Annotated in this window: 47 protein-coding genes (1 of these 47 running past the window's edge); 13 read left to right on the forward strand and 34 right to left on the reverse strand. The window is 53.7% G+C overall.

The features are described from left to right. Positions 1-231: 231 nt before the first annotated feature. Genes Q3F21_RS07730 through Q3F21_RS07760 form a run of 7 tightly spaced genes read right to left on the reverse strand, consistent with a single transcriptional unit; the run spans position 232 to position 13,755 of the window. The gene (locus Q3F21_RS07730; RefSeq protein WP_340251015.1) at positions 232-2,976 is read right to left on the reverse strand and encodes a hypothetical protein; all 2,745 of its coding nucleotides are present in this window, start codon (positions 2,974-2,976) and stop codon (positions 232-234) included. A 2-nt stretch (positions 2,977-2,978) separates the two neighbouring features. Beyond that, entirely contained in the window at positions 2,979-4,241 is a 1,263-nt protein-coding gene (locus Q3F21_RS07735) for a TRAFAC clade GTPase domain-containing protein (RefSeq protein ID WP_340251017.1), read from the reverse strand. Positions 4,242-4,253: 12 nt separating this feature from the next. Then, on the reverse strand, positions 4,254-4,889 hold the full coding sequence (locus tag Q3F21_RS07740; protein ID WP_340251019.1) for a beta-mannanase: 636 nt from the start codon (positions 4,887-4,889) through the stop codon (positions 4,254-4,256). Positions 4,890-4,911: 22 nt separating this feature from the next. After that, the gene (locus Q3F21_RS07745; RefSeq protein WP_340251021.1) at positions 4,912-6,195 is read right to left on the reverse strand and encodes a vWA domain-containing protein; all 1,284 of its coding nucleotides are present in this window, start codon (positions 6,193-6,195) and stop codon (positions 4,912-4,914) included. Next, entirely contained in the window at positions 6,192-8,549 is a 2,358-nt protein-coding gene (locus Q3F21_RS07750; protein ID WP_340251023.1) for a hypothetical protein, read from the reverse strand. The genes Q3F21_RS07745 and Q3F21_RS07750 overlap by 4 nt, the downstream gene beginning before the upstream one ends. A gap of 19 nt (positions 8,550-8,568) precedes the next feature. Beyond that, positions 8,569-11,958 carry a tubulin-like doman-containing protein gene (locus Q3F21_RS07755; protein WP_340251025.1) on the reverse strand — a complete coding sequence of 1,130 codons (3,390 nt, stop codon included), beginning with the start codon at positions 11,956-11,958 and terminating at the stop codon, positions 8,569-8,571. A gap of 12 nt (positions 11,959-11,970) precedes the next feature. After that, positions 11,971-13,755 carry a VWA domain-containing protein gene (locus tag Q3F21_RS07760; protein WP_340251027.1) on the reverse strand — a complete coding sequence of 595 codons (1,785 nt, stop codon included), beginning with the start codon at positions 13,753-13,755 and terminating at the stop codon, positions 11,971-11,973. A 354-nt stretch (positions 13,756-14,109) separates the two neighbouring features. Between Q3F21_RS07760 and Q3F21_RS07765 the strand changes: the two genes are divergently transcribed. From Q3F21_RS07765 to Q3F21_RS07780, 4 genes are all read left to right on the forward strand, one after another. Further along, positions 14,110-15,051: a hypothetical protein gene (locus Q3F21_RS07765; RefSeq protein ID WP_340251030.1), complete on the forward strand. Its 942-nt coding sequence runs from the start codon at positions 14,110-14,112 to the stop codon at positions 15,049-15,051. A gap of 14 nt (positions 15,052-15,065) precedes the next feature. Next, positions 15,066-16,925, forward strand: a complete 1,860-nt coding sequence (locus Q3F21_RS07770) for an SH3 domain-containing protein (RefSeq protein ID WP_340251032.1) — start codon at positions 15,066-15,068, stop codon at positions 16,923-16,925. Positions 16,926-17,174: 249 nt separating this feature from the next. Then, positions 17,175-17,582: a hypothetical protein gene (locus Q3F21_RS07775; protein WP_155807994.1), complete on the forward strand. Its 408-nt coding sequence runs from the start codon at positions 17,175-17,177 to the stop codon at positions 17,580-17,582. A gap of 452 nt (positions 17,583-18,034) precedes the next feature. Then, positions 18,035-18,532 carry a hypothetical protein gene (locus Q3F21_RS07780; RefSeq protein ID WP_340251035.1) on the forward strand — a complete coding sequence of 166 codons (498 nt, stop codon included), beginning with the start codon at positions 18,035-18,037 and terminating at the stop codon, positions 18,530-18,532. A 194-nt stretch (positions 18,533-18,726) separates the two neighbouring features. Here Q3F21_RS07780 and Q3F21_RS07785 read toward each other — a convergent pair whose 3' ends face one another. The 15 genes from Q3F21_RS07785 to Q3F21_RS07855 form a co-directional block, all read right to left on the reverse strand. Then, the gene (locus Q3F21_RS07785; protein ID WP_340251283.1) at positions 18,727-20,424 is read right to left on the reverse strand and encodes a YcdB/YcdC domain-containing protein; all 1,698 of its coding nucleotides are present in this window, start codon (positions 20,422-20,424) and stop codon (positions 18,727-18,729) included. Continuing rightward, complete coding sequence (locus Q3F21_RS07790) at positions 20,424-20,909, reverse strand: RNA polymerase sigma factor (RefSeq protein WP_340251285.1); 486 nt, start codon at positions 20,907-20,909, stop codon at positions 20,424-20,426. Before Q3F21_RS07790 ends, Q3F21_RS07785 begins: the two co-directional genes overlap by 1 nt. Positions 20,910-21,052: 143 nt before the next feature. Beyond that, the gene (locus Q3F21_RS07795) at positions 21,053-22,573 is read right to left on the reverse strand and encodes a YcdB/YcdC domain-containing protein (RefSeq protein WP_340251037.1); all 1,521 of its coding nucleotides are present in this window, start codon (positions 22,571-22,573) and stop codon (positions 21,053-21,055) included. Between the two features lie 233 nt (positions 22,574-22,806). Next, the gene (gene recQ / locus Q3F21_RS07800) at positions 22,807-24,597 is read right to left on the reverse strand and encodes a DNA helicase RecQ (protein ID WP_340251039.1); all 1,791 of its coding nucleotides are present in this window, start codon (positions 24,595-24,597) and stop codon (positions 22,807-22,809) included. 179 nt (positions 24,598-24,776) lie between these two features. Next, a complete protein-coding gene (locus Q3F21_RS07805; RefSeq protein ID WP_340251041.1) occupies positions 24,777-25,457 on the reverse strand; it encodes an MgtC/SapB family protein in 681 nt (226 codons plus the stop codon). Between the two features lie 205 nt (positions 25,458-25,662). Further along, positions 25,663-27,015, reverse strand: a complete 1,353-nt coding sequence (locus tag Q3F21_RS07810) for an MATE family efflux transporter (RefSeq protein WP_340251043.1) — start codon at positions 27,013-27,015, stop codon at positions 25,663-25,665. Positions 27,016-27,170: 155 nt separating this feature from the next. Continuing rightward, positions 27,171-28,862, reverse strand: coding sequence for a methyl-accepting chemotaxis protein (locus Q3F21_RS07815; protein WP_340251045.1), 1,692 nt, complete (start codon positions 28,860-28,862; stop codon positions 27,171-27,173). A gap of 1,195 nt (positions 28,863-30,057) precedes the next feature. Then, entirely contained in the window at positions 30,058-31,773 is a 1,716-nt protein-coding gene (locus Q3F21_RS07820; protein ID WP_340251047.1) for an adenine deaminase, read from the reverse strand. 24 nt (positions 31,774-31,797) lie between these two features. Then, complete coding sequence (locus Q3F21_RS07825; protein ID WP_340251050.1) at positions 31,798-32,859, reverse strand: ABC transporter ATP-binding protein; 1,062 nt, start codon at positions 32,857-32,859, stop codon at positions 31,798-31,800. Between the two features lie 15 nt (positions 32,860-32,874). Further along, positions 32,875-33,663 carry an ABC transporter permease gene (locus Q3F21_RS07830; protein ID WP_340251052.1) on the reverse strand — a complete coding sequence of 263 codons (789 nt, stop codon included), beginning with the start codon at positions 33,661-33,663 and terminating at the stop codon, positions 32,875-32,877. A gap of 5 nt (positions 33,664-33,668) precedes the next feature. After that, positions 33,669-34,490, reverse strand: a complete 822-nt coding sequence (locus Q3F21_RS07835) for an ABC transporter permease (protein ID WP_340251054.1) — start codon at positions 34,488-34,490, stop codon at positions 33,669-33,671. Positions 34,491-34,516: 26 nt separating this feature from the next. Further along, a complete protein-coding gene (locus tag Q3F21_RS07840) occupies positions 34,517-35,449 on the reverse strand; it encodes a nucleoside hydrolase (protein ID WP_340251056.1) in 933 nt (310 codons plus the stop codon). A 105-nt stretch (positions 35,450-35,554) separates the two neighbouring features. Next, positions 35,555-36,637 carry an ABC transporter substrate-binding protein gene (locus tag Q3F21_RS07845; protein WP_340251058.1) on the reverse strand — a complete coding sequence of 361 codons (1,083 nt, stop codon included), beginning with the start codon at positions 36,635-36,637 and terminating at the stop codon, positions 35,555-35,557. Positions 36,638-37,022: 385 nt separating this feature from the next. Beyond that, positions 37,023-37,370 (reverse strand): DUF2294 domain-containing protein, encoded by a 348-nt coding sequence (locus Q3F21_RS07850; protein ID WP_340251060.1) that lies wholly within the window; start codon positions 37,368-37,370, stop codon positions 37,023-37,025. A 751-nt stretch (positions 37,371-38,121) separates the two neighbouring features. Further along, a complete protein-coding gene (locus Q3F21_RS07855; RefSeq protein ID WP_340251062.1) occupies positions 38,122-38,253 on the reverse strand; it encodes a hypothetical protein in 132 nt (43 codons plus the stop codon). Between the two features lie 124 nt (positions 38,254-38,377). Between Q3F21_RS07855 and Q3F21_RS07860 the strand changes: the two genes are divergently transcribed. Continuing rightward, a complete protein-coding gene (locus Q3F21_RS07860; RefSeq protein WP_340251065.1) occupies positions 38,378-39,322 on the forward strand; it encodes a helix-turn-helix transcriptional regulator in 945 nt (314 codons plus the stop codon). Between the two features lie 76 nt (positions 39,323-39,398). Further along, positions 39,399-39,968 carry a DinB family protein gene (locus Q3F21_RS07865; protein WP_340251287.1) on the forward strand — a complete coding sequence of 190 codons (570 nt, stop codon included), beginning with the start codon at positions 39,399-39,401 and terminating at the stop codon, positions 39,966-39,968. Between the two features lie 278 nt (positions 39,969-40,246). Here Q3F21_RS07865 and Q3F21_RS07870 read toward each other — a convergent pair whose 3' ends face one another. The 3 genes from Q3F21_RS07870 to Q3F21_RS07880 form a co-directional block, all read right to left on the reverse strand. Beyond that, positions 40,247-41,233: a lipoate--protein ligase gene (locus tag Q3F21_RS07870; protein ID WP_340251067.1), complete on the reverse strand. Its 987-nt coding sequence runs from the start codon at positions 41,231-41,233 to the stop codon at positions 40,247-40,249. A 153-nt stretch (positions 41,234-41,386) separates the two neighbouring features. Beyond that, on the reverse strand, positions 41,387-42,523 hold the full coding sequence (locus tag Q3F21_RS07875) for an acyl-CoA dehydrogenase family protein (protein WP_340251069.1): 1,137 nt from the start codon (positions 42,521-42,523) through the stop codon (positions 41,387-41,389). Between the two features lie 42 nt (positions 42,524-42,565). Further along, positions 42,566-43,096, reverse strand: coding sequence for a DUF4242 domain-containing protein (locus Q3F21_RS07880; RefSeq protein WP_340251071.1), 531 nt, complete (start codon positions 43,094-43,096; stop codon positions 42,566-42,568). 184 nt (positions 43,097-43,280) lie between these two features. Here Q3F21_RS07880 and Q3F21_RS07885 point away from each other — a divergent pair, with 184 nt between their 5' ends. Further along, complete coding sequence (locus Q3F21_RS07885; RefSeq protein ID WP_340251073.1) at positions 43,281-43,730, forward strand: winged helix-turn-helix transcriptional regulator; 450 nt, start codon at positions 43,281-43,283, stop codon at positions 43,728-43,730. 65 nt (positions 43,731-43,795) lie between these two features. On the opposite strand, the gene Q3F21_RS07890 is transcribed toward Q3F21_RS07885, so the two are convergent. The 5 genes from Q3F21_RS07890 to Q3F21_RS07910 all read right to left on the reverse strand — a co-directional run bounded on the left by Q3F21_RS07890 (position 43,796) and on the right by Q3F21_RS07910 (position 47,802). Continuing rightward, a complete protein-coding gene (locus Q3F21_RS07890) occupies positions 43,796-44,563 on the reverse strand; it encodes an ABC transporter permease (protein ID WP_340251076.1) in 768 nt (255 codons plus the stop codon). 4 nt (positions 44,564-44,567) lie between these two features. Then, positions 44,568-45,548, reverse strand: coding sequence for an ABC transporter substrate-binding protein (locus tag Q3F21_RS07895; protein ID WP_340251078.1), 981 nt, complete (start codon positions 45,546-45,548; stop codon positions 44,568-44,570). A 63-nt stretch (positions 45,549-45,611) separates the two neighbouring features. Then, positions 45,612-46,388 carry an ABC transporter ATP-binding protein gene (locus Q3F21_RS07900; protein WP_340251080.1) on the reverse strand — a complete coding sequence of 259 codons (777 nt, stop codon included), beginning with the start codon at positions 46,386-46,388 and terminating at the stop codon, positions 45,612-45,614. A gap of 481 nt (positions 46,389-46,869) precedes the next feature. Further along, positions 46,870-47,076 (reverse strand): YwbE family protein, encoded by a 207-nt coding sequence (locus Q3F21_RS07905; protein WP_340251289.1) that lies wholly within the window; start codon positions 47,074-47,076, stop codon positions 46,870-46,872. Between the two features lie 99 nt (positions 47,077-47,175). Further along, positions 47,176-47,802 (reverse strand): class I SAM-dependent methyltransferase, encoded by a 627-nt coding sequence (locus Q3F21_RS07910; RefSeq protein ID WP_340251082.1) that lies wholly within the window; start codon positions 47,800-47,802, stop codon positions 47,176-47,178. Positions 47,803-47,989: 187 nt separating this feature from the next. On the opposite strand from Q3F21_RS07910, the gene Q3F21_RS07915 reads away from it, so the two are divergent. Then, positions 47,990-48,469 (forward strand): CarD family transcriptional regulator, encoded by a 480-nt coding sequence (locus Q3F21_RS07915; protein ID WP_340251084.1) that lies wholly within the window; start codon positions 47,990-47,992, stop codon positions 48,467-48,469. 444 nt (positions 48,470-48,913) lie between these two features. Here Q3F21_RS07915 and Q3F21_RS07920 read toward each other — a convergent pair whose 3' ends face one another. Further along, a complete protein-coding gene (locus Q3F21_RS07920) occupies positions 48,914-49,831 on the reverse strand; it encodes a hypothetical protein (RefSeq protein ID WP_340251086.1) in 918 nt (305 codons plus the stop codon). Continuing rightward, complete coding sequence (locus tag Q3F21_RS07925; protein WP_340251088.1) at positions 49,806-50,390, reverse strand: RNA polymerase sigma factor; 585 nt, start codon at positions 50,388-50,390, stop codon at positions 49,806-49,808. Before Q3F21_RS07925 ends, Q3F21_RS07920 begins: the two co-directional genes overlap by 26 nt. A 180-nt stretch (positions 50,391-50,570) precedes the next feature. Between Q3F21_RS07925 and Q3F21_RS07930 the strand changes: the two genes are divergently transcribed. The 5 genes from Q3F21_RS07930 to Q3F21_RS07950 all read left to right on the forward strand — a co-directional run bounded on the left by Q3F21_RS07930 (position 50,571) and on the right by Q3F21_RS07950 (position 56,240). Beyond that, entirely contained in the window at positions 50,571-52,196 is a 1,626-nt protein-coding gene (locus tag Q3F21_RS07930; protein WP_340251090.1) for an ABC transporter substrate-binding protein, read from the forward strand. 85 nt (positions 52,197-52,281) lie between these two features. Next, complete coding sequence (locus Q3F21_RS07935; protein WP_340251092.1) at positions 52,282-53,301, forward strand: ABC transporter substrate-binding protein; 1,020 nt, start codon at positions 52,282-52,284, stop codon at positions 53,299-53,301. A gap of 10 nt (positions 53,302-53,311) precedes the next feature. After that, on the forward strand, positions 53,312-54,319 hold the full coding sequence (locus Q3F21_RS07940) for a FecCD family ABC transporter permease (RefSeq protein WP_340251094.1): 1,008 nt from the start codon (positions 53,312-53,314) through the stop codon (positions 54,317-54,319). Continuing rightward, complete coding sequence (locus tag Q3F21_RS07945) at positions 54,312-55,337, forward strand: FecCD family ABC transporter permease (protein WP_425341229.1); 1,026 nt, start codon at positions 54,312-54,314, stop codon at positions 55,335-55,337. The genes Q3F21_RS07940 and Q3F21_RS07945 overlap by 8 nt, the downstream gene beginning before the upstream one ends. A 42-nt stretch (positions 55,338-55,379) precedes the next feature. Next, complete coding sequence (locus Q3F21_RS07950; RefSeq protein WP_340251096.1) at positions 55,380-56,240, forward strand: alpha/beta hydrolase; 861 nt, start codon at positions 55,380-55,382, stop codon at positions 56,238-56,240. 342 nt (positions 56,241-56,582) lie between these two features. Here the strand turns inward: Q3F21_RS07950 and Q3F21_RS07955 are convergent, their stop codons facing one another. After that, positions 56,583-57,374 (reverse strand): ABC transporter permease, encoded by a 792-nt coding sequence (locus tag Q3F21_RS07955; protein WP_340251098.1) that lies wholly within the window; start codon positions 57,372-57,374, stop codon positions 56,583-56,585. A gap of 5 nt (positions 57,375-57,379) precedes the next feature. After that, positions 57,380-57,671, reverse strand: the final stretch of a protein-coding gene (locus Q3F21_RS07960) for an ABC transporter ATP-binding protein (protein ID WP_340251100.1). The gene runs 482 nt beyond the window's last position; only the last 292 of its 774 coding nucleotides appear in the window; its start codon lies beyond the right edge, outside the window; it ends in the stop codon at positions 57,380-57,382.

Raw genomic sequence — 57,671 nt, forward strand, 5'->3', positions numbered from 1 at the left:
ACGAAGCCGTGACCTTTCCCGTCACGGCTTTTGGCTTGCTGTTCTGTTGCTTTTTTGGTGATGACGTGACTCCGGACGCTGCTTTCCGTACGAGCTCGGCATCCGGATTGTTGCCGCGTCGGTTTGTTTACGGTTTGCCGTGCCGTCGGTTCGTTTACGGATTGCAGCGGAAATTACCGTTGCTCGGAGATTGCTGCTTCGTTTACCGCGCCCCGAAGATTGTTGCTGAGTTTACCGCTGCCCGGAGCCTGCGGGCGGTGTCGACGGCGCGGACTGCCCGTCACCTGTTTTGGGTGTCGAGCCTTTATCCGGACCGTTTCCCCCGGTTCCGAAGCTTCCCGTATTTACATCACCCTTGGTATTACCGGCCCCTCCGGTTTTGCCAGTATTCTCGGTACTGCTCTTATTCCCAGTGTTTCCGGTGTTTCCGGTACTTCCAGCATTTCCGGTACTCCCACTATTTCCGCCATCCCCAGTACCCCCCGCATTCCCGGCATCCCCTGCGGGAGTATCATTTCCTGCAGGCAGCATCGGCCCGTAGATACGGACAGGAGGATTGCCTGCCTCACCGCCGCCCGGTACAGAAACGTCCGTCCCCGGGTTGCCGGTCTCGCCTCCAGGTACAGGGTCCCCCGTTTCTCCAGTGGCGGGCGTCGGTTGTTTTGATGTGTAGAGCATAACACCGCCAATAGAGCCTCCGGCTACAAGCAGTGCCGTACCGATGACCATGATGCCTGTGTGCCGGCGGAAGAGGCGCACCAACCCATTCGAGGTCTCGTTTCGCACCTCGTCCAGCACCCTCCGAAACTCGGCGTTTCGAACAGCGTACCACTTCTTCCGCCAAGCCTTGTCGCGCAGCCTATGTCCCTTGTCCTCGAGGAAATACCGCTTTAGCGCCGAGCGGTACGAGGGCGCGAGGGCTTTCCCCTGGAAAAAGCCGCGTTCCGCAAGCGTCCACTGGATAAACGGATACACGCTTTCTTCCCCGCCCTTTTCATGGACAAAGGAAAGCATCCTGTCATACGGGGTGTCGCAGATCGACCGGGAGTCCTCCTGATGAAACGCGAGCCATACCTTCGGAAAGCTCCGGCGGTCCAGCTTTTCTCCTAAGAGCCTTCTCAGCAGACGCTGCTGCTTGTCGATCTCGCCCGGATCGAAGGAGCGAAAAAACTCCTCGGGTGGAGGAACTACTTCTGCCTGCTCCAATGCAGCCAGATTCATCAGCAAATCGTACGTTTCCCTGCTCTCCAGATCGAGCTCTCTGGCAAACGTTTGCGGCTTATCCTCCAGCAGCAGGGCGATCCCCTCGAAATCCTCGCGGGACAATGTCTCCAGGTTGACGTATTTCAACAGGCAGCGGTCGATCTCGTCCAGTGTTTCCCGGGCGTAGTCGCTGCTCTCCCGCGACTTCCGGAAAAATCGATGGATCTGGGACGCCGCATCGGTTTTTTGCCCGCTGCCGCGAAACTGGGCAAGCAGCTTGTTGCGCGTCGCATCCTTGAAGTACGGGTTTCGCAATGCCTCCGGGGCATGTTCGGCCCAAAAGCCGATTTCCTTCAGCACGTCCTCGATGCGGAGCGCTGCCTCCAGCCGCTTGGCCAGATACTCCTCAAACAGCGGCTTCACGAATTGCTCATGACGCAAAGCCGTGCTCATGACGAGGGAAAACATCTCCGGTTCGGCGGCCAGATGCTTGTACACCTCGTCCACGTACTTCCCGCTTTGCAATATTCTGCCTTTCAGCAGCACGTCCATAAGGTACAAAACCATCTCTTTTTGCTTGCTGCGCGGCTCGATGACGCGGCTGGACTGGATGATCAGCCGGACGAGCTCGCTTGCAGGCAGTACGCGGGCCGCGACTGCCGCTTTTTCCTCATGAAACAGGCCGGCGAGCAGCTCGTGCAGCCGCTTTTTGTTTTTCAGTTGGCGATTCTCCAAGTAATTCAGGAGAACCTGCCATACAGCCGCCCGGTTCTTTTCGTATACGGCCATTCTGCCCTTTTCGATCAGAAACAGCGGGCACAGCTCGTAATACGTAGCCAGCCGCAAGCCAGCTCCGCTCTCGTCGCCGGCCAGCACCTCTTCCGCGAACTGGTAAAAATCCGCCAGCACATGCGGCTCATTCAGATACGTCCAGACAAAATCGAGATATTCGTGTTCGCCCTCCTGCAAATCGGCATTCCAGATGCGCTTGCTTGGCAGATCGAACAGAAATTCCTTGTCGATGTGGCCGCCTCCGTGGCGGATGCTGCCTTTTGGGACAAACATGACATTGATGTGCTTTTTGCTCTGTGCCTCGCCGCTGTAGGTCATAAAGCCGATGTGCCTGCGCATCTCGTAAGGCAGGCAGCCGTAGAGGATTTCCATCAGCTCCCTCGCGGATGCGGCCGCCTCTCCAACCTCGCCGTCCAGGCTGACAAACACCTTTTTCTTCGCCGAGAGCGACGCCATGACGGCGTACAGCAATTGCTTGAACGTCTGTTCATCTACGCCGAGCCTGGCCAACGCCCGTTTCTTGTCTCCCGGATCGCCCTCCCGGTACGGGATGTCCTCAAGCGACGGCAATCCCTTCCCTGCGGTCTCTTCGTGCTTGCGGTCAAAGCCTGCGATTCCGAAAATTTTGCGGGGGCGCAGGCAAAAGTCGTCCCGGCGAAGGGCCGGGATCACGTAGTTGTGGGAAAAAAACGTATTGCGCTGCCCGGTGAAGTCGGCTCCGGCATACACGCTTTGACCGATCACCAGCTCTCCCGTCTCCGCCCGGAAGCAGACCAGCGCATCCGGGTACTCCCGCGGGTCCGCTTCTCTCTCCTGCAGCTCCCGCGGGGCGTCGTATACGCAGAACGGGTGGAGCGTCTTCTTGATAAACGAATTGTCCAGTCCCGGGGATTTGGCGACGGTATCATACCCCTCGTTGGAGCGGAAAATACCCTGGCGCCCGCGCGTGTAGTATTGCTGCTCGATCAAATGCCGCGTCACAATCACTCTCTCCCCTCGATGTAGTCCAGCTGGTGCAGGAGCCAGATAAACGGCTCATCTACCCGGACAGGCGTGACGACTCCGCTCACCTTTTGATTGACCGGATTGCTTCCCAGTGCGGATACGGCAAAAAAGGCGGTGTTGGTAAAGTAGACCTCCAGCGCGTCCTTGAACGGCCGATCCACTTTTTCGATAAACCGGCGAATTTCCCCGTTGATGTTCTCAAACTCGGTCAGGTTCAGATACTGTTCATGCACGTAGTTGCGGAACACATTGCTGTTGGACTTGATGTACTCCCCGTCCTCTTCCTTCAGGAGGTGCAGCATGTCGCTTTTGGTCAGCACCACGGCCGTCGGGATGTGCGTCTTGCTTTCCTGCTCATACCCGATGAAGTTTTCAAACATGGTGATGACAACCTCTCGCGGCTCGTCGTACTTGGCGGTAAACTCTCCGGGCTCATCTCCCGCATTCAGCTGGATCTTGTCGCGAATCTTCCTGATCTGCAGCGGGTCCACGAGGAACAGGATGCCGGAGGAATTTTTCACGTGAGCCGCGTAAATTTCCAGATACTCCCGATCGACCATGCCCTCGCCTGCTACGTCGAAAAAGACGAGAATCAACGGCGCGCGCTCATTGTCCTTGAAGATGAACTGGAAAATAAACGGCTCCTGCCGCTTCTCTTTTTGCGTGGAGTCAAGCAGCTGCCCGCGTTCAAACAAGGGGGCCTCGTAGTTTTCCCGGAACTTCCGGCTGATTTGGGCATTCAGCGGCATGCACGCGGCGTTGAAGTGATTGGCCGTCGTGTTTTGCAAGGTATGGATCAGCGACGTCATGTAGACGGATTTGCCCACCTGGGAGGCACCCACGATGGAGATGATGTTGCTCGGCGCTTTGCCGGCCGTGATCGGCAGCTCGTTGTGGCATTTAGGACACAGTCTCCGCTTGGTGACGACACCGTACTTGTCCGTCAGGCCGACCAGCACATTGTCGATCACGATCCGGTTTTCGTCGGGAATCGTCTCGGGGTGGATCACGGCCTCGATCTCCTCGATGTCGTCAAGACCGAACTTGTTTCTGTACTGGTTGAGGATCACGTCCTCCTGCAGGGCGTAGTCCTCGTCGTCCTCGCGGTGATGAGCCGCGCGAAAGACCACCTCTTCCGGCGAATACTTGGAAAAGCAGTACGGGCAGACGATATCGTAAAACGGAAGCCTTTCCTTCTGGGGCGGCTTTTTGTCAAACATGTTTTTGAGAAACGTAAGCATCTCCGTTCCCTCCTATTCGGGAATCAGTTCGTAGAGTTCCCCGTATTTTTTTCCGTCGGTAAAAAACAGCCGGATGTAGTCGTTTTTTCCGATCTCGATCTCCGGCATCAGGTTCTCCCCGGGCTCCAGGTCGGAAATGAACGCGTACTCGGTCCCGTCTTCCTTGTTTACCGGGTAAGAGCCTTCCTTTTTGACGTAGCAAAGCACGTCCTTGGAGATCGGCAGCTCGGAAAAAATCCGGATCTGAATCGATTGATACGGGCGGAACCAGCTTTTTCGGCGCTTCACGGAATAGTAGATTTTCGCCTTTCCCGTGCTGACGTGGCCGATATGATCCTCCCCGGCGGGAATGAGCATGACCGGCTTGCCTTCTCTCAGCTCGCAGGGGAAAATCCGGTAGATGTAGCGTCCGATTCCTTCGACCGGCTCCCGGTAGCCCCTGTTCGCCTTGTATTCCTCGCGGGTGTACAGCTTTACATCCCGAGGCGTGAGCAAGGAGGGCTCGAACGGTTCATCCAGCCGGGATTTATGCACGTAGACACAGGGAACCGACTCCGGCCAGTGCCAGTTAATGACGCATTCGCTACCCTGCACCTGGCAAGAGACGGACTTGATCAGCCGGTTACCCGTTTCTTCCATTTGTATCATCAGGCATCATGCTCCCACTCTACTAGTCAAACCGCTTCAAGCCAGTCGTTTTGCCATCAAGGCTGCTATTTGGCGAATATCTTCGTCTCGAAAAGCTGCCCGAGTCCGAAAGCTGGCCGCTTACGGGGGCTGGAATGCTCACAGTGAACAGCGTCAATACGAGCGCCAGCAAAATATCCGCGATCAGCCGCAGCACAGGTCCGGGAAGATCGGTGGAGGCAAAGCCCATTTCCAGTACCAGACCGGCCAGCAGTCCGGCGACCGCCCCGCCGATGGAAAAGCTTTTGGCGACGTGCTTGTTATCAAATATAAGTCCAAGTGCGAGCCCCAGCAGCGCGCCAATCGCAGTCAACATAAGAACACGCTCTACCGCGTACAGGAGACGGTCGCTGTCTCCTCCAGTCCGCTCTCCCATCAGGTTGCGGTCCTGCCTGTTCAGTTCGTAAATCTGTCCGAAAGCCGAAGTCAGCTGCTCGGCGTTTTGCACATCGGTATACGTACCGCCTGTCTCTGCCGCAATCTGTTTCAAAAGACCGGTCCCGTCGGCGCTTACCGCGCTCATCCCCACGGTGTGGATCGGAACGTGCTGATCGCGGAACGGCGGCAGCGTTTTGTCCATATCAACCTGGCTGTACCCGTCGGACATCAGTACAACGGTGCTGTTGCCCGCCCCGGAAGCCGGGTCCCTGATCAAATTCAGCGCCGTCTCCAGAGCCGCGTCAATATTGGTGCCGCCGCTCGGTCCATCGTGATTTTCAAGCTTCTCGATCACGCCTTCCCTGGCCTTGCTGCCCCCGAGCGAAACCATCGGCTGCAGGACGCTGGCCTCGTCGTTAAAGCCGATGATGGCCACCTGCATATCGTTATCCATCCGGTTCACGACATCAGCAGCCGCCTTGAACAGCTGGCCGTCAGGATCGGTCTCCCGCATGCTTCCCGAGGTGTCCAGCAGCATGACGATGCTGTCCGCGCCGCTGGAGCGCTGGATGTTGGAGCCGTACAGCAGCTGGAACAGCAGACCGGCTACGCCAAGCATGACAAACGTGGCGGGCACGAGCATTTTCCAGGAAAAACCGGCATAGCGCTGTCTCCAGCCTACTCCGTTCACTCTAGGTGAAATCATTTCAGCAATCAGGCAAAACAGTCCGACGAAGAAGGCGAACTGTCCAATATACAGGCCCATCAGCAGCCATTGCGGCAGCTCGCCGGACAGCTGGTGCAAAATGATTTCCCCCACACCAAACCCGATGAGACCGCCAATTATGCTGAGCAAGACCATAAGCATGCTGATTCTCTTTTGACTCATATGGATACCCCCTTTTCCCGGCGGTGAAAAACAAAGCCGTTCGCCACATAGGAGTCGTAATATTTCTTGTTGTTGCGGTAGAACATCAGGTCACCCAGTCCGAAGCCGCCCATCAGGTTCAGCTTTTCGATGCCGCTTTTGCCTGCTTCGTGTATACACCCCTGCTTGCAGGTCCGCAGTCCCTGGCCCCTCTGCATCACGTATTGGATAAAGTCGCTGTCGATGTCCGCGAAAAAGTACTTTTCTTCGTAGCGGTGCTTTTGCGAAAAGTGGAAAACCTCGACATGCACCGCTGCCCTCTCCTCCAGCGCCCGGTAGAGATCCTGGAACAGCTCCTCCTTGGTCAGAACGTCCCTGTTCTCGTAGTCAACCGTCACATTGGCCCGGGCCAACAGCTCGTCTTCAAACGCCAGCGCAAACGGCGGACTATTCAAGATCTCCTGGCGGCACAGCGCGGAGAGCCGGTCGATCAGAGCCGTCGCTCCCGTCGCAGCGCCGTTCAAGATACTCGCCTTTTGTCCGAGATAGCGATCTTCCCAGTAAAACGCCGCCCCTCTCTTCGCTTCGAGAGAGCGGATCGCCTCCCGGACAAGTGTGCGGTAATACTGGTCGATGTTTTTCCCGAGGTAGTCGGTTGCTTCCTTGACGCTTTTTTGCGCTAGCTCGTGAAGCTGCTTTTGCAGGCTCTCAAGCTGTGCCCACTCCTCTGCGAGCCAGCGGTGCAGATCTTCTGCCTGCTGCTCGCAGTCCCGCAGCAGCTGAAGCTCCATTTCCAGTCCGAGCATTTCGTACCGTTTTCCGTAGACGAGCGGCAGCAGATGGCGGATGAAGTTTCGGACCCGGTCTTTCTCCCTGGTGAAAAACCCGCCTTTTCTAAAATCCTGCTGCTCGACACGCTGCCGGTAAAGCTCCTCCCATTCGGCTCTCGTTTCTTCCAGCAGGCGGGACGTCTCCCTGATTCTTGTCAAAAGCTCGCCGCGAATGGTAGGGAGCGTCTCGTTTCCCGAAGTGAGCAGACAGGCCGCATACGGGCCGTAACGCGTATCTTCCGAGACGGTTTCCCTAAGCAGTCTGGCGAATTTCTCCTTGATTTGCTGGCTCTCCAGCTGCTTGCGAGCACGCTGTTCAAAATGCGTCTCGAAAAACGCCTGGCTGCTGCCCTGAAACAGGGCTTGCTCCGCTTCCCTGAGCGTCATGCTCCTGAGCTCGGCGTAGCTGACCCCGGATGCCATCAGACCTGTCATCTCGTCAAGCTTGCCGCCGTCCGGCAAAATCGACTGAACGCTGCGAAGGATGTGGCGGGGAGCAAGCTCCAGCCGTTCCATCAGCTCGCCCAGATCGGGCAGGTCCGCCGTCTTCGTTCGTTGAAGCAGGTCGTCGTACACATGCGACAGCACGGTCAAGGCAATCGCATCCTTTGGCTGCTTTACCTTGGAAAACCCGGCCGTGGCAAATGCCGTCTGCGAGTTGTCCACGGTGATGCTGCGGGTAAACTGGTGCTTGTTGTAGCTTTCGTTGCCCTCGCCGAGCTCCGGTTCCGCCGGTTTGTTGTTCAACAGCACAAGACGGCTGATGATTTCGTAGTTGTCCTTTTGGCCGTTCTCGGCAAACAGGCCCCGCTCGTTTTTGTCGCTGAGCAGATAAATCAGCGAAAACAGCGGACTTCCGGCGTGAGCAACCTCCAGCGCAACGTGATCCTCTGTCACCTGCAGCGCCTCTTTGAACCGGTAATCGCTCCGCTGATAGGTCGTCAGCTCCTCCAGAAAGCTGACCCCGAGCGATGCGGAAAATCCGAAATCCTCGCCGCTGCTCTTCTCCTGGATCAGGGCGTAGAGATCGATGGAAACGTATTTGAACACCTCTGCCAAATAGCTCTTCATCAGCAGGGTAAGCTCCGGCGCCAGCACGTTGGCCGGGTCGTCGGCCCGCGTCACGACCGCTATGTTGACGTGCTGCACCGAAGCGCAGTGCCCTCCAGCCTCGGCCAGATGGATGCTGACTTTCTTCATCACCTTGTTGATTTCGACGCGCAGTGGCTCCTGCTCGTAAAACTGGCTGTACATATCGCTTCGCAAGGTTTGCCTGCCCGCGAGCGACTCGGGCAATCGGCATCCGTATACTCGGGGTTCGGACAGCGTCTTGCCTGTGCTTGCGTGCAGATACAGCGCCCCCGCGTGGTTTTTCCACTGCCGTTCATTCAAGGAATAAACAGCCTGGAGCGCTTCCAGGCTGTTATCCCCGATGAAGAGGAACAGCACGGGATTTTGTATGCTTCGCTGTCCGTTTCCGCTATCCAGTTGTGTGTCCAGACCCGAGGCGTAATGCGTCGCGAGCTGTTCGATCGAATCCCTCATGCTTCCTCCTCATGTTCGGCTATTGCAGCGTTTTGCGCATGTCGTTTACTTTTGCCCACACTTTTTTGTAAAAATCGTAAAGCTCTTCTCCGTTGACGTACTCATCCCGGTCGTATTCCAGATCGTTTTTTACCTCCTGGAATGTGGCGGCAATCTCGTCGAGCTTGCCGATCAGGGCTTGCGTATCCTCGGAGAGCGTCATCGCATCGCTTCTTTTGCTCGCCTTCCGCTGCAGGCTGATCAGGCGCTTGGGCTCCAGACTGCGGAGCTGCTCGTAGATGGCGTACTCCACGTGCTTGTTCACCTTCATCAAATTGACGAACGGCTCCCACGCTTCTTCTTCCTCGTCCTTGTCGTAGACGTACAAGGCTCCTTTTTTGCAGATCGTACTGGTGTACATCGCTTCGATGAACAGGTTGAGCAGCTCTTCTTCGCCCTGCATCGCGCCTACGATGCTCTCCAGCTCGCCGATTTTCCCCTCGATCTCTTCGTATTTGCGCACTTCCTCCTGCATCAGGCGGATCAATTCCGGGTAGCGGATGAGGTTTTCCTTCGCCATTTCTTCATTGGTGCTGCCGAAGATGTCCTTGGTGAAATCTTTCTCTAATCCTTCTTTCATAAAGCCCTTCAGCTCGGCCAGACAGCGCTTGATCTCGCCCGGACTCGCCTTCTTGGCTTCTCCGTCCATCCCGCAGCCGGCGAGGAAGGCTTTCAGCTCAAACGGCTTCGTGATGACGCACTCGTAGCGGCTGCTGGTCTGGCTGCCCGTTCCCTTTTCGCGGATGCAGCCATACCGCAGCGCGCGATCGAACAGCTGTCTGACTCGCGCGTTGTACTCTCGCACGCGGCCGTTGATGTAGACATCTCCCCAGGACTTTTCCGGGATCGGAGAAGGGAGGTAGGTCCAGTTGTTTTTCTCCGTCTGCACGAGGTGGCGGCCGATGCCCTCTTTTTCCAGGATGGTGCGCTCGTAGCTTTCCTCGTACACCTTCAGCGGCGTGTAGACAAACAGCGGAATCCCGTTTTTCGTGTTGAGCCAGAAAATCCGGTTTTTGACCTCGCTCTCCTTTACCGTAAAGCGGGAGCCGCTGATCGAGGTGTTCTGGTAGTTCTTGATCCCCTTCAGAATGCCCGGGGCCTTCACCGGCACCGACACGAAGCCCCAGGACGGGAAGTGCAGGTTGCCCAGGTTGTTGCTCAGATGGAAAACCGGGATCGCCTCTTCATCCAGCTTGCCGGCGATCTTGCGCTCGACGATGCGGTCCAGCGTCTCGTCCTGGCCGTACTTGATCACGAGGAACTCTTCCATCGACTTCGTGATCAGGTCGCCGAACTTCTCCGACAAAAACTCGCTGATCGCGCTGACGATGTCCAGCTCCTGCTCCTTCACCCACTGGTCGGAGCGCTTCAGCAGCTCGCTGGTGAAGTCGCGGATCAAATCTTCCGCTTCTTTCTCTTCCATGATGTTGTTGATCACCTTGGCGATGTCGGGGACGCCCACGATGTTCCAGTAGTACGTTTTGTTTCCGGTGCGGTCGACCTCTTCGCTGCCGTTGATCAGGATGTCGCCGTTCTTTTCGAAAATCTGGTTCAGTGTATTCAGGATTTCCGTGAACACGTTGTAAATCCGGTTGTTCTCGTCATTGAGCAGGCGGTACAGCTCTTCGTAGAACTCGATCATCTGCTCGAGCTTTTCCTGGTCGGCGAGAAGCTGGTATTCGTTGATCTTCGCCTCGATGTAGGCGTTCTTTTTCTTTTCCTTGGAGATAAAGGCGCTGCGGGCGTCGCCCAGCTTTTCGTTGGCGTTTTCGCGGGCGCCCTCGATCTCGCGGGGGTAGCTCTCCAGGTTCGCCTTCAACGTCTCGATGTAGGACTGGATCATTTTCAAAAGGCAGTAGCCTTTGTCCGAATGGATCAGCCGGGATGCGTAAAACGGCCCTTGCTGAGGGTGCAGGAAGACGCGGGTGATCATTTCGCCAAAGGTGGCGGTCAGCTCTCCCGGAAGCTGCTTCTTGCTCTTGATGTACTCCTCCCGCGCTTTGGCCAAATAGCCCTGCTCCAGTTCGTGGTCGATGCTGACGACCTGCTGGCTGATCACGTTGCTGTAGTTCAGCCGTTCGCTGTTTTCATAGCCGGGCAGCGGATCGGGCACGCGCTCCTCGAACTTGCGGGAAATGGAGTCGACATCGATGCCCAGCTTGCGGGCAAACTTCTCGGCGTCCTCCTGGGTCGGAGCGACCGCAAACATGTTCTCCATTTTTTTGAACAGGCGGTACGCCAGATAGGTCGTCATCTCTTCGATCGGCAGCACGGCCGAGGATGCGCCGATGACGTTGTACTGGTAGTTGGCCGCGTACGCCTTTGGCATCTGGTTGATGTTGGTGCGAATGTTGCTGATGTAGTCGTGAATGGCGAATTCCTCGCCGGAACGCTTTTCCTCGCTGGCCATGAAGTTGGTGATGTTCTCCGCCGTCACGTTCATGCAGTAGTCGTAGGCGTTTTCCAGCGCCTTGCCTTCCAGGTTGGTGGCGGAAATCAGATGGCACAGGTTAAACGGCGGCATCGGCGACTGGACGGTCAGCACATTGCCGTACTGCTGGCGGAAGCGCTCCATCCGCTCGTCCGCGTTCATCCAGTAATCCAGCTCTTTTAAGGCGGCGTAGCCGTTTTTCATAATGTAGTCGCGGGTGTGCGAGCTGAGGCTCTTGTTCGACAGGTTGACATCCGGCGTGAACAAATAGCCGAGGGTGTTGACCTTGTCGACGCCCGCGCTGCCGAAGTCGCGCTCCATAATTCCGCGAACGATATAGGCGATGTCGAGGAAGCAGCCGCTGCCTGTTCCGCCGGAGATACCGGTCAAAAGGAAGACCATCAGCTTTTTGTTCGTGCCTTCAGACAGCATTTTGATCTTTTTCTCGATCGTCTGCACGACCTGCGTGATCTTGGTAAAGAGAAGCAGGCGGCCTGCCTGGCGGACGCCGGACGCGCCGCTGATCCCGTCGGTGATCGTCAGCTCGGGCGAGAGCCAGTCCGTGATGTACGGCTCCAGAATGCTCCTGTTTTGCAGGACGCCGCCGATCTCCGGATTGGACAGCAGGACGAACTCCGTGACCGGATCGAGGCCGATGCCCTTGTACTTCTTGTTTCGGTCGTGCTCGTTCGTCTCAAACGCGATGAACTCGATATTGTCCGGCTTTTCCTTCCGCTTCTTGGAGAGCGGGTCTACCGGCAGCTTGAAGCGGCGGTTCACCTGGTATTTCAGACGGAGCAGCGCGTCGATCCCTGTCCCGCCGATCCCGATCACGAGCATCGGGTTATCGATGGTGTCGACACGGATCTTGTCGCTGACAATACCGCCGCCGAGCGATACGTCCAGCTGTTGAATATGTTCTCTCACTACTGCTTTCATCTTCGATCACTCCTACACGATGTAATCTACATAAACGGACTTGTTCACGCTTGTCAGTGATATTTTGATGCGGTCGTTCTTTTTCAGTTCCTTGCCCTTGCTGGCATCGAGGACGCGTCCTGCCTTCTCGATGCGGCAGCCGGAGCGGTTCTCGATCTGCAGCGTATCGTTTTTGCCCGGCAGGAAAACCACCCTCTCGGTCTCCTGGAACTCCGGCGCGAGCTGCAAAAGCTGGTGAAGCTTTACCTTTCCTTTAAATGCGCTCAGCTTCTTGTACTGCGGGCTTGATTTCTCGCCCGTATCCTCATCGACAATCTCGATGGCGACTTGGCCCGTAAAGCCTTTGTTCGCTTTTTTCCATGCGGTCAGCAGGTAAATCGCCCCTGCGGCCACCAGTATTAGTCCGACAGCCCCCACAATCACCGCCGTCCACGGAAATGGGCTTGCCTCCTCTGTAGGAGAAGACGCAGGCGGCTGCGGATTTGTTGCTTTCCCCGCACCCTGCGACGCATCTACCGTGACTGGCTTCGTCTCCCGGTAAAAGCTGGTCTCCTCTGCCCTCACCTTGATCTCGTACTGGCTCGCGGCCGGGATGGCGAAGCTGCCTTCAAACCCGCTGCCGGTGTTCGTCAGATCGACCTCGCTGGTCTGCTTGCTGCTCAAATCCTGGACGATCAGCTTGGCCTTCATTTTTTTGTAAAGGTCGGAGCTGACCGGCTGGCCGTTCGTCGACAGCGCCGCCTTGATCGGAATCACATCGCCCGCCTTGTACGTCTTGGACGGGAGCGGCTCCATCTCCAGCCCCACGTCGTAGTTGAAGATCAGGTTGACGTTGATCTTGTCCCGGGCGGCGCCCTTTACGCGCAGCTTCCACTCCCCTTGGGCGGGCTGCACGAGCTTGAGCAGCGAATACGTGCGGGAGCGGGAGAGCAGGATGTCATTGGACGGAATCGCCAGCTCTTTTCCTGCGGGGTCGAAGAGCTTCAACTCGACCGCTTTCCCGGACGTGATCGAGACGTTTGCTTCCAGCACGCTTCCATTCGGAATGGAGATGGGCACCTCCTGGAACTGTCCGTTGGAGGTGAAGTTTTGTATCGGAACGACCTTTACCTTCGAGTGGTTGGCAAAAATTTCGCTTAAAATCTGCGGCAGATTGTCAGCTGTGCTCGTTTCAAAAAACGCGCCGCCCGTCTCCGCGGAAATTTGCTGCAGCGGCGTCCGGTTCAGCTTGCCGTCCGCATTCAGTCCAATCGTATAGATCGGATATCCTTTGTCCTTTGCCGTCTTGACCGCCGCGTCCAGCTCCTGGTCGGATTTCTGCTGGGTGCGGCTGCTGGCTGCATTCAGATAGTTGTTGCCGTCGGCGAGCAGCACGATGATCGGGGAGTGGGCCGGATCGTGCCCGTCCTCCAAGATTTTCACCGCTTCGCCCACTCCGACCGCGATATCGGTGTACGCCCCTTTTTGCAGGCTGTCGATAAATGATTTGATGTCCTTTTTGTCCTGCCCGGAATTGACGTTGACCAGCGCTTTTTCCCGCTCGATCTTGTCCGTGTAGGCGACGACCCCGATCTTGTTGCCCTGCGCCGAAGTCATGTCCACGAACATTTTCATCGCTTCCAGGCTGACGCCGTTTTTGTCGCTTTCCGACATGGAGTTGCTCACGTCCACAACCAGCACAGCGTCCATTTTGTCTGTACCTGCCTGGGCAAATCCTGCGGTGCCTCCCGAGGTTACCAGACCCAGCAGAAGCCCCAGACACAGGATGTATCGAAAGAGTGCTGTCATACGTATCATCTGTTAGAACCTCCGCTTATGTAGATTTTTGTCGAATGCATAGACCGAACGGATTTAGAAGTATTGCAAATGAAGCAATATTATGACAAGATTACCACTATATTCTACACTAACTTGGATGAAAAAGAATCCTTCGGCCTATATAACGTTATACGGGCTACTTCATTTTTTGTTACATAACTCGACAAACCAAGTTGGGAGAATGATCGATGCTTACCTATTATATCCTTGCAGTCGTCCTGCTGGTTTTGGTGGCGCGATACGTCGTGCTCCTTTTACACAAGCGAAAAAACCTGTCTGAAGCGGAAGTCGACCAACATCTACTTACCTTGTTGAATGACGAGAGGGAGTCCTATGAAAAAAAAGCTGGGCGTCCAGTTCAGGAAAAGCCGGAAAACCACACACGCCTTTGAGCGCTTGAAGTACTGCAAGCACTGCGAATCGTACACGGTGCTGGAGCATGAGGAGTGCGATGTCTGCGGCAGGGCAAACAGCTTTCTTTCCCTGCGGCAGCTCTCCCACACCCTGACCCGCCGCCATTTTCAAAAGCAGCTGTTGATACTGGGCCTCCTGATCTGTCTGGCCATCCTGAGCGCAGACACGCTGTGGCAGCTCTTGGCGGCCGCCTTTGGGGGAGTCGTATCCTTGCTGTTGTATGCGCTCATGCAAAAAAAATATTCCATTTATGAAAAAACAAACCATTTCGTGCGCTTCGTCGCCAAAGAACAGGGCAAGATCAAGAGCGGTCTGACCCGGAATCTGGTTGAAGTGAATGAAGACGTCGAAGCGGAGCGCTTCAAGGACGCCTACGAAAAGATCAGGGAGGTCGGCTGTCTGCTCCACTCCGATCCGGTCAAGGTGTGCAAAATCATGCTTCTCAATCGCTTTGTCCTGCGCAAGGACATGGAGCTTGAGCTGGAGACGCTGGTTCCATCCACGTATGACAAGGATTTCGTCGAGTATCTCGGCGAGGTGCTCAAGGTGCAGCCGTGGCTGTTGAAGAAGGCGATCATCGACTACGTGATCCGCTACAAGGGGAACATCTTCCTGGAGGAAAACGGCACGCGGGTGATCGGGCAGGTGGCCGGGGCCGCGCTGCGAATGAAATCTTACGTCGTGCAATACCAGGACTTCATTTCAGAGTCGCTGGAATACATGCCTCGGGAGCGCCTGCTGCGTCTGGCCAAGCTGCTCCAGGCGAATCCGGACGAGAATTGGGGCAGTCTGCGCGAAGCCGCCTCCAGCCTGATCGAAACGCGCTACTCGTTCGACCCCGACTTTAAAGGTGTTCTGTGAAGGAGTTTGGTGGCATGTTTGTCTTTTCCTATCGAAAGTCGCTCTGGGTCCGCAATGCCCTCTTGGTCCTTTTCATCATCGCCGCGGTCGGCGTCGTCTGGAAAATCGGCTTCAGCCTGTACAAAATCAGCCTGTATGAAAAGGCGCGGGGCTACTATGAGGAAAACAACCTGCTCCTCGCGGAAGAGACGTTTTCCAAAGCCAATGCCATCACCTCCATCCGGTACGGGGATGAGGCGTGGAGCCGGTCGTTGTCGGGACTTACCGCGATCCGCCTGGAGCTGGAGTCGCTCGCCCATCAGGCGGAAGCTGCCATAAAGGAACGGGATGACGAGCGGATGCTCGCCATTTACGACGGTTACCATGCATTGACGAGCAAGTATGTAAAGCAGCAGGAGCCCCAGAACGCTTCCTTTTTCAAGGCAATCTCCGACCGTCTCTCGCTTGCCGCGAGCATTGACGACTACTTTTTGCAGGCCAAGGAACTGGCAAAAGGCGCACTGGAGAACAATCTTGCGCAAAAGCGTTACCGCGACGAGCCGTTTATCGCCTCGCTCGCCGCCATCCCCGACGAATACTACGGCGGCACGGACAAGAAAAAACGGGAATTGACCCGCCTGTTCCGCTCTTATGATGAAGCGAAGTTCGAGGATTTGACCGCGGCCGGCAGCTTCGCCGAAGTGACGGCAAGCGCGGCGAACAGCTTGCGCGCCTACAAGCAGGCAAGCATCCAGGCAGACTGGCTGGCCGCTCTTCTGGAACGGTACGCGGAGGAGGAAATCCGCTCGGCGATCCGGCAGGACGATCTCGCTGCCTTTGTGGCGATGGCAAAAGCATACCGGGAAATTCGGGACGTGCTGCCCTCCCGCTCCGGCGCTCTGGACCAAATCGACCGGCACATCAGCAGCAAGCTGCGTCAGGCGGAGCGTTATGTCGACGCCCGTCAATACGAGAAAGCGATCGAGCTGTATCGGGAGCTAAACCCGCTTGAAGACACCTCCTCTTTGATCGCAGAGGCGGAAAGCCGCTGGCTGGACAATGAACCCGTACGGCTCTTGAAGGAAAAGTACCCGGACAAAGCATATCGATTCGCTATGTCGGGAGAGCGTCTCTGGGGGTCGCAGGTTTACGCCGTCGGACTCACCGAAGGCGACGATCCGCAGCTGCAGCTCGCGGCAAAAATGCCGGATGGCAATGTGCTGTATCTGGAGAAATCGGTTGGCTCGGGCATTGCGCCATCCAAGCTGAGCCTGTCTGAAGCGCTTGGCGAAAAGGAAGCTCCGCTTATCTTTTTGGAGGCCGAAGGGAAGGAGCGTGCCTATCTATACATGGGATTCGTCGTAGACCTGTCCGGGTCCGCTCTTTCCAAGATCTTTGAAATAGAGGGTGAAGGCTTTGCCGTAGAAAGCCCGGAGCTGATTATCGTCGACAACCCGACAGGCGAAGGGAAGGGCGAGATTGCCTTTTTCAAACTGGAAGAAAAGGGGCTCGTGTACGAAGGCAAAAAGGACGATTTCCTGTCGGAGACGGCAGAAGGGGAGGACAAAGCATCGGGGGAAACCGGCGGCGATGCTCAGAATGAGCCGCAGCAAGAGGCGCCGCAAGATTCCCGGCCCGATTCGCAAAATCGGGGCCGGGGGGACAGATCGCCGTCGCCTGGCAAAACCTCAGGCGACTCCCCGGCCGCTGGAGAAGCGCCGCCTGATATCGTAAACGCCGAAAATGCGATCAAGATGTACGCGGGACCCGGCGAACAGTATGAGCAGGTCGGACAGATTCCCGCGAACGGGTCTGCCAAGATTCTGGCTGAAGCGGACGGTTGGTACCAGGTGTCGTTTGAGGGGAAAAAAGGGTGGATCAACACGGTGCCGTAGGATACTTTAAAACAATGCATGAAGAACGCAGCAAAGCGATGCTGCGTTCTTTTTTGCTGGCTCGTATGGGCGTTTGATTGTTTCCCATACAGACTATCATTTTAAAAACTGTCATTTGACAATCGTAGTATATATAGAAAGCTCAAAATTTTGAGATCATCTAAAACCATGTTTAACTAGGTAGTAGTTGACATAAATAATAAATAAGTGTAAAATTCTCAATGTAAAAATATGGAATAAGAGGTAAATATGTATAAGAAAACTTTAGGTATGACACTAGGTTTTTTGTTACTTAGCTCTGTTGCTTTTGCTGCCATGGGACAAGTTTCATGTGACGACTCAGATCTGACTTCATACACAAGCTCTGCATTAAGAGCAGTAAAGGTTGAAGGTATTTCGGACTCAACCGAGACTCGTGTTAGTGCGAGTAAAGTGGACACCATTTCAGCTTCTGGTTCTCTTTACAGGAACGATAAAAGAATAAAGGATAGTTCCGATTTTGCTCACAATGAAACAAATGTTTCAGTTACCTTAACAAACACAGAGTATGGCACAGGTGAGTATACTTTATATATCATAGCTCAAGCACTATATTCAGATGGATCCATAAGCCAAGATAAGAATTGGATTTCCCTGAAAGTTTCTAATCCATATTAACGAGAGAGCGGGTTGGATATGAAAAGGTTCATGATTGGATGCACTTTGGCGTTATCAGTATTATGGGTTTCGTCGGCATATGCATCGATTAGTAGCTATTCATCAACAATCTCAATCAAGAATATTGGCACTAGTTCTTATGATGTAGTATTTTCAGCGAAAACAAAATCTTCACTTTCCAGTCCCGCGGAAGTGGAAGTAAAGTCTTTTAATTACTACAATGAAGTAGCACAACGGACAAAATATAGTAGTGAGTACAATACTAATCTTGTATCACATAGCGGAACAATAACAAAATCAAAAAGTAGGACTAGCGGAAAATGGGAGATTATATCAGAGCACAACGAATATAAAAACTCAGGAGTCATTAGTGATAGCCAAGAAAGCTATGACTATGATTACTGGGATCCGAACATTGAATAAAAAGGTTTTTTATTTTGGAGGGATCTAACATGAATAAAAAGATTATAACTGTTTTGACAATTTCTCTGTTATCAATATCTGCCATTGGTTTCGCGAATGCTAGCAGTGTTAAACAAGAAATCCCCTTAGAAAAAAAGGTAAAACTTGAAAAAAACTTAAAAGAATTTAGAGATAAAGTAAACGATGACATCGCTAGTAGCTTTAATATTGAACTAAGTGGTTATAAACAATTAGACCGAGCAGCATTATTTCAAGATAAATCAGGTGAACTAGACGCTTTGAAAAATGCTTTCATGGAGGTTATTGAAAACCAGGAAGAAGGCGATATCATGCCTAATATTTTTATCAATGAGGAAACAAATGAAGGATTGATTTTAGAAAAAAAATCAGACGGTAAAAACAAGATTTATAAACTTGAAAAGGGCAATTCAAAGAATCTCAGTAAACATACTAATCATGATGACTGGAAAATAGTTGATGAAGATGAAACGGAAGGTGAGATCATTTTATTTGAAGAAGTGGATTAAACAAATATCGGTAATATAACAAATAGCCCCGGCGGTGTCATGGATGCTTTAGCGCGTTCCTTTCACACCGTTGGGGCTTCCTTGTGAATGCATATCTAACTTATTGGCATGCAGGGGCTTTCGAATCTGATTCCCGTCTCCGTCATGCCGACATCTCTTCGCTTATCGTAACCGCCGATTGCTCCTCCGCCCGGTTATTCAACCGTTTCCCCGGAAACCGCATCCACCAAAAACGGAGAGGTCTTATCCAGGGAAAAAACCAGGAGCGGCGTTGCCTCCGGCTTTTCGTTCCCGCCCGAGAGCATATACCCCAAGACAGCTGGATGGCTTTGCAAAAATTTCTTCGCCGCCGATTCCTTTGATATCGCTGCGCGCAAATCAGGGAACGGGGCGCTTGGAGTTGTGAAGTAGTCCATGAAATTCACGATCTCCCCCGTTTGCCCGTCGACATTGACCAGGTAATGCTGATCCGAAACCACCACGCCGTCATGCAGCGCGTAAAAGCTGAAGCTGTATGCCGTGTCGCTCGGCATTAACATCTGGCTTTCATCCATTTTTACTTCCGTCACGCTCGGGTCGAGGTAAGGCTGCAAATATTGAACCGCCCTTTCCCTAGCTTCTTCGTACGATAGCCGGGGATTCGCCGGATGGTTGTCATGCTTCGTGGAGCTGGCCGTCTCCAATCCCCGCCGAATTTGGAAACCCATTATTTTTTTGTTTTCCGTATAAACGGTGACTCTGCTTTTTCCTCCCATCGACTTGTATACCGTCTCCTGCCGGCCATTGTCCCCCGCAGGCGCCTGTTCATCTGCTGCAAAGTCAATCCCGTCCACATTCACCTGAAACTCCTCTGCCAATGCCTTCGCCACATCTTTTGCGGTTTGAACAGTGATTTTTCTGCCTCCCGGCGTAACCGGGATGGGATCGGAATACCGGCTTTTGGACCCGGAATCATCCCCTACTTCTTCGCCACTCTCGGCGTTCAGAAATCCAGTCGCCTGGAGAGAATACGTCAGTGAAGGCTTTCCAGTTCTTCTATCGCTTGCGGAATAGCTGAGCTCCATCAGCGACGCCACCCTCGCTGCAAGCTCTTCTGCGGACAATACCGTCCCCGGTTTCGCAAAACGCCCGGACGATATAGACAGCGGTCCCCCTTCAAGCGAATTGACATAGATGACGCCCTTGCTGTTGACTCCGACAACATAGCGATCCGAGAAAACGGGCAGCCCGTTCTCATAGCGTGTGTACGTGACCGCATCCCAGTCATCGCTGCTGGTCTGACTGGCTCTGTACTGTTTGAATTCGTCTGCCAGCAGCACCTGCAAAAAGGCGGCGGAGGCTTGCATGGCCTGCTCTTCTGTCGGCGAAGCGGCATCCTCCCCAAACGCGTCCTCATTTTCGTAGCTGCGGACTTTTCCCGTATGCGCCACTATTTCGGCGGATGCGTACAACCGCTTTTTTCCTTGCTCCATTTGATAGAAAGAAACCGCATAGATTCCATCTTCTTTTCCGTACACTTCCGGTTCCATCTCGGCAAGCTCCGGAACCAGCCTGTACAGCCTCTCTAGCGTTTGCTTGGCCTTGGGCGAAACCTCTTCCGGCTTCAGCTTCTGGCCTTTCATCACCAGCGGTGTTTCTGGCTGATTGGTGACAATCGAATCAGGGTTCTGGATGATCTGGGTGACAATCGGCGTCAGCAGAAAAACCGCGAGAACAACCGCAGCCGATACCCCCGCTCCAATCGTCGCGCGACGGATTTTCTGACGTCTTCGCCATTTCTTCTCGAAGTTGACAAGCTTATCCTCCAGTGTTTGCAAAAACTCGCTGCGGGGGGCTGCATCAGGCCTGTTTCGAAATTCCTGTAACACTTCCTCATCGCTCGGAAATTTCATCAACGCCCATCCCCCTTCTCATAGATGTTCAACGCCATCTCCTTTACCATTTTCATGGCGCGGTGAAAGTCTACTTTTACCTTGGCTTCCGAACATCCCAAAATGTCTGCTGTCTCCTTCACACTGTACTCCCTGATTCCTCGCAGAACGATGACATTTCGATACTTGGGCTTTAACGCCAGCAGGGCTTTCTCAAAGTGGGTGCGCTCCTCTTTTTCCTGCGCCTCTTTTTCCGGCAGCCCTTCCGAGGTTGGCAAGAGCTTCAGTATCGTTCCGCCGAAGATGGTTTTCAGACGTCGCTTTCTGTATTCATCAATCGCTACGTACTTCGCAATATGCAAAATCCAGGTGCGTATGCTCGACCGTGCCTCAAACCGGTGCAGTGATTTGATCACACGCATAAACACTTCCTGGGTCAAATCCTCCGCTTCTTCGCGGCTCCCGGTAAAATGGTACAGGTACTGGTAAACTTCCTTGGCGTACATCCTGTATATCCCGGAAATATCTTGCTGACCTCTCTCTTCATGATCATACAAGGGGTCTTCCTCCTCATCTTCCCTGCGACAGGACATGTCTACATGATGGAATCCCGCCCCTCGTGACGGGAGGCGGGATCAATCGTGTTTATTTAAAGTGACTTTCCTGTAACCGCATCGAGCAGGAATGAGGACGTCTTGTCCAGGAAACAGACCAGGCGCGGCTTTGCTTGCAGCTTCCCGTTTTGGACGGGGAACGTATACCCCAAGGCGAAAGGATGTGCATGCAAAAACTGTTTGGCTGCGGCTTCCTTTGAAATCGCTGTTTTTTTGTCCGGAAACGGGGCGGCCGGACTTGTGAAGTAGTCCATAAAATTGACGATCTCCCCTGTTTGCCCGTCCACATTGACCAGGTAACGCTGATCGGAAACGACCACGCCGTCATGCAGGGCAAAAAAACTGAAGCTGTATGCCGTGGCGCTTGGCATCAATACCATGTCCTGGTCAAGCTTCAATTCTTTCACGCTGGGATCGAGGTAGGGCTGCAAAAACTGAAGGGCTTTTTCCCTGGCTTGCTCGTACGTGAGCCGAGCATTCTCGGGCTGATTGCCATTCTGCGCCGCTCCCGGAGCCGAGAGCCCGTCGCGAATTTGGAAACCAGTAACGGCCTTGTTATCGGTATAGACTGTAATATGCCGATTACCCCCTTTGGACTTGTATATCGTCTCCCGCTCTCCTTTCATCTCCGCTGGCATCGTTTGATCCGCTTCAAAGCTGACCCCTTCCACATTGATGCGAAACTCCTCCGCCAGTACTTTCGCCACTTCGCTTGCGCTGCTTGCTGTGAGCTTCTTTCCGCCCGGCTTGACTGGAAGCGGGCCTGAGTATCGGCTTTTTGTCGCGGAACCGCTCGCGATTTCTTCCCCTGTCACCGCATCCAAGCAACCCGTCGATTCCAGAGAGTACCGTAACGAGGGCTTTCCGGTTTTCCTGTCACGAGCGGCATAGGTAAGCTCCATATGCGACACCACTTTTCTCATGACCTCTTCTTTGGGCAGCACATTTCCCGGTTTGGCAAACAGGGCTGAGGACGCTCGCAGCGGCGCTCCTTCAAACGTATTCACGTACATGACACCCGTACTGTTGACGCCTACGACATAACGATCCGTGAAGACAGGCAAGCCGTTTTCGTAGCGGATGTATGTAACAGCGCTCCAATCGTCCTTTGTTGTCTGACTGGCTTTGTACTTGTTGAAATCGGCGCCCAGAAGAGCCTGCAAAAAGGCGGCCGATTTTTGTTTGGCCACGGCTTCAGAGGGGGGATCTTGCCCCTCTCCTACCTGTTCGTTTTCGTATCTGTGCAATGCCCCAGTCGCAGCATCAAGCTCTACAAAGGCATACAGCTCCGTTTTGCCAGCGGCGATTTGCTTGTCAAAACGCAGCGAATACACACCTTCTTTCGGCGGAAGGACCGTTCTTTTCATCTTTTTCAATTCAGGCTGTACGGTATAGAGCGCATGGAGCGTCGTTTCCGCTGCCTGCGGCAGCTTTCCTTCCTGCCCCTGATTCTGCGTTGCCGGCGCGGCCATCGCCGGTTGCCGGTCCCACATCGGAGTGGTCGCCAGGATGCTTGCCACAAGCAAGGCGCTTGTCATTTTCTTTGTATGTTTCACAGTTGTTCCCTCCCGAGGAAATATGGTTTTGTCTGTCCTCTGTAATAGTCGGTAAATAACGGGGGAGGTTACAAAAAATAAAAACCGGTTTATGGACACCGGCAGATTTTTGTGTTGACAACAATTAGGAAAAATTAGTTCCGCCGCTTCCGCAAAAACACATGTCCCTATGCCAAAAAAACCCGGCGGCGCAGATGGACCGGATCCGTCCATATTTCCCGCCGGGGGCGCAATTATTGCGGATGTGCCCCCGCCTTTGCTTGCGCATATTCTTGCAAACAGTCCAAAAAGGCCTGGCCGTACTTCTCAAACTTGGCCGCGCCAATCCCTTTCACGGTCAGCATCGCCTCTCTATCAGTCGGACAAAGCTGGCTCAGCTCTTTTAAGGTGCTGTCGTGGAAAATGACATAAGGCGGCACGCCTTCCTTCTGCGAGATTTCTTTGCGCAGCAGCCGCAGGCGCTCGAAAAGCTCGTCATCCTCTTCCCGTTTGACCGGACGGATGAACACCTTTTGCCACACCTGCTCTTCCCCTCTCAGCACAGGCAAGGCTCTGTCGCCCAAGGCGAGAGTCGGGTACTTGCTCTCCGTCACGCGCAAGTAGCCCTCGGCAATGAACAGCTCGATCAGGTCGACGATCTGCTTTTCCGTGTAATCGCTCATCAGGCCGTAGGTCGGCAGCTTTTCAAAGCCGAATTGCAGCACCTTTTTGTTGCGGGAGCCCTTCAGTACCTGGGCGACGAGTGAAGCCCCGAAACGCTCGCGCATCCGCTTGACGCAAGAAAAGACCTTCTGGGCCTCCAGTGTGACGTCGGTCAGCTCCGCATCGTTTGTGCAGTTGCCGCATTTGCCGCACTCCGGCGCAGAGTGGTCGCCGAAGTACCTCACGATGTACTGCTGCAGGCAGCGCGGCGTCCGGCAGTAATCGATCATGGCGTACAGCTTTTTGTATTCATGCTCTTTTCTCTCTTCCCCGAGCGGATTCTGCTCGATGAAGAACATCTGCGTCTGGATATCCTGCGAGTGAAACAGCAGGATGCATTCGCTCGGCTCTCCGTCCCGGCCGGCGCGGCCCGCCTCCTGGTAGTAGGCCTCCAGGTTTTTCGGCATGCTGTAGTGGATGACGTACCGGACGTTGGACTTGTCGATGCCCATGCCAAATGCGTTGGTGGCGATCATGACCTTGGTGTCGTCAAAGAGAAACGCGTCCTGATTGCGGGCCCTTTCCGCCTCGGACAGACCGGCGTGATACCTGGTGACGGAAAAGCCCCGCCCATCGAGGAACTCATACAGCGCATCGACATCTTTGCGCGTAGAGGCGTAGACGATCCCGGATTGCTGCCGGTTTGCTTCCAGGTAATCGAGGATAAACCGGCGCCTGTCTTCCCCCTTTCGTACGGAAAGGTGGAGGTTGTCCCGGCCAAACCCGCTGATGTAGACGCGCTCATCCTGCAGCGTAAGCAGTCTTTTGATGTCCTCGGTTACCTCCGGCGTGGCCGTAGCCGTCAAGGCCGCGACTACAGGCCGGGCGGGCAGCGCTTGGATGAAGCGGGAAACAGCTAGATAGCTCGGGCGAAAATCATGCCCCCATTGTGAGACACAGTGCGCCTCATCGACGGCCACCATGGAGATGGGCAGCTCGCTTGCAAGGGATAAAAAGCTCTCCGTTTCCAAACGCTCTGGGGCTACGTACAGCAGCTTGTACGTCCCTTCCCTCGCTTTTCTCATCCTGTCCCGCACCTCGGAGGAATCCAGCGTGCTGTTGATCTCCGCAGCCGAGATCCCCATGCTGACCAGCGCGTCCACCTGGTCCTTCATCAAAGAAATCAACGGGGAAATGACAATCGTGACTCCGTCAAACAAGAGGGCTGGCACCTGATAACAGATCGACTTTCCGCCCCCGGTCGGCATGATGCCCAAAGTATCGTGGCCGGAAAGAAGACTCGCTACAATCGTTTTTTGTCCTTCGCGAAAGGCGGTATATCCAAAATAGTTTTGCAAGACTTCTTCAGCTTGGTGCAACAAAGAGAATTCACCTTCTCTTCTGAGTTTTTATCTTCGTATTTCTATTAGTGTATAGGCAGCGTTTGAGACAAAACAAGAGAAAGCGGGAACTTCCAGAAAAAAAGCACCTCAAAGGGTGCCCCAAGTTCAGCTTGAACTCATATGTTTAGGTACCGCCCGATTTTTACGAGCTGCCGCAGTTACTCCCTGCTTTCCACTTCCACCGATACAATGTGATCGACTTCTTTCAGGGAGCGGTATATATCTGTCGTATACGTATCATCCTCGGCGGAAATCACCATCTCCAGCTTTTGCTGGCCTGGCTCCACATCCTTGACCTTTACCCGCTTCACACTCATATCCATGCGCTTGATTTGTTTGAAAATCGTATCAAGGTCGCCCTCTCCCTCCACGATGATCTTGACGGCCAGATCCCTTTGCCGCAGCGTGCTCGGACCTACCCATTTCAAGATCAGCGGGAACAGATTAATCGCCAATATGATCAAAATCGTCGCGGTGACCGCTTCAAAGTAAAAACCGGAGCCAACTGCGATCCCCAGGGCCGAAGCCGCCCAGACCATGGACGCTGTCGTGAGGCCGGAGATCACATCGTTGCTTCTCCGCAAAATGACCCCGGCACCCAAGAAACCGACCCCGCTGACGATTTGTGCAGCCAGGCGCATCGGATCCATATTCGTATGTCCAGGCAAGGAGAATCGGTGTACGGATTCGATTGACACGATCGTGATCAGACAACTGGCTACAGAGATGACCATGCTCGTTTTTACCCCTAAAGGCTTGTGCTTCAACTGTCTGTCCACACCGATCAGCAGGCCTAAAAAAAGGGCGATGCCCAGTTTCACCAAGAAATCATATGCCATCATCATTCTCCTCCTCCCTATGTCAATGTCAGGTTTTCTAACATAATTAACCTTGTAGAAAGTATATACGCTTTTTCGCAAAAATAGGAGAAAAATTTCGGGACCTCTTCCTTCCCTATTGTAAGCTCGCCCCTCTTTCTTCATACAAAAAGCGGAACGCCTTGTAAAGGACATCCCGCCGAAGCGCGGATCGGTATGAAACGCGCTAGGTTCCTCTGATTTTCTGCTTCTGCAATGACAGGAGACGGCCGAACAGGAAGATCGCCCCCGCCGCCAGTCCCGTGATGAGCCCAATCCAGTACCCGAAGGCTTCCAGCGAAGTCAGCTTGGCCAGCGCAAACCCGAGCGGCAGACCGATGACCCAGTACGAGACGAGAGCGACGATAAACGTCACCGTCACATCCTTGTACCCCCTCAGCACTCCCTGGATCGGTGCGGCCACCGCATCGGACAGCAGGAAAAGGATGGAGTACATCAGGAAATGCTGGGCCAGCTCCAGGACGCTCGGGTCATTGGTGTAGAACCCGGCCACCTGTTCACTAAAGAAATACAGTCCGACAGCGAACAGCGAGGCCATCGCCAAGGCTGTCATGATGCCCATGTAGCTGTACTGGCGGGCATCCCGGAACCGTCTCGCCCCCACTTCAAAGCCGACCACGATCGTCAGTGCCATGGAGATGCTGAGCGGCACCATATAGATGAAGGAAGCAAAGTTCATCGCTGCTTGGTGGGCGGCGATGGTGATCGTGTTGTATTCGCTCATCAGGAGTGTAACGGCGGCAAAAATGCTCACCTCAAAAAAGATCGAAAACCCGATCGGCACACCGAGCTTGAGCAGCTCCTTCCAAGCCGCCATCGAGACCCGGTAGAACTTGCTGAACATCCCGTATTCCGCAAACGGTTCTACGCGGTGCACCACGTACAAGCAGATCAGCACGATAACCCAGTAGGTTATGGCCGAAGCCAACCCGGCACCGACACCGCCCAGCCGCGGAAAACCGAAGTAACCGAAAATCAGGACGTAGTTGAGCGCGACGTTGATCGGCAGAGACGTAAGCGTAATGAGCATCGTCACCCTCGTCATGCCCAGCGCGTCTATATAGCATCTGAGGACGGTATAAACAAACAAGGGAATAATGCCAAACGAGATTGCGACAAGATAGTAGTAGGCAATATCGCGAACCTCCGTTTCCAGACTCATCCCGTTCAGTATGGGGCCGAGCAGCAGCGCGCCAAGGATGACGACGCCAAGCGCGATGACGACAGACAAATACAGCGCCTGCATGACGGTAAACGGCACCTGGTCCTTTCGCATCGCTCCCACCATCTGCGCCACCATGGGCGTGACGGCAAGCAGGATTCCTGTCAGACCTGCCTGTACGGGCGTCCACAGGCTGGAGCCGATCGCAACTCCCGCCAGGTCGACCGGGCTTGCTTTTCCGGACATGACCGTATCAAAAAACGTCATGCTGAACAACGCCAGCTGCGTGACCAGAATCGGCAGCAGCACCACGAAAAGCTGACGGATTTTCTCCTGAACCGTATTGGTTTGATGCATGTTTTCTAACATCCTTAGTCGAGCAGATTTTTGAAACTTACAGAATGTTATTATAGAGAAAGCTGCAAGGAATAGCAAAGCAAAGCGGCAGTTTTCCGGCTTCTTCCTGGCAAAAAAGGCGCACCGCGAAAGTGCGCCTTGATTTACACATCTTCCTATAAAGTAAACCTTTGCATCGTCTTTTTCAGGTCATCGGCCAATTGATGCAAGGACGCCGTGGATGCCGCAATCTCCTCGTTTGTCGCCAATTGCTCCTGAGAGGAGCCGGCCACGCTTTGGGCCTGGGACGAAGCTTCGACTGCCAGATTCAACACTGCCTTTACCATTTCGTCCACCTGCTCAGAGCTTGCCGACAGCTGCTCCGCAGAGCTGGATACCTCGTGAATCTCTTCATACACCTTCTGAATGGCATGCTGGATGCGCTCAAAGGACTCTCCTGCCACATTGGCGACAAGCGTGCCGTCCTCGACTACCTGGGCTACCTCCTGCATCTGCTGAACCGCTTGTTCCGTACTTGCCTGAATATTGCCGATCAGCATGGCGATTTGCTCAGCCGACTGCTTGGAGTCCTCGGCCAATTTGCGCACCTCGTCCGCAACCACGGCAAATCCCTTGCCATGCTCGCCTGCGCGGGCCGCCTCAATCGCTGCGTTCAGCGCCAAAAGGTTGGTCTGCGTCGAGATCGCCGTGATCACCTCGACAATTTGTCCCACTTCCTTGGACTGCTCACCCAGTTGTTTGACGATTTCTGTGGTCTGACCCACACTCGTATCGATCAGCTTCATTTGGTTGACCACGTTTTTGACGGAGCTGCTGCCTTCGACGGCTTGCTCCGACGCTTCCTGAGACGACAGCGATACGAAGTTGGACGACTCTGCAATTCGCCTGATTCCCTCCGCCATTTCGGAGATCGATTGGCTGCTTTGCTGAGCGCCCATCGCCTGGCGTTCGGCGCCGGACGCCAGCTCCTGCATGGCGCTTGCTACCTGGTTTGCCACTTGAGCGGTCTGCTCCGAGCTCATCAGCAAGTCGTTGGAGGAGGAGGCGATTTTATCGCTGGAATCGCTGACAACGCTGATAACCTGGCGCAAGCTTTTTGCCATCTTCCCTACTGACTCGCTCAGTTGAGCAACCTCGTCTTTTCCGCTAAGAGACAATTCCCGTACGCGAAGATCACCTTCAGCGATGAGATCGGCTGTCTCTGTCACGAGCGAAAGGGATTTTACCTTGCGGTGCAAATAAAGTATGGTCCCTATCGAGTTGAGCGCCATAATGACCACCAGGGCAATCGTTATCCACATGAACAGATGCATCCGATCGGTCATGCTGTCAGCTTGGCCGGTGGCCCATTCATCCAGCGCCTGTTGGAATTCCTCCTGTTTCTCCACGACCATTTGCCTCTTTTGTTTGTATTCTTCGCCAAATGAGAACTTGAGTGCCAGATCGTTCTCCCCGGCTTCCGCCAGCTGGAATACCCTTTTTTCAAACCCGATCAAAACGTCGGAGCTTTGTTTTGCTTGTTCCACTTTGTCCACCAGGTATTCCGGAACCTGCATGACCGCCATCCGTTCGAGGATTCTTTCCCGGGTCTTGACCTCGTTTACCTCTCGCCAGTAATTATCGTAATGCTCTTTCTCGCGGGATTGGACGTAGTTCCTCAGTTCATTGGTGAGAGACTCGCTGGAGTTCAGCAAGTCGTTGCCAAGTTCTCTGGCTTCCATCTGCATTTCCACGGCGCGACCCTGTTTTTCAATAGATTCGGCCAGCATATACAGGCTGCCTATCGTCAGGACGGATAAGGACAAGAATAGTACAATGGCCACTTTTATGGCTTTGGCTATCTTCACTGCGGTTTCACTCTCTCTTTCTGTAGTCGGTTCCGTAAAGCTGCACTCCTATCTTTTGCTTCCACCTCGTCTTTCCGTCTACTGGTTTACCCGTTTACTTACTCCTATTGGAAGGTATAGCGAAAACATGATTTTTCCCTCAGCGAAACGATCTTCTTACTCCCGGTAAAAAAAAAGACCTATTTATGAGTACGTAGACTTATCGCCTGATGGCAAGCCCTTGTTTATTTCCAGAGCTTTTACCCTATTGAAAAAATTTCCATGTAAGTAAAAAGGCTTACTTCACCAATATATACCAAAGTATTGATTGCTGCATAACACTTTTTTATCAGACTTTGCTATACGGTTTTGGAGCTTTTATCATTATTCAGGTTGCTGCTTGCGGGCGAGATATACGAAGAAAAATTTTACATCGGACGTCATTATTTGCTACTGATCGTTGTATTTCTGTTGTCAGCGATCTTCTCGAGGTCTACCTGGAGACCGGCAGAACAGACCTGATCAAAGAGCTGATTGACTCCGTAGAAGATTTCTTGCCCGCCAACATAAGCATCCATCCATATCGAATCAAAATTGCTGCAAGGTACTTCAAACGAAAAGGCGTGTGTCAGCTCTCCGCCGGATTGACGAATGAAGGCTTTGACAGTTTGCTTCAAAGCATTAGCTATTATCGACAGCTAGGGGATTTTGAAAAGGCAATGGAGTGTATAGGCGTTTTCTTAAAGCATCATCGACTGAGCGAAAAAAGTTTATCTTTAGACAATCCGAAAAAATTGCGATCATTTGCCATAATAAAGGAAACGAATAAGAGAGGTATATCCCATGAAAAAACTATCATCTGTACTCGCTCTTGCTATTTCTATTCTGCTCTTTTTCAATTCCAGTAACCATCCCGAAGCAAGACATACCACCGAATAAAATCATACTTAATGTCGAGCCTGAATGGTAAATTGATAGGTTGCCCAGTAGCAGGAATCCCCTCAAACGAGTATATACGTTCTCGCTTGAGGGGGGTTTTTTGTACCAAAACAAATAAGTTCCAGGAAGCATTTTGCTTTAGAGTAGTGTTTCGTTTTGCCAAAGCATCGTCGGGCGGCTATGGAATACTGGAATTGCCCCAACTTGTCAAACACAACAGGGAGATCGTATTCGTAAGGGACTTACCTTTATCCATACGGAAACGAAGGTACGGCCGCTACTTGACCAGCAGCGATACAACCTTGCCCTGGTTCACGTCTACTAATCCCAAATCCGTAATCTTCAGAGCCGGACTGACCGGCAAAGAATGCGTGCTGATGGACATGATCGGGTTGTAGTGGCGGTAGCCGAGCGACAGCATCGCTTTGCGCAGCTCCTCCACTTCTTTGGCCGTCTTCTCCAGCGGTTCCTCGGTCAAAATCCCGCCCACAGGCAAATGAAGATTGGCCAGCACCTGGCCGTTGTCGACGACGCAGAAACCGCCCTGATTCCGGATGACTTCATTGGCGGCCATCGCCATGTCGCTCGGATTGTGCCCGACCACGAGCAAATTGTGATTGTCGTGGGAGTATGTCGTCGCGATCGCTCCCCGCTTGATCGTGTCTCCGCCGATCAGACCGTAGCCGCGATTGCCGTTCTTGCCGTAGCGCTCGAATACCGCGATCAGACCGTAACCGCTCTCCTGCCAGCAGAGCTCTCCCTCGCGGATGTCGACCTGGGCGTGATGTTCTTCGGTGAAGGTGGAGCCGTCTTTTACCAGCATGACCCGGGCCGTGTGGCGCCTGTCTGCTGTATCTGCATCTATCCGCACCTTGAAGTCTGCCTCGCTGAGCGGGGAAAGCTGGACGCTTTGATAAAAGTGGGCCGGAAACTGATTGGGTACTACATGCTGGCGGTACTCTCCACTCTTGTCGTATACCTTTCGGCCATGCTTGAAAACCTCGTCAATCGCCAGCTCGCGCAGATCGGACAAGAGAATAAAGTCGGCTGCCTTGTTCGGCGCGATGGCTCCGCGGTCGCGCAGCTTCATCCTTCTCGCCGGGGTAAACGTGGCGGCATAGATCGCCTTCTCCGGCTCCATTCCCATCTGAATGGCCTTTTTGACGATGTGGTTGAGATGTCCGCGATGGTAGAGCGAATCGGTCATCACGTCGTCCGTGACGAAGCAAAACAGCTCGGATACGTCGTTTGCGATGAGGTAGTTCATCACTTCCTCGGTCATCGACTTTTCCTGAATTTCAATGAACATGCCGGCTGCCATTCGGGCCTCCATCCCCTCCACTGTCTGGTGGGTATGGTCGGAATCCACTCCGGCGAAAATGACGCGGTGCAGATCGAGATCGAGCAGCTTCGGACAGTGGCCTTCGATGACGAGGTCCGGGTAATTGCTCCGGATATGCTCCAGGATGCGATTGGTCTTGCAGTCCGGGTCAGTGATGACGTCGACGTAGTTCATGATTTCGCCGAGGCAGATAATTCTTTCGGAGCGCAGCAGCTCGTCGATGTCCGCGATCTCCACAGCGCCTCCGGTCGTCTCCATCGATGTCGCCGGCACCGAGCTGGGGATTGCGTAAAACATATCGACGACGCAGTCCTGGCTGGCCCGAATCATCTCCCGGATGCCGGATAGCCCGAACACATTGGCCATCTCGTGCGGCTCGGGAACGATCGTCGTCACTCCGTTTTGAATCAGCCCAAACGAAAAGGTCTCCGGCGTCACCATCGTGCTCTCAATGTGCAGATGGATATCGACCAGGCCGGGAATCATGTAGCGGCCTTTTGCGTCAATCACTTCCCTCGCTTCAAAGCTTTCCGCGCCGCGCTGCCCAATGTAGAGAAACCGCCCGTCCAGAACGGCCACATTGCCTTTCGTGAACCGTTTGAAATAACTGTTGTATACGTTTGCTTGCAAGATAAGCAGATCAACCTGCATGGATACCCCTCCTGTCTGCTGCGATTAGTCGACCAAAACCAGCTTTTCTTTGGGAAACGTCAGATGGACCGGCTGGCCGGCTTTATAAGGGGACTCCATTTCCTGATTGACCGTAAAATCGCCCAGGTCGGTCTCCACGACATACTGATAGCTTCTGCCCAAAAACGTGCTGACCTTCACCTTGCCCTTCAAGACGTTCCGGGCCAAATCAGCCGGTTCCTCCGCGCTGACTACCAGGTCATCGGGACGGATCGCGCCCTTTTTCCCCGAATGATGGATAGTCCCCGGATTTTTGGCGGCCCGGAACGTATGGCTGCCTGCAGTCAATTGAATCTCGCCGTCCTGCTCCGTGCGTTCGCCAAAGTCGATGAAGTTGTTGAAGCCGATAAACCGGGCGACGAACTCTGTCCGGGGATACTTGAAAATGGTCGCCGGATCGTCGAGCTGTTCGATAATCCCCTTGTTCATGATCGCCACCTGATCGGAGATGGAGAAGCACTCCTCCTGGTCGTGGGATACGTAAACCGTCGTGATCCCCAGCTCCTGCTGGATGCGGCGGATTTCCACCCGCATGTTTACCCGCAGGTTGGCGTCCAGATTGCTCAGCGGCTCGTCAAACAGGAGCAGATCGGGCTGAATCACCAGGGCGCGGGCGATCGCCACCCGCTGCCTTTGTCCGCCGGAAAGCTCTTTGGGGAAGCGCTTTTCAAAGCCGTTCAGGCTGACAACGTCGAGAATCTGGCGGACGCGACGGTCGATGTCGGCTTGGTCGACCTTTCGCAGCCGCAGTCCAAACGCGACGTTGTCAAACACGGACAGATGCGGAAACAGCGCGTAGCTCTGGAAAACGAAGCCGAAGTTGCGCTTGTTCACCGGCACGCGGGTGTAATCCTTGCCGTCGAACAGGAACCGTCCCGCCCTCGCCTCCAGGAATCCGGCGATCAGCCGCAGCGTCGTCGTTTTCCCGCAGCCGCTCGGACCGAGCAGGGAAATGAGCTGGCCCTTTTCGATATTCAGGTTGAAATTGTCCAGGATGTTCTGATTTTCATAGGCGACCGATACGTTTTCCAGCGTGAGCAATGCCATGAATTGATGCCTCCATTATCGTTTGGTAAAGTAGGACAAACCCATGAGACGTTCAATGACGAGCATGAAGATAGCCGTAATGATCATGAGCAATACCGAGATGGCGGCGATCGTCGGATCGAAGTAGTTCTCCACGTATGTCAGCATTTGAATCGGCAATGTGCTGACCCCCGGTCCTGTCATGAAGACGGAGATGTCCACGTTGTTGAACGATTCCAGAAAAGCGATCAGGACCGCGGCGATAATCCCCGACCGGATGTTGGGGAGCACAACTTTGAAAAAGGTTTCCAGCCGTCCGGCCCCAAGACTGAGCGAGGCCTCTTCGATGGCAAAATCAAAGTTAGACAGACTCGATGCGATGACCCGGATGATAAACGGGAGCATCAATACGGTGTGCCCGACCAAGAGACCCGCGTAAATCGGCAGCTGGTACGCGATGATGACATACTTGAGCATGGCAAACCCCATGACAATTCCCGGAATCAGCACAGGGGAGATGAAGACGCCGTTCAGGAGCGATTTCCCTTTGAACTGAAAACGGCTCAGCGCATAAGCGGCCGGGATGCCCAGAACTAGCGCCAGCAAATTTCCCGCCAGCGACACAATCATGGAGGTTTTGAATGTCTCCATGAACATCTCTACCTCAAAAATGTTTTCGTACCATCTCAGGGAGAAGCCCTGAGGCGGAAATTTCAGCACCGTGCCGGGCTCGAATGAGGTCACCGAAATAATCAGCAACGGCCCCAGCAAAAAGAGAAAGATGAAAAACGTAAACAGGGCGAGCCCTCGATTTTTCTCCCGCATGCCTCTTACCCCTTCGGATTTAGTTTCGTAGCCAGTTTGTTCATCAGGCCGATCACGATAAAGGTGATCACGATCATGATCGTGGCGATCACGGAGGCCATATGCCAGTCATTTAAGGTAATCGCGTTTTGATAGAGAAACGTCGAAATGACCCGCTGCTTCCCTCCGAGGAGCGCCGGCGTCGTGTAGGCGGTCAGGCTGCCCACAAAGACGAGAATGCTGCCGATGATCAGGCCCGGCACGCTCAACGGAACGATCACCTGGCGAAACGCCGTAAACTTGGACGCGCCCAGGCTTCCCGCCGCTTTCAGCAAGTCGGGATCGATATTTTCCATGACCCCCACCAGCGTGATGATGATCAGCGGGAGAAAGAGGTGAATCAGGCCAATCATCATGGCGCTCGGCGTGTACAGGATTTCCAGCGGCTTTTCGATCAGCCCCAGCGAAAGCAGCGAGCTGTTCAACAGTCCCTTTTTCCCGAGAATGATCATCCAGCTGAACGAACGGACCACAGAGCTGGTCAGCAGCGGGAAGATCGCCAGCGCCAGCAGGACTCCTTTTTTCCGCGGACCGAGTTTGGAAATATAGTAGGCTGCCGGGAAACCGAGCAGAATGCATGCAATCGTCGTTACCAGGCTCACCTGCAGCGTTGTCCACAAGATTTTCAGGAAGTACGGGTCGGTGAGAAAGTGCAAATAACCCTCAAGCGTAAAGCTCCCCTCCTGAAAAAACGTGGACAGAATCGTCATGGCAATCGGAATGACCATAAACAGCGTTAAAAACAGCAGTCCAGGCAGCAGCAACAAATACAAACCCGTTTTTTTCATCACATGTACTCCTGTTCCTGATTTCGCTACGTCTGCAGCGTGCGGATAAATAGGTCGAGAAACGCATCGGCATCTACTTCGAGGCAGACGTCCATGTTCGGCGTTTGCGCCAAGCGGTTTTGAAAATCGCAAACCGTCTGGCCGTCGCACAGCTCGCTTCTCGTCTCTACATCCACAAAAAGCCTTCGGGTCGTTACCAAGTCTTTTTGCAGGGCGACTCCGACCGCGAGCGGATCGTGCATGGCGCAGGCGCGAACGCCGTTTCGCTCAAAATAGCGCTGCATGTAATCCCCAGTGCTTGTCTTTACGTACTGGCCGATGGGAGTGTCCCCCAGTTTTGCGATATGCTCTTCGGTCAGCAAGGCTTTCCGCGTGACATCGAGGCCGACGAGCGTGAGCTTGGGGAATCCGGCGTGAAAGACGATCTTGGCCGCTTCGGGATCGACGTAGATGTTGTACTCTGCCGTCGGGGTGACATTGCCGAAATCCTTGACCACGCCGCCCATGACAATCACTTCTTTTACGTGGCGGACGATTTCCGGGCATTTCCGCACCGCCACTGCGAGGTTGGTCAGCGGCGCCGTCATGATCAAGGTGACTTCGCCGTCATGCCGAAGCACGTTCTCGATCAGGAAGTCGGGGGCAAAACCAGTTGCTGTTTGGGTCTTCACGGAAGCATCGCGCAACGCTCCGCCCAGCCCGTCTTCTCCATGCACCCGGTGTTCAAAAAAGGTCGGTCTGATGATGGGCCTGTCTGCTCCGCATACGACTGGAATCTCCTTTTCCGCTCCCAAAAACTCCAGCACCTTCAGTGTGTTTTCCGTCGCTTTCGCGAGCGACACGTTTCCGTTTACCGTTGTGATCCCGAGAATGTCGAAGCGTCCGCTTTTGACGGCGAGCATGATTCCCAGGGCATCGTCAATTCCGGTGTCCACATCGAGGATGACTTTTTCTTTCACGATAGCGTCCTCCTTTGGCTCGAAATTTGCCAGCTTGCTTGTCCTTTCGACAGAAAAACAAGGGCATATGTGCATGATATACCCTTGCTTTCGTTTTCAGACTGTCTATTGGGTGATTTCCCGGTTCCAGCGGTCAATCCAGGCTTTGGACTGCTCGTTGACTGCTTTCATGTCCAGCTTGCGCAGCTTGCCGATGACCTCTGCCCCGTAGGTGACGCCTTTTGCTTCCTCGTCGGAAAGCTTCACGTTCGTATTGACAGGCGAATCGACCTTTGCTTTCGCCGATTTTTCTTGTACTTCCTTGCTCAGCTGCCAGTTGATGAACGCTTCGGCCAGCTCTTTGTTCTTGCTTCCCTTGACGACGTTCACGGTGTTCATCACCGCGTAGCCGCCTTCTTCAGGGGATACGAATTTTGCTTCCGGCACGGCAGCCTGGATGTCTTTAAAGTACATTTCCATGATCGGACCGACTGCAATTTCACCTTGGCTGAACATATTCACATACTCGGAGGTTTTGTCGTAGTATTTCACCACGCCCGGATTCACTTCTTTGACCTTGGCAAAAGCCTTGTCTTCGTCGAACGCTTCGCTTCCCGCCACATTGGAGGCGGCGTCCAGCAGCATCGGGCCGGTGGTCGAGGTGATGTTCGGCAGTGTCAGCTTGCCGGCCATCTCCGGATTCCACAGGTCTTTCCAGGATTTCACCTCGGTCTTGATCACGCTCGGATTATAGGCAATGCCGAATTGGCCGATGGTGTAGGCTGGGCCGTAGTCTTCGCCGAGCGGCGCTTTGGCGATATCGTAGATTTGGTCGATGTTCGGAATCTTGCTGCGGTCGATTTTTTCAAACAGACCGGCTTCGATGCCCTGCTGGGCGTAGTAGTCGGAAAGATAGATCACGTCCACCTGCGAGCTTCCCTGGCGGATTTTGTTGAGGCGCTCCGCATTGTTTCCGATCTCCACGACGATTTTCACGTTGTGCTCTTTTTCAAACGGCTCGTACACTTCTTTGCGGAAAAAGTCTTCGGAGAAGCCCCATGTGGAGACGACCAGCTTTTTCGGTTCGCCTTTGTCCGTACCGCCTGCTGCTCCGTTTTCCGCTTGTCCATTTCCTCCGCCGCACCCGGCCAAAGCCGCGGACACCAAGGAAATAGTCAGGAAGCCACCCAACAGTTTTGTTATCTTCATCGCTCTATTCCTCCATCTATTATTTTTCATCAAAAACGAACATTTTTATAATAACATTAAAATATGTTCGTTTTTGCGTTTATTTTTTGGCAAAAAAAACTACAATATTGCTCATTGCGCTTGTGTTTACTGATTTTCCGTTTTTTGTTCGTCCATCAACCTCGCTTGCGCGTGCCGACGGCAGCGTTTGTATCATCACCCCCGCTGTAATTTACATTTTTTACCAAAAGAAAAGAAAAGTACCCTTGGTAGAAATCACGCTTTCTAACAAGAGCACTTTTCTTCGTAAACAAAGAGAAGTGACGCCCGTTTCAGCCTGGCTCCGGTCATCTCTTGAGATAGATCAAAAGGGACAATCCGGTCGCTGGCGGTTCCAAGTATTCGATTATGGCGATTCCAACAAAATGACATTGGTAATGGCCCACAACGTCGGTGCATCATAATCCCGCAAAACAGCCTCGATGCGCAGGCCCATCTCTTCCTCGAGCCGTTCGCGGAGCCTCTTTTTGTATAAGAGCGACATCCGGAAATCGACTTCCAGCTTCAGCGTGGGGGCTTCCCCCTCCAGCGCTGCCGAACGAGGAGAGCGGCGGTGCCTGGCTTGAAAGGTAATGATCTGCTTGTCGATCTCCACTCTCAGGAGAGTTGTGCCAAATCCGAATAATTCCTTGGAGATCTCGTTGTAGATATAGCTCAGCTTTTTTTTGCTCTCGTTCGAGTCCAGTAGGGTCATGATATCACCTGCTAGAGCGATGTTCAGGTTTGCTCATTGTCCTCATTATACATATGATCTTGTCTTCCGGCAAGTAAACATTCGTATTTTCACATAAATTACAGCTCATGTTTTGTTCATTATTCGGAATGGGGGCTGGATTTATACCGGGAGGTTTCTTGCCTGCTTTGTGAGGTTAGCCGTTGCCGTGCAAAAACCTGTAAAAGCAACGGGGCTGCAGGGAAAGAAGCATGTTCCCAGACTCTCTTCGGCTCCGCCCTGCGAGGAAGCTGTGACTGTCCGCTTCGCAAGCAATCGCGGGAAAGCGCAAAACGGCGCGCAGCTTCGACGTTTACTCATAGGTTGCGCTTTGTTTCCCCGCGATTGTTTGCGAAGCTGGGCAGGGCTCCACAGGCGTTCGTCTGGGAACATGCTTCTTTGACGAGCAAAGGCTTTTCTTCGGTTTTTGCTTGGGGAGGCTCAGGAAGTTGAGGGAAACTCCAAGATGATAAAGGTCCCAAGTGTGTTCAGGGATGACGGATTATCCAATGGTTGAAATATGATGTAATGGCGAAGAAGCAGGACTCTGACAGGATAAGGATAAGGTTGCGATTCAGGTTCATTTTCCGTTGCTCTGTCTTTTATCTCTTTCCCCCTTGATTAACCTGAAAAATGTCCGAACGACCTTTATAGATGTAGAGATGAAAAAGCAGAAAACAGCAAAGGTCTTTGGGACACCTCCCAGGCGGAGCGGAAAAAGCGGAACACTCTTTTAGCGTCCAACTCTGAAAAGCTTCCCCGAGTCCGCTGCTTTTGGACGCGGTTCCGCTTTTGGAGCGGAGCCGGACAGTTCACCCCTCACCAAGTGTCCCACCGAACCGGCAGCTGTTTTCTGCTTTTTCATCTCCTCCACCAAAGTCCGCCCAACGCCCTTTCAGGCTATCTTCATCGGAAACGAGAAAGGTTGCCAGAAGCCAACCAACCGTTTACAGTGAAGGAAAATCACCTGCGGAGGGAAGCTGAACACGATGAACAAAACGGACCGCCTGCTCGCCATCGTACTGGAATTACAGCGCAAAGGAACACTGCGGGCCGAGGATTTGGCAGCCATTTTCGAAACGAGCGTGAGAACCATCTACCGCGATGTCCAGGCGCTGTCAGAGGCTGGCGTTCCGATTGTCGGCGCTCCCGGACAGGGGTATTCCTTGTTGGAAGGCTACTTTTTGCCGCCGCTTCATTTTTCTGCGGACGAAGCGGTGACTCTGCTGCTCGGACTCGACTTTGTCGAACAACAGCTCGACCCGCTCTATCTCGCCAAAGCGAAAGCCTCGCGCAAAAAAATCGAAGCGATCCTGCCCCAAGCCGTACAACGGGAAGTGGCAAAGACGCGATCCGGCATGAAACTGCTCACTTTTCAATCGACAGCAGATGCCGATTCCCGGACGATGCTGCAATTGCTCCGTCAAGCGATACAAGAGGAAAGGAAAGTGCGGTTTCTCTATACGAAAAGGATTCCTGAGGCAGACGGAAATCGCCAAAACCTCCGTACCGTAACTCCGTATGGCTTGGTATTCGTAAACGGCTCATGGGGACTACTCGGGTACTGCGAGTTGCGGGCGGACATCCGCCGTTTTCTCGTAAAGCGAATGCGTGATCTCACCCTGTTGGATGAAAAAGCGGTACGGCCCCCCGATTTCAATCTGCAGGACTACACCCCGGCAGATGACCGAAATATGACAATCACCGTCCGCATTGCGCATGACGTTTCCGACAAGGCAAAGGAATCGCGTTTCTATTATATAGACGCTTTGCAAGACCATCCCGACGGCCTGCTCGTCACGCTCCGGGTCCGGCAGCCCGAGGAAGTGCTGCCATGGGTGCTCGGCTGGGGATACAAGGCGGTGATCGTCACGCCGGAATCGTTTCGGCTGCGCGTGCGGGAAGAAATTGAAAACATGCTGAAACACTACTGACATACTGCTGTCAGGAGCGCTCTCGTATAGTAAGGATAGTAGATCGACAAAACGAGAGGAGCTGTCTGATATGCTTATGAATACGAAAGAGACATTGAAAAAAATGGAGGAAATCACGGAGCTGTACGTGAGCGAACTGGACCGTTACGATATGGAGCAGCTCACCCGCAAACCAAGCGAGGACGAATGGTCGCTCGGACAAATGTATATGCATTTGATCCGCGCCGCCCTGTTCATGCAGCTTCGCCACGTAGATACCTTAAAAGCGCAGAGCGAGCAGAATCAAACCGCAAACGGCGAAGCTGGCGGTGAATCCTTGTCGGGCGGAGATACGCCCGGAGAAAAAACGGAAGCAGGGAAAGCGGTATATGCCCTCGGCAGCCTCCCTCCCGTTCGCATTAGCGTCCCGGCCTCCCCGGAATATACGCCTCCGCAGCCGGAGAGCAAGGAGCAGCTTGCAGAAGGACTGCGTCAGGTTTTGAGCAAGATGCGCGAGCTGGAGCCGGTGCTAGCTGACATTTCTCCTGTCTTTACGGCTCCCCATCCGGCTTTTGGCCGCTTGAATGCGACGGAGTGGTTTGCCATCGTAGAGATGCACTACCGCCATCACCTCCGGCAAAAAGAACGTCTGGATGCTCTGCTGTGATGTCGGCTCTGTGCTGCGAAGCTAGCAAGACCGGCAAGAAGAATACCAGGCATGGGGCACGACACGCCTGATTCGGTACAGGCCTTACCAATCCAAAATTGCAAAGATACGGTCCAAAAGCACAGATCGAAATGCCAATCGCCAAGCAGCAAAAAAGGCTCTCTCCCCGGCACATGTTTCGCTAGGGAAAGAGCCTTCCGATTTTTTGACACGTTTTCACTCGCTTCACTACGAACACTGTGCCAGTGCGGCATGACTCGGGGTATTGCCCCTCCTCGCTACAGCACCATTTCCAGCCATTCCTCTTTAGTGATCGGCCCGAAATAATGCCCAAGATCGACCGTATCCAGCACCTGCTCCAGGGCTTCCCGGTCGTACCGTACACCCACCAGCTTGTCCGTAAACTCCGAGGTTTCGCCCAAACCAAAGAAGTCTCCGTATACGGAAGCGGACGTGATCAGTCCCTTTTCCACGTACAGGCGGACATCGAAGGTGCCCGAGCCAAGCCGCTTGACCCGCTTGACGTTGAAAGCCGGCGACTTGCCGTAGTTCCAGTCCCAATTCCGGTAACGCTCCGCCGAAATCTCGTCGATGCGCTTCCAGTCGGCATCGGTCAGCTCATACTGCTGCACTTCTGATCCGGCAAAAATCGAGTTCAGAATGTGCTGCCGGAATTGCTCGATGCTCATCGGCTCGCGCAAAAATTCGGAGATGTTGGCCACGCGGCTGCGGACCGACTTTACCCCTTTGGATTTGAATTTCTCCGGATTGACATTCAAGGCCGAGGCCACATTTTCCATCTGAGAGTCGAACAGCAGGGTCCCGTGGGTAAACATGCGCCCTTTGGTAGAAAACTGGGCGTTGCCGGAAATCTTCCGCTCCCCTACCTGGATGTCGTTGCGTCCCGTCAGCTCGGCCTCGACACCGAGCTCGCCTAGCGCCTTTACGACCGGCTCGGTGAACTTGCGGTAGTTGTGAAAGGAATTCCCGTCGTCGTTGGTGATAAAGCTGAAATTGAGATTGCCCAGATCGTGGTAGACGGCGCCCCCGCCGGACAGGCGGCGGACGACGTGAATGCCGTTCTTTGCCACATAGTCGGCGTTGATCTCTTCCGCCGTATTCTGGTTCTTGCCGATGATGATGGACGGTTCATTTATGTAGAAAAGCAGGTAATCGTGATCGGCGGGGAGATGTTTCAATGCGTATTCTTCGATGGCCAGATTGATCCTGGGGTCGGTGATGTTTTGATTGTCGATGAAAAGCATCAGGCTTGTCCTCCTGTCACATCGTTTGACGTTCCGCTTCGCTTCCACCGCTTTCGCGGGCGAAAACGGTTCTGCCTCTCTTGTACTATAACCGATCTGTTTCTTTTTTCATATGAGTCCGCTCTCTTTCCCGAACACAAAAAAAGAGAAGCGTCAGGCCTCTATTTGCAGTGTGGAAAGCGGCGGGTCAGGGACAGGGCAGCAGGAAGGCGCAGGGGCCTCTTTGGTCAGCTTTTCAAGATGCTTCACTGTCGGTGTCAGGTTGACCAGAAAAAACGATTCCCGCAGTCTTCGCGAAACGTCGCTATGCTGCAAATAGCCCGCTCCTCCCGCGTGCAGCATGCCGGCATAGGCCGCTTTGGAGGTCAGGTAGACCGCCGTTAAACGAACCTGCAGCAAGTCATGCCAGCGGTCTTGCAGATCGGCCGACGCGATCAGCCGGTCCGTCGCTTTCCGCAACACGAACAGCTCATCCGCCAATTCCTCCGCTTGTACGGGCAAGTATCGATTACAGCCGCCCTGCTTGCCCTGCATTCTTTCGATCGCCTGGATCGAGGCTTCCGTCACTCCCAGCCCCAACGGGATCTGGTAGAGGAGAAACGCCGGACGAATCTGCTTGACAAAATGGTCTGCGTCTTCGGAGAGGATCCATTCCTCGGGAACAAACACGCCGCGAAATTCGCAGGCGTACGTGGCGCTTCCGTTTAGCCCCAGATAGTTTCGCTTCTCTTTCAGGACCAGATTATCCGCGCTGCACGGTACCAGCGCCATAATCCGGCATTGCTCATCGACAGCAGCGATCGCCCCGAACCAGTGATCGGACCCCAGATTGGAGACCGACGGCAGCTGCCCGGTGACGATATATCCTCCCGGAACGCGCTCCGCTCTGAGGCAAAGCCGCTCCAGCCCGGCGTAGTATTTCATCGGGTTGGACAGGCCGGTGCCCGCCCGCAGTCCCCCGTTTTCAAGCCTTGGCAAGATGCGCTCCCGCAAAAACGGATTTGCACTCTTGCGCACATAGGTCAAGGCCGCCAAATGGCACCACAGATTGAAAGCTGTGGTCATGCACGTTTTGGCTGTTTCCTCCACGAGATGCGCGCCAGCCCGGAGAACTTCCTGTTCCGGCACGTCCTGCGAGTGCAATAAACCGCTTTTGCCAAGCTCCTGAAAAAACTCCAGGGGGTAGCAGGCTTCTTCATCGATTTTACGGACGATTGGTTTGACCGTATCTTGAATGATGGTGGTTATTCTCTCATCCCGCGCAGACTCCGCCGCATTCCTGTTTTTCATACCCCATGCTCCCCCCAGACCGGTTGTTTTCGCATATCGCCGTTAGTTGCCCGGCAAGATCTCTGTAATCGTATCGATCGGCGCTTTTACTGCTTCGCGAGCCTTTTTCACCGCGGCTTCATCCGGCGCCTGGTAAAAGCAGAGGCATTTGGTCATATCCTCGCATACATACGTCCGCGAGAAGGACACTTCCGGCACCTCCGCGTAATGAACCGAGTTTTTGCTCTTTCTGTCGAGGTATTGGTCCATCGTCAAATGCTCAGGCAGGTTCCACTCGACGAGATAGTTGACGCGATCCTGCTTTTTGATCGTATCCAGCTCATTGCCCACGAGGCGGACCGGCTTGATCAGGACAACGGGAATGCCTGCCGCTCTCAGGCTTTCATCAAGAACAGCCCGCTGCTCGCTTTCAAAGACAAAGAACGCGCGCGCAAAGTCCTTGGCAACCTGCACCTCCACAATCTCTACCTGCTGCGCGGAAAGCTGCTCCTGCAGATTCGCTATCTTTTTCTCAAACTCGCCCTGATCCTTCACGACCGTATGCAAAGCCGATTCCACCAAATAAAGCGCCATGTTTTCCTCTCTCCTCACTGTATGCTGATTGTAATGAGCAAAATGCTGACAAACACAATAATTCAAACCTGATTACTTGGATATTTACACGTAATTTTAAGTTACTTGGTTTAAAAATTCAACCTTGTTTTTGACAAAATGTGTTATGATGGACCTACCGAGATCAAACGGAGGTTTCTTTTCCATGAAAGACAGATATGACCTGCCCTGCAATATCGCCCAGTCGCTGAACATCATCGGCGACCGCTGGACGCTTCTGATCATTCACGAGGTATTGATTGGCCACACGACGTTTAACGAGATCAAGAAGTCGCTTTCTGGGATCTCCTCCAAGCTGTTGTCCGAGCGCCTCAAATACCTGGAGGAACAAGGCCTGATCGAATCCACGCTCTACTCTGAGCACCCGCCGCGTTACCGCTACACGATCACCGAGAGCGGCCGCGACCTGGAAGGCGTCTTTCACGCCCTGGTGCTCTGGGGAAGGCGCCATCTGCAAAAATGCTACAAAAAGCTGGTCCATCGCTCTTGTCAGCATGAGGTAAAGCTCGCCTACTACTGCCCTCATTGCGATGCGAACACAGAAGACGTGGCTGTCGTCGAGCTTGAAGCCAGCGCGGAAAAAGTCTCTTCCTGATTCCCGACGCATGTTGTTGCGGCGGCGGTCGAACCACACGGCAGGGTTTCGTTTCCCTGCTTTTTTTATTGCCGCACGGCGGCTCCCCACTGCTTTTCGATCCAGCCCTCAAACAAGCGAACCGCCTTGTCCAAGAGCAGGCCGCAGATCCCGATCAAGATGATGCCGGCCAACACCAAATCCAGCCGCAGCTGGTTTCTCGCATCGACGATCAAATACCCGAGGCCGGACTGGGCCCCTACCATCTCCCCGGACACGAGGAAAATCCACGATGTGCCGATCGCGATGTGCAGCCCGCTCGCGATCGAGGGAAAGGCCGCGGGGAAAATGATCTTGGTCAGCAGATGCTGTTTGCGGATTTCGAGATTTTCGGCCAGCTTGAGGTACGTGGGGTCCACCTTGCGCACGCCTGAGATGGTCGAGAGCAGCACGGGAAAGAACGCCGCCAGAAAGATGATCACGATGGCCGGAGCATCCCCGATGCCAAACCAGAGAACGATGAACGGCGACCACGCGATCGGCGATACGGGCCTGAGCACCTGCACGATCGGATCGGCGATCTCCCACAGCCTCTTTGCCCTGCCCAGGATCAGCCCGAGTCCCACAGCCAGGGTGACGGCGGACAGATACCCGATCACAAACCGGACCAGGCTTACCCGCAGATGAACAAACAGCGTTCCGTCTTCGACCAGCGAGACGATTCCCTGCAGCACTTTTGCGGGCGGCGGCAGCAGCGACTCCTCGTACTTGCCCACCAGCACAACAATTTGCCATACGGCTGCGAGAATGATGACCCCTATAGCGATATTGGCTGTCTTTTTCATTGTGTTCATATTCTCACTTCGCTTTATCCATAAATGAATGGTCGACAAACTCCTCGTACGTCGGCGGCTTTTCCGATAACCCCATCTCGATCATGTACGCCTGCAGCTTCTGATAAGCAGCTTCGTCCAGTCTCAGGTGATCGTACGCGATCCACTGCAGGGACAGATCCAGCACCTTGTCGTCGACGTTCATGTAAGTGGACAGGATGCTTTTGACCTGTTCGTCCTTTGACTCCGCCTTTTCTCCCGCCTTGGCGTATTCGGCAACAAACTCCTCTGCCGCCTTGCGGTCGTTTCGGATTAATTCCCCGCGCAAAACAAGAGCGCAATCGACGGAATCCTTCCACAGCTCCTCGGATTGCAAGAAGGGCTTTCCTTTTTCAATCACCACCGACTTGGCGCCAAACGGCTCCGCCACCACATATCCGGCGATTCTCCCTTCGGCCAGGGCGGCCGGCATTTCCGCGGGAGGCAGCTCGACTACATTTACATCTGCATACGCAAACCCCGCCTGCTTGAGTATTTGATAAAGCAGGATGTTGTGGGTGGAGAACTTGTGCGGGATGGCGAAGCTTTTTCCCTTCAGGTCGGCTACGCTCCGGATGTCATTGGCCGTAACGACGACATTTCCGTCCCGATGGCCGAGCGCTACCGCTTTCAGGTCAATGCCTTGCTCCTTGGCCTTCATCGCGAGCTGGATCAGGACTGACGCGCCGTCGATTTTGCCGGTGTTGAGCGCGTCCATCAGATCGGGCCAGGAGCCGAATTTGACCAGCTCCAGCCGGAAGTGGGCGAACTTTCCTTTGCCCAATTCGTCCTCGATGTAGAGAGGCGCCGCGTGGGTGATCGGCAGGTAGCCGATTTTGATCGTCCGCTTTCCGTCGCCGCTCGCGCCCGTTCCCGGCTGCTCTTTGCCCTGACCGCAGGCTGCCAGAGAGACCAGCATGGCAAAGAGGATCAAATAAGCCATCCATTTTCCGATTTTTCTGTTCATTTTCGCCAATCTCCTATCCGCATCAGTATTGGTGGAGCGAAGCGCCGCCCATGCTCTAGAAGCTTATATGCTGAACTCCACTGCCGGCGCAGGGCTGCGCAAGGAAAACTCGTCGAGGATCAGCTTCCGGTAATGCTGGAAGTCATCATGTCCCCGGTCCCTTGGCCGTGACGTCCGAATGCCGATCTCTTTGTGAAACTGGCCGGGGTTCGCGCTCATGATCAACACCCGGTCCGAGAGGTAGACAGCTTCGTCGATATCGTGGGTGACGAGGATAATCGTCGTTTTTTCCCGGCTCTGGATGCGGAGGAGCTCATTTTGCAGATGATAGCGATTGAAGGTATCGAGTGCGGCAAACGGCTCATCCATCAGGATCAGCTCCGGCTGCAACGCCAGCGCCCGCGCAATCGCCACCCGCTGCTGCATGCCCCCGGACAATTGATGGGGAAACAACTCGGCCTTGTCCTTTAGCCCGACCAATTTTAAATACTCGCTGGCCCGCTCTTTCCGCTCCTTTGGGGGGATCGGCAGCTCTTCCAGACCCAGCTCCACATTTTTCAGAACGGAACGCCAAGGCAAAAGGCCGTAATGCTGAAACAGCATGACGCACGACCGGCCGGGCCGCTTCACAACAGCTCCGTCGACAAGAACCGTGCCCCTGTCCGGCTTGTCAAAGCCGCTCATGATGTTCAACAGCGTGCTCTTTCCGCATCCGCTCTCCCCCAGAATCGAGACGATCTCTCCCTTTTTGACCTGAAACGAAACGTTGGCCAATATTTGCCGAGACTGCCCTTTTGCCCAAAAGCTTTTGCTCACATTCTGTACGAGCACGGCTTCCATCGGCGATCTTCTCCCCCTTTCCCCAGTGAGAAAACGATAGGAAAATATAATTACTATAATTCCTATGTTTTTAATCGGTTTTTAATTTACGGTTATTTTATGATACTTTGTTTAAAAAAGCAACTTAAATTTCCTCTTCCAAATCATCGGAAATGTGACTGGACCCGCGCTAGTTTGGCGCTGCTTTCTTTCGTTGCATTTGTCTCTTCAATGTGAACTTCTTTATCATTCCGATCGCATAAGAAAAACGCGGGAATGCTCCCGCGCCCAGATCTGAGAGTGCCTTGCTTGTAAAAAGGGGGGCGCTTTATTGCCTTCCTTTGCTTACAACCAGGGCATTCGCTTTATTAAAATGAGACCTCTAACAGTATGCGGCGAAAATGATTGCCGTGCCTCAATGCTCTGACATCCTCGGGTATAGGTCAAACGCCCGTCTGCAGCCGTTGGTCATGGTTTTGCGAAGAAAACGATCATCTTCCTGTCATGGTTTGCCAGAGGACACAATCGTTTTCACTCGGCCGACCTGCCCGTCCTGCAACCGAACCTTTATCCCGTGCGGGTGGGTCGGAGAGTTCGTCAACAGGTCCTTGACGATCCCTCGCGTCGTCTTCCCTGTGCGTTGGTCCTGTTTGAGAACGATCTCGACCTCAAGGCCCGGATAGATGTTTTTCCGCTGCTGCCCGGCCAGACTTGTTTGCAGCGGTTGATTGGCTTTGTCTGCCATTGTTCGCAAACCCTCCTGTTGTGCTGTAGCCTACTTGTCTTCCGACCGCTTCTGCCGGCCGGTTCAATCTATTTTGCTTCCCTTCGTGCAAACCGCTACTCCGATAAAATAGCGAACGCCGTTTCTCGGCTTTTCAAAGGTAACACCCCGCTGATGGTAGATGTCTACATCCGAGAAACGGACAAACAGCTCCTGAAATTCTTCCGGCGTCAGCTGATGCACGTGAAAAGGCTCGCTTGTCGGCATCCCTCTGCCGCGCCCGAACGGACTGGACAATACAAGCGTCCCGCCCGGCTTCAGCATCCGGTAAAGATGCTCCAGGAACCGGACGTCATCCGCAACATGCTCAATCGTTTCGAAGCTGAGGATCGTATCAAACATCCCGAGCCTTTCGGGAAGCTGCGGGTCCAGGGCATCTCCCTGCTGATACGTAACCTTTTGGTGGTTGTACTCCCGGCTGGCGTACTCGATCGTTTCCGGATCGATATCCACACCGACAATTTCGGTGACTTCCCGCTTTCGCTCCTTTGCCACCATATGGCACCCGTAACCGGTCCCGCATGCCAGATCCAACACTCTTCCACGGATGTACGGAGTGGCGAAATAATATCTGGCGATGTGCTCCAACAGCATGCCGTTGGTTGGTTTTAGCAGCTTGGGGATAATTCTTTCTCCTGTCCACGCAAGCACTCCCGTCACCCCTTCCTGATTGCTTTTTCCTATCTTACCGCACTTGCCGATACATTCATAGAAACAACTTCTTCATCTTCAGAAAACAGTATTGACACAAAATATTTTCGTGTGGTAAGATTATTTATTTTTACCTAAACATAAATCTGTGTTATAATAAATATATTACAAGATCGGGGGTGGGGTTATGTTTCACATTGGCGACAAGATTTTCTATCCGGTCCATGGAGCCGGCGTGATCGAAGCCATTGTTGAGAAAGAATTTCTCGGCGAAAAACAGCCATACTTTGTTTTGGACATGATGCTTCGAGAACTGCAAATCATGGTCCCGCTGAACAAGATGGACGATCTGAACATTCGCCCGATTGTGGAAGAGCATACACTGGAAGCTGTTTTTGTCACCCTGCACGGGGGAGAACCTGACTTGAGTGTCACGGCCGCTCAGAGACACCGCATCAATATGGAGAAGATCAAGCGCGGGGATATCTACGGAGGGGCCGAAGTCATCCGGGATTTGACCCGGATTTCAAGGACAAAGGTGCTGGGTACGGGAGACAAGCTTATGCTCGATCAGGCACAGCAATTATTCATCAGTGAAGTGGAACTCGTCAAAGGGATCGCCACAGAAGAGGCATCCGCTCTCTTGATGCAGGCGATTCAACGGTAGCCCATCACCTGCTGCAGCAATACCTGTAACTACCTCAATGAACATATGAGGCAGTTTTTTTATTCGATACAAAAAGGGGCCCCCCTTTGTCTTTTCAGACAAGTGGGAGAGCCCCTTTGTTATGTTTTCTGGTAGACCATACAGTATTGTTCCAAGTCGCTATTTGGCAGTTTGATCACGTCCACAACGGCAAATTGATAGCGCTCGTATAAAGCGACATTGTTTGGATTGTGTGTTTCCAAGATCGCATTCGTCCAACAGCGGTCCCATCACTTTGGCGACGTAGCCCTGTCCGCGGTACGCCGCCTGCACCACTAGCATATCCAGGTGGATGTACATACGGTCCCCCAGCGAGGATAGCCATACCGAACTCATCCTGCTCAAAACCGACATGCCCCGCAGGAACGGCGGATTGGAACTGTGAAAATTTGGGTCAGGGGGAGATTATTTCACCAGCTTTTCCGCGATGGCGAGCAAGTCTTTCTTGGTCATGTCCGGAGAGGTTGTAAACACATTGATCATCAGTTTTTTGTCCTCCTTGTAAAATTCAACCGTCTGATGAATCTTCTCCACGTTTCCGTCTGCTCCCTTGATTTTATTCAGGGTGTAAAGGGCCTCTTGGGCGCCAACCTTTACTTTTTCAACGGTATCGTCCGGACCGGCTTCCGTGCTCGCATACTTGACGTTCTCAAAGTTCTTAATGATTAAGGATACTTCCCTCTTGTCATGGGTATAGGTGGCAATTACGTTATCAATATTTGGCTGCACCTTCAACTCTTTTACGATTACCTCTTTCTTTGTTTCCTCAGCCTCTTTGTAAAAGTCCTCTTTTTTATAGTCGCGGATGATCTCATGCAGGACCGTTCCCTCTTTAAACGCGTATCCACCGGCAAGCTCAGCCGGGAAGGTAAACTTGTCTCCCACTTCACCCTGAATGACTGCCTGGTCTGTCGAGATAAGCGGAGTTTGAAGGAAGCTGACGATTTTATTCGGGTTATCCGGGACGATGTAGACCGCAGCGGCCTTGCCTGGTTTGATGGATGCACGAACTTCCTCCAGCAATTCGCTGTACGTTTTGTGATCGCCCACTACCGGGTCTTCTGTCGTCTGAGTAATCTTCGATACAACCTCTCCTTGTTCATTTTTCAATTCGTACACTTTTACCGCCGCATACGCTGACGTTACACTGAATACCACACATGCCGCAATAATCAAGCCCATTCTCTTTTTCACTCGAAATTCCTCCTTTTTATTTTGCCGCTCGCGCAAGCGATCCAGCACCTGATCTTTAATATCGATCCGGGGAACTGGTGTATCCGTTATCAGTTGTTTGACATCATCGAATGACTCTGAACGCTTCACTCATTTCCCCACCTTCCTGCAAGATTAATTGGTTTTTGCACTTTTTCAGTGCCCGCTCGTACCGTTTTCTCAAGGTTGCCGGCTTTTCTTGGAAAAGAACAGATAGCTCCTCGTATCCTTTCTCTTCGATTACCCGTAAAAGAATCAGATTTCTTTCCTCCGGGGAAAGGGCGGATAACGCCCGATGGAGCGGAAGGCTCAACTGGCCCTGGTCGACCCTGGCTTCTCCTTCGTTTCGGTCATCCGTCGGTACCCGATTGTTCAAAAAGGGCACCATGCGGTAAAGCCGTTTTCGCTTGATCAGGTTAAGGCAGTGATGATAGGCAATCTTGTAGACCCAGGCGGAAAAGGAAACAGCCTCCGTGTACTTCTCCAGGTTTTCATAGGCTTTAATAAAAACCTCCTGAACGGCATCCTCCGCCTCCTGCCGGTGCCCGAGCATATGGTAGCAATATGTGAAAACAGGCTGCTGCAATTGTTCGATGACCATCCCGAACTTCTCCAGGGAACCGGAGGCTTTGATCTCCTCGACAAGCCGCTCGATTTGCTCTTTATCCAAGAGCGTTTCACCTCCTTTGCCCTTCTATAACAATCAACAAGCGCACATTGTGACCGTTCCTGAAAAATTTTTTTTCGTTTGGGAAAACTCTCCGCCGACAATTGACCATAAAAGTACGTCTGTGCTAACGTAATAAATAGTGATAATGATTATCATTATTAAGATATGGAGGTTTCCAGCTTGGAATATGCCCCTGTCCATACACAACTTGTACATAACATTCTGAACGATCTGTGGCTGAAGCTGCAGAGCGCCGAACTGATTCGCGCCGACCGGATGGAGCAGCAGCTCATCGAGTCGCATGTTCTCTTTGTCGCCAAAAACGGCGAGGGCCGTTTGACGATTGATTACCGCGATTATCGGCTGCGCCGGGATGCGGTTCATTTTGCTCATCCCGGACAGACCATCGGCGTATTTGCCGAGTCTGAGCAGGGAGTCGAGCTTTACGCAGTCAGATTCGCTGTTCAGGATGACGCCAAGACCGCCGCTGGATTTCCCTTGAAGGGCGAGGTGCCGATCTACCCGGAGACCCAGGCTTTCATGCTGTGCGATCTGATTTCCGCTTGTCTTTGCAGCGACCATTCGTTGGAGCGCTTTCGCGGACAGTCGGCGTTTTTGGAGCTGATGTATGTGCTGCTGAAAAATATCAGGCTTCTGCCCGAGCGGGACCCGCGAACAGCGCTTGACCGCACCAAGGCGTACATCGAAACCCACTACAAGGAGAATCTGACCATTGAACAGCTGGCCCGCATGGCCGACATCAGCCCGAAGTACTTTGTCGACTTGTTTAAAAAGACGTACGGAAAAAGCTGCATCGACTACCTGACAGAGGTGAGGATCAACAACGCCAAACGACTCATGACGCGGTCCGATATCCGGGTCCGCGACCTCGCCCACCAGGTAGGCTATAGCGATGAATTCTATTTTAGCCGCAAGTTCAAGAAAGAAGTAGGGGTCTCTCCCAGCGTTTACATGAAAAACCGCCGACGCAAAATCGTTGCGTATACCCCCGCCATTCTCGGACAGTTGCTCGCGCTGCAGATCATGCCCTACGCCGCTCCGCTTCACCCGAAATGGACCCATTACTACTACAGACGGTACCGGGCAGATATTCCGCTGCACTTGAGCGCCTACCGGTTTAATCGGGACTGGGAGTCAAATATGGAGGCGCTGGTCCGGGCCAGACCGGATATCATCGTGTGCGATAAGGACAGCTTGCACATGAGCGAGCGGGAAGAGCTGGAAAAAATCGCGCAGGTCTTTTTCATTCCCGGAAAGGGCTTGCACTGGCGAGAACAGCTCAAGCTGACTGCCCGACTATTGGAGGCCGAGCATAAAGCGGAATGCTGGCTGCACAGCTACGACCAAAAGATAAAGTCTGTCAGGGATCACCTGAATCGCGAGCTGAAGGATGACAAAATTTTGGCCATGAGTATCTACAAAAATCACTACTATGTATCCCCCGTTCGCGGGATGATGGATGTCCTGTGCCACGATCTGCGGCTGAATGTGGTTCCCGGACTGCTCCCTGGCGAAGCCAGGCAGGCCATTTCCGCAGAACAGTTGGCTGATCTGGACGCCGACCGTATTATGTTAAACATCTGCCAGGAGCCGGAATCGCTTCGCGAATGGCAAAGCTTGCAGTCATCCGCGTTCTGGCGGGATTTGAAAGCGGTCCGCAGAAACCGGGTTCATCTCATTTCCTCCGACCCGTGGCGAGAGTATTCCGCCTATGCCTGCGAGCGAATGGTAGACGACTTTTTGAAGCAACTGCATGGAGATCGTCCAGATGAATTCCGGATATAGTCCATGTTCCGTTCGAGGGGGCTGGTTTATACTGTTTATTGAGAATGATTATCATACGCATTCCAAAGAGAGGAGAACAGCAACAATGCTAAAGAAATGTTGTGCAATATTGTTCGTTTCAATCATGGCGGCAGCGCTTGCGGCATGCGGAGCCGACAAGGCGGCGACAACGGCCAATGGCTCGGCGACCGGCACCAATGTCGCCCAGGAAGCCGGCGGGAAGCCTGCTGCCAGTCCGGCAAGCGCTTCTGCCGATTCTAGAACCGTCCACTATTTAGGGAAAGACTATACGGTTCCAGCTGTAGCGGACAGGATTGTCATCACGGGCTCGGTTGAGTCGATGGAAGACGCTCTCGTGCTTGGAGTAAAGCCGGTTGGAGCGATGACGACCGGAGGCAAGTTCGCTCCGATGTTTGCCGAGATTACCGAAGGAGCCGAAGGGATTGGGGAAAAAGCCCAGCCAAATATAGAGGCCATTTTAAAGCTGAAGCCCGATGTCATTTTGGCCAGCACCAAATTCCCCGCTGAGACCATCGAAAAATTGAACAAAGTCGCCACAACCATTCCCGTGTCGCATATCGCGACGAACTGGGAAGCCAACCTGACCCTGTTGGCGGAGCTGGCCGGAAAGCAAGACAAGGCGAAACAGGTGCTGCAAACATACAGCGAAGAAGTACAGGCTCTGAAAGAAAAAATCGGCCCCGTCTTCAAGGACAAAAAAGTTTTGGCCATCCGGGTGCGGGCTGGCAGCACATTTATTTATCCAGAAACCGTCTTTTTCAACCCGTCCATTTACGCCGACCTCGGTGCGGAGGCTCCTGCGGAGGTCAAGCAAGCGAAAGCGCAGCAGCTCGTCTCCCTCGAAAAGCTGTCGGAGATGAATCCCAACTATCTGTTTGTCCAGTTTGCCGAAAGCGAAAACAAGGATACCCCCAGGGCTCTCGACGATTTGCAAACCAATCCGATTTGGAAAAGCCTCAACGCCGTTAAAAACGGCAACCTGTATGTCAATCTCGTAGACCCTGTTGCACAGGGGGGGACGGCTTACAGCAAAATAGCCTTCCTGAAGGCTGTAAAAGACAGCCTCATCCAGCAAGCAAAGTGAGCAGAACGCTATGCGACCAAAGCTTTCCGCATCTGTCCTGATCCTCGGAAGCTCGCCGGTTCTCATCGTCCTCACGATCCTGCTGTCCGTCCTTTACGGAGCCAAGGAGATCGATGCAGGTACGATTCGCGACGCGCTGTTCCACTTTGATCCGGGCAATGTCAATCATCAGATTATCATGCATTCCAGATTTCCGAGAGTGATCGGCGCTCTCTTGATCGGGGCTTTTCTGGCCATTTCGGGTGCGATCATGCAGGGGATGACAAGAAATTATCTTGCCTCCCCTTCCATTATGGGCGTGACCGACGGCTCGGCTTTTGCCATCACGATCTGCATGGTGTTCATGCCCAACTCCTCCTCGATGGAGATGATCCTGTACTCCTTTATGGGTTCGGCTCTCAGCATCGTCCTTGTTTACGGCCTGTCCTCCCTGCTGCCCGGAGGTCTGTCGCCGGTGCGCATGGCGATTTTAGGCACCATCATCGGAACGTTTTTGAGCAGCGTTTCTGCCGCAATGGCGACCTATTTTCAAGTGTCGCAAAGCATCAGCTTCTGGTACAATGCGCGGCTTCACCAGCTGGACCCGGCGCTGGTGAAGCTGGCCGTCCCGTTTGCTGTGGTCGGCATACTGGCGGCGATCTGGCTTTCCAAGTCCATCTCGGTCCTGTCGCTCGGAGAAGAAATCGCCGTCAGCCTCGGGCAAAAAACGACCGCCATCAAGCTTATGGCTATGGGAAGCGTAGTCATTCTGACCGGCATATCCGTGGCGCTGGCCGGCAAGATCGGTTTTGTGGGACTCATCGTTCCTCATATCGCCCGCTTTTTGACAGGCTCCGATTACAGATGGGTCATCCCGTGCTGCGGGGTGCTCGGCGGAATCTTTCTGGCGCTTTGCGATGTGCTCAGCCGGTTTCTCAATTATCCGTACGAAATGCCGATTGGCGTGGTTACCTCCTTGCTTGGCGTCCCTTTCTTTCTCTACCTGATCCGAACGAGAGGGGGCGAAAAGCGTGCATAACGCTTCAAAAGGCCGTTTCGCCGCCGTACTGGCCGCCGGGATCGGAATGATTCTGGTCGCCGCATATTTGAGCCTGACCAACGGGGCTTTCGACATGACTGTCATGGATATCGTCCGGACGCTGCTGCGAATCAACCCGCAGCCGGATCACGATTTGGTCATCCTTGAGTTTCGTCTGCCGCGCATCGTCATCGCCATACTGGTCGGAATCGGGCTTGGCATTGCCGGCTCGGTCATTCAGGGAATCACGAGAAACGGATTGGCCGATCCCGGCATTTTGGGGATCAACGCCGGGGCAGGCGCAGCCATGGTGATCTTTATGTTTTTTTACCAAGGCCAGATAAGGGGAACCGGGTGGTCGGCCATTTTGGCCATGCCGCTGTTTGGCTTGGCGGGCGGCCTTCTGGCGGCGCTCCTGATCTACTTTTTCGCCTGGAGAAACGGACGGCTGGAGCCCCAGCGCCTGCTCTTGACCGGTATCGCGATCGGTTCCGGCCTGAGCGCCATCTCGCTTTTTCTGACCTTGAAAATGAACGCGAATGATTTCGAGATGGCCGCCGTCTGGAATTCTGGCAGCATTTACAACGCCAACTGGAAATACATTACGTCCATTCTCCCGTGGCTTGCCTGCCTCATTCCCGTCATCGTGAGCAAGTCGTCCATCCTCGATGTGTTCAAACTGGACGAAGACATCGTCATCGGCATCGGAGTGTCGTCGGAAAGAGAAAAGGCGGTGCTCATCCTAAGCAGCATCGGCATCGTGAGCGCCTGCGTTTCGGTGTCGGGGGGCATCGGATTTATCGGGCTGATGGCTCCGCACATCGCCAGGCGCTTGGTCGGCCACTTCCACAAGCACATGCTTCCGGTTTGCGGACTGGTCGGAGCGGTGCTGGTGCTGGTTTCCGATACGATAGGGAAATTCGTCTTTGCCCCGGCCGAATTGCCGGTCGGAATCGTCATCGCGATCATCGGCGTCCCCTATTTCGTCTTTTTGCTTTACAGGAAGAGGGGGCGCTAAAGCTTCTCGCCCTTCAAATCTTTACGAGAGGAAGTAGATACAATGGAAATCCAGCAAAAGGAGCAGGGAGATGTGAGCGCGTGGGAAGACGGCGGCGGGGTTTTGATTCCCCGGACCAAACAGTACGCCATGCGCTCGCGCAGCAGCAACCGGGAATATCGCATTCTCGTTTCCAAACCAAGCGAGGCTCCGCCTCCCTCGGGGTATCCGGTGATTTATCTGCTCGATGCCAACGCCCTGTTCGCCACGATGGCGGAGGCCGTGCGCATTCAGTCCCGCCGCTCCGAGAAGACTGGCGTTTTTCCTGCCGTTATTGTCGGGATCGGCTATCCGGAGGAAGCTCCGTTTCCGCCCGCCCGCTTTTACGATTTTACGATGCCGATCCCCGCTGACGAGCTGCCTCCCAGACCGGATGGGACGGCGTGGCCGGAGCTCGGCGGTGCGGAAGCCTTTTTGACGTTCATCGAGGAAGAGCTAAAGCCGAAGGTTGAAGGCTGCTGCCCTGTCGATAAAAGCAGGCAGGCCATCTTTGGCCACTCTCTCGGCGGCCTTTTCGTGCTGCAGGTCCTGTTCACCCGTCCGCATGCCTTTCAGACCTATATCGCCGGCAGCCCGTCCATCCATTGGAACAAGCCTTTTCTCCTGGAGGCTGAGGAGCGGTTCTCAACCCTTGTAAAGCAGCAGGCTGTGGGCGACATCGGGATCATGATCGCGGTCGGAGAATTGGAGAAGCATCATCAAAGCCGCATGAACGAGAATGCAAAAGAGCTATCAGACCGTCTGTCCGGACTCGCAAGCTGCGGGGTGCGGACTGAGTACAAAGAGTTTGAAGGGGAAGGCCATGTTTCCGTGCTGCCGGGCTTGATCAGCCGCGCCGTGCGGTTTGTATCCCGCTCATCCTGAAAGGCGCGGTTGCCGCATAAATGAAACGGGCGGCTGGCGGGCCAGACGAGGGGCCTCATCGGGCCCGAGTGACTCCACACCGCGGTAGTGGCACAACACTGAAGCAGCATAACGCATGTAGCACCATAACGCAGTAACCACCGCACCGGAAAAAAGCATGTACGAGCGTACCGGCACAACGATCATTTTGAATAAGGAAAAAGCTGACGTCCGCATGTGAACAATGCAAACGTCAGCTTTTCTTTTTCTTTCAAACAGCATCAAGCAGGAGATTCGCTTTCTTGCAGCCTGACTCGCCATTGCTGTGAGGCCGTCCCCTTTGCCGATGCCGCATCACGCTCATTACTTCCACGGAATCAGCTTTCGCTCCAGCCACTGCAGCGTGCGGTTGAAAATCAGGCCGAGCAGGGACAGAAACAGCACGCCGACCATCAGCTTGGTCGTGATCATCAAATTTCCGTAGTGCAGCACCATCGAGCCAATCCCTTGCTGGGCCGCGATCATTTCGGCAGACACCAACAGGAGCAGCGACGTTCCGGCCGCCAGCTTCAGACCGGCAAAAATCATCGGCAGCGCTCCCGGCAGGATCACCTTTCGGATGACATTGAGGTGATTGGAGCCGAATGTGACAGCGGCCTTGATCAAAATCGGATCGACCGTTTTGACGCCCGAATACGTATTGATCACGACCGGGAACAACACCCCAAGCGCGATGATCGCAACCTTGGGCGTCTCGCCAATCCCGAGCCAGAGGATGATCAGCGGCAGCAGCGCAATCTTCGGAATCGGATAAATCGAGTATACGATCGGCGTCAGAACCGCATCCGCCCATCGGGAAAACCCGAGGAGCAGCCCGATCGCTATTCCGCACACAGCGCCGATGGCGTACCCCGCTCCGATCCGGTACATACTGGCCAGCAGATTCTCCATCAGCTCGCCGTTGGTGAGCATATCCCATGCCGCTGCCAAAATAGCCGAGGGAGCAGGCAAAAAGAGCGGCGGAACGATGTCCAGCCGGCAGACGATTTCCCACAGTATCAATAGACCTGCGATTCCCAATGCGGCGGCATACCCCGGAATCTTTTGCTCCAGAAAAGCGACGCGGTTGGTAATGACTTGTCTTTGCTCGTCCATCTCGCTCACCCCTCCTTTAGCGCTTCCCGGGCATCGTGCTTGATCAGCTGCCAGATTTGGTCGGCGTATTGTTCAAACTGGCTCCGGAATTCCTCTTTGTCCCGTCCGATTTTCGGAAGGTCAATGCGGATGATCTCCTTGATCCTGCCCGGATGTCTGGACAGGACGATGACCCGGTCGGCCAGGTAGACCGCCTCTTGAATGTTGTGCGTCACATACAGCGTGCTCAGTCTGGTCCGATCCCAGATCGTCAGCAGCTCCTCCTGCATGAGTGTGCGCGTCTGGGCATCCAGCGCG

This window comes from Brevibacillus borstelensis (assembly GCF_037834415.1).
GTDB lineage: Bacteria > Bacillota > Bacilli > Brevibacillales > Brevibacillaceae > Brevibacillus > Brevibacillus borstelensis_A.

Bases quoted from the DNA above. Each gene is read 5' to 3' on its own strand.
- Q3F21_RS07735 (WP_340251017.1), bottom strand. From the start codon at position 4,241: ATGCTTACGTTTCTCAAAAACATGTTTGACAAAAAGCCGCCCCAGAAG.
- Q3F21_RS07740 (WP_340251019.1), bottom strand. From the start codon at position 4,889: ATGATACAAATGGAAGAAACGGGTAACCGGCTGATCAAGTCCGTCTCT.
- Q3F21_RS07745 (WP_340251021.1), bottom strand. From the start codon at position 6,195: ATGAGTCAAAAGAGAATCAGCATGCTTATGGTCTTGCTCAGCATAATT.
- Q3F21_RS07750 (WP_340251023.1), bottom strand. From the start codon at position 8,549: ATGAGGGATTCGATCGAACAGCTCGCGACGCATTACGCCTCGGGTCTG.
- Q3F21_RS07755 (WP_340251025.1), bottom strand. From the start codon at position 11,958: ATGAAAGCAGTAGTGAGAGAACATATTCAACAGCTGGACGTATCGCTC.
- Q3F21_RS07760 (WP_340251027.1), bottom strand. From the start codon at position 13,755: ATGATACGTATGACAGCACTCTTTCGATACATCCTGTGTCTGGGGCTT.
- Q3F21_RS07765 (WP_340251030.1), top strand. From the start codon at position 14,110: ATGAAAAAAAAGCTGGGCGTCCAGTTCAGGAAAAGCCGGAAAACCACA.
- Q3F21_RS07770 (WP_340251032.1), top strand. From the start codon at position 15,066: ATGTTTGTCTTTTCCTATCGAAAGTCGCTCTGGGTCCGCAATGCCCTC.
- Q3F21_RS07775 (WP_155807994.1), top strand. From the start codon at position 17,175: ATGTATAAGAAAACTTTAGGTATGACACTAGGTTTTTTGTTACTTAGC.
- Q3F21_RS07780 (WP_340251035.1), top strand. From the start codon at position 18,035: ATGAATAAAAAGATTATAACTGTTTTGACAATTTCTCTGTTATCAATA.
- Q3F21_RS07785 (WP_340251283.1), bottom strand. From the start codon at position 20,424: ATGAAATTTCCGAGCGATGAGGAAGTGTTACAGGAATTTCGAAACAGG.
- Q3F21_RS07790 (WP_340251285.1), bottom strand. From the start codon at position 20,909: ATGTACGCCAAGGAAGTTTACCAGTACCTGTACCATTTTACCGGGAGC.
- Q3F21_RS07805 (WP_340251041.1), bottom strand. From the start codon at position 25,457: ATGGCATATGATTTCTTGGTGAAACTGGGCATCGCCCTTTTTTTAGGC.
- Q3F21_RS07810 (WP_340251043.1), bottom strand. From the start codon at position 27,015: ATGCATCAAACCAATACGGTTCAGGAGAAAATCCGTCAGCTTTTCGTG.
- Q3F21_RS07820 (WP_340251047.1), bottom strand. From the start codon at position 31,773: ATGCAGGTTGATCTGCTTATCTTGCAAGCAAACGTATACAACAGTTAT.
- Q3F21_RS07825 (WP_340251050.1), bottom strand. From the start codon at position 32,859: ATGGCATTGCTCACGCTGGAAAACGTATCGGTCGCCTATGAAAATCAG.
- Q3F21_RS07830 (WP_340251052.1), bottom strand. From the start codon at position 33,663: ATGCGGGAGAAAAATCGAGGGCTCGCCCTGTTTACGTTTTTCATCTTT.
- Q3F21_RS07835 (WP_340251054.1), bottom strand. From the start codon at position 34,490: ATGAAAAAAACGGGTTTGTATTTGTTGCTGCTGCCTGGACTGCTGTTT.
- Q3F21_RS07845 (WP_340251058.1), bottom strand. From the start codon at position 36,637: ATGAAGATAACAAAACTGTTGGGTGGCTTCCTGACTATTTCCTTGGTG.
- Q3F21_RS07850 (WP_340251060.1), bottom strand. From the start codon at position 37,370: ATGACCCTACTGGACTCGAACGAGAGCAAAAAAAAGCTGAGCTATATC.
- Q3F21_RS07855 (WP_340251062.1), bottom strand. From the start codon at position 38,253: ATGAAAAAGCAGAAAACAGCTGCCGGTTCGGTGGGACACTTGGTGAGG.
- Q3F21_RS07860 (WP_340251065.1), top strand. From the start codon at position 38,378: ATGAACAAAACGGACCGCCTGCTCGCCATCGTACTGGAATTACAGCGC.
- Q3F21_RS07865 (WP_340251287.1), top strand. From the start codon at position 39,399: ATGAATACGAAAGAGACATTGAAAAAAATGGAGGAAATCACGGAGCTG.
- Q3F21_RS07870 (WP_340251067.1), bottom strand. From the start codon at position 41,233: ATGCTTTTCATCGACAATCAAAACATCACCGACCCCAGGATCAATCTG.
- Q3F21_RS07875 (WP_340251069.1), bottom strand. From the start codon at position 42,523: ATGAAAAACAGGAATGCGGCGGAGTCTGCGCGGGATGAGAGAATAACC.
- Q3F21_RS07880 (WP_340251071.1), bottom strand. From the start codon at position 43,096: ATGGCGCTTTATTTGGTGGAATCGGCTTTGCATACGGTCGTGAAGGAT.
- Q3F21_RS07885 (WP_340251073.1), top strand. From the start codon at position 43,281: ATGAAAGACAGATATGACCTGCCCTGCAATATCGCCCAGTCGCTGAAC.
- Q3F21_RS07890 (WP_340251076.1), bottom strand. From the start codon at position 44,563: ATGAACACAATGAAAAAGACAGCCAATATCGCTATAGGGGTCATCATT.
- Q3F21_RS07895 (WP_340251078.1), bottom strand. From the start codon at position 45,548: ATGAACAGAAAAATCGGAAAATGGATGGCTTATTTGATCCTCTTTGCC.
- Q3F21_RS07900 (WP_340251080.1), bottom strand. From the start codon at position 46,388: ATGGAAGCCGTGCTCGTACAGAATGTGAGCAAAAGCTTTTGGGCAAAA.
- Q3F21_RS07915 (WP_340251084.1), top strand. From the start codon at position 47,990: ATGTTTCACATTGGCGACAAGATTTTCTATCCGGTCCATGGAGCCGGC.
- Q3F21_RS07935 (WP_340251092.1), top strand. From the start codon at position 52,282: ATGCTAAAGAAATGTTGTGCAATATTGTTCGTTTCAATCATGGCGGCA.
- Q3F21_RS07940 (WP_340251094.1), top strand. From the start codon at position 53,312: ATGCGACCAAAGCTTTCCGCATCTGTCCTGATCCTCGGAAGCTCGCCG.
- Q3F21_RS07950 (WP_340251096.1), top strand. From the start codon at position 55,380: ATGGAAATCCAGCAAAAGGAGCAGGGAGATGTGAGCGCGTGGGAAGAC.
- Q3F21_RS07955 (WP_340251098.1), bottom strand. From the start codon at position 57,374: ATGGACGAGCAAAGACAAGTCATTACCAACCGCGTCGCTTTTCTGGAG.